Annotated in this window: 53 protein-coding genes (2 of these 53 cut by a window edge); 21 read left to right on the forward strand and 32 right to left on the reverse strand. The window is 41.2% G+C overall.

Features of this window, described 5'->3' with window-relative positions:
• From hemH to WAE64_RS19050, 3 genes are all read right to left on the reverse strand, one after another.
• Positions 1-600: the 5' portion of a ferrochelatase gene (hemH, locus tag WAE64_RS19040; protein ID WP_340239228.1), read on the reverse strand. The gene continues 426 nt to the left of window position 1, outside the view; the window shows 600 of its 1,026 coding nt (coding positions 1-600); the start codon lies at positions 598-600; its stop codon lies beyond the left edge, outside the window.
• A gap of 208 nt (positions 601-808) precedes the next feature.
• Complete coding sequence (locus tag WAE64_RS19045) at positions 809-2,368, reverse strand: acyl-CoA carboxylase subunit beta (protein ID WP_340239229.1); 1,560 nt, start codon at positions 2,366-2,368, stop codon at positions 809-811.
• A gap of 314 nt (positions 2,369-2,682) precedes the next feature.
• Positions 2,683-4,041 carry an amidohydrolase family protein gene (locus WAE64_RS19050; protein WP_340239230.1) on the reverse strand — a complete coding sequence of 453 codons (1,359 nt, stop codon included), beginning with the start codon at positions 4,039-4,041 and terminating at the stop codon, positions 2,683-2,685.
• A gap of 283 nt (positions 4,042-4,324) precedes the next feature.
• Here WAE64_RS19050 and WAE64_RS19055 point away from each other — a divergent pair, with 283 nt between their 5' ends.
• Positions 4,325-5,392, forward strand: coding sequence for a hypothetical protein (locus WAE64_RS19055; RefSeq protein WP_340239231.1), 1,068 nt, complete (start codon positions 4,325-4,327; stop codon positions 5,390-5,392).
• On the opposite strand, the gene WAE64_RS19060 is transcribed toward WAE64_RS19055, so the two are convergent.
• Genes WAE64_RS19060 through WAE64_RS19070 form a run of 3 tightly spaced genes read right to left on the reverse strand, consistent with a single transcriptional unit; the run spans position 5,393 to position 10,585 of the window.
• Positions 5,393-6,856 carry an NADH-quinone oxidoreductase subunit N gene (locus WAE64_RS19060; protein ID WP_340239233.1) on the reverse strand — a complete coding sequence of 488 codons (1,464 nt, stop codon included), beginning with the start codon at positions 6,854-6,856 and terminating at the stop codon, positions 5,393-5,395. It abuts the gene before it with no gap.
• A gap of 58 nt (positions 6,857-6,914) precedes the next feature.
• Entirely contained in the window at positions 6,915-8,492 is a 1,578-nt protein-coding gene (locus WAE64_RS19065) for a complex I subunit 4 family protein (RefSeq protein ID WP_340239234.1), read from the reverse strand.
• 32 nt (positions 8,493-8,524) lie between these two features.
• Positions 8,525-10,585 carry an NADH-quinone oxidoreductase subunit 5 family protein gene (locus WAE64_RS19070; RefSeq protein WP_340239235.1) on the reverse strand — a complete coding sequence of 687 codons (2,061 nt, stop codon included), beginning with the start codon at positions 10,583-10,585 and terminating at the stop codon, positions 8,525-8,527.
• 143 nt (positions 10,586-10,728) lie between these two features.
• On the opposite strand from WAE64_RS19070, the gene WAE64_RS19075 reads away from it, so the two are divergent.
• Together WAE64_RS19075 and WAE64_RS19080 are read left to right on the forward strand one after the other, a co-directional pair.
• Positions 10,729-11,217 carry a cytochrome c gene (locus WAE64_RS19075; RefSeq protein ID WP_340239236.1) on the forward strand — a complete coding sequence of 163 codons (489 nt, stop codon included), beginning with the start codon at positions 10,729-10,731 and terminating at the stop codon, positions 11,215-11,217.
• Positions 11,218-11,598: 381 nt separating this feature from the next.
• Positions 11,599-11,973 carry a VOC family protein gene (locus tag WAE64_RS19080; protein ID WP_340239237.1) on the forward strand — a complete coding sequence of 125 codons (375 nt, stop codon included), beginning with the start codon at positions 11,599-11,601 and terminating at the stop codon, positions 11,971-11,973.
• On the opposite strand, the gene WAE64_RS19085 is transcribed toward WAE64_RS19080, so the two are convergent.
• Positions 11,958-12,626 (reverse strand): lysoplasmalogenase family protein, encoded by a 669-nt coding sequence (locus WAE64_RS19085; protein ID WP_340239238.1) that lies wholly within the window; start codon positions 12,624-12,626, stop codon positions 11,958-11,960. The two genes, WAE64_RS19080 and WAE64_RS19085, sit on opposite strands and share 16 nt — an antisense overlap.
• A 190-nt stretch (positions 12,627-12,816) precedes the next feature.
• Here WAE64_RS19085 and WAE64_RS19090 point away from each other — a divergent pair, with 190 nt between their 5' ends.
• On the forward strand, positions 12,817-13,227 hold the full coding sequence (locus tag WAE64_RS19090; protein WP_340239239.1) for an OsmC family protein: 411 nt from the start codon (positions 12,817-12,819) through the stop codon (positions 13,225-13,227).
• 219 nt (positions 13,228-13,446) lie between these two features.
• Here WAE64_RS19090 and WAE64_RS19095 read toward each other — a convergent pair whose 3' ends face one another.
• The 7 genes from WAE64_RS19095 to WAE64_RS19125 all read right to left on the reverse strand — a co-directional run bounded on the left by WAE64_RS19095 (position 13,447) and on the right by WAE64_RS19125 (position 22,113).
• Entirely contained in the window at positions 13,447-16,308 is a 2,862-nt protein-coding gene (locus WAE64_RS19095; protein WP_340239240.1) for a PVC-type heme-binding CxxCH protein, read from the reverse strand.
• 48 nt (positions 16,309-16,356) lie between these two features.
• Complete coding sequence (locus WAE64_RS19100; RefSeq protein WP_340239241.1) at positions 16,357-17,613, reverse strand: glycosyltransferase family 4 protein; 1,257 nt, start codon at positions 17,611-17,613, stop codon at positions 16,357-16,359.
• Entirely contained in the window at positions 17,606-18,784 is a 1,179-nt protein-coding gene (locus WAE64_RS19105; protein ID WP_340239243.1) for a glycosyltransferase family 9 protein, read from the reverse strand. The genes WAE64_RS19100 and WAE64_RS19105 overlap by 8 nt, the downstream gene beginning before the upstream one ends.
• Positions 18,785-18,787: 3 nt before the next feature.
• Positions 18,788-19,612 carry a DUF5672 family protein gene (locus WAE64_RS19110; protein ID WP_340239244.1) on the reverse strand — a complete coding sequence of 275 codons (825 nt, stop codon included), beginning with the start codon at positions 19,610-19,612 and terminating at the stop codon, positions 18,788-18,790.
• 35 nt (positions 19,613-19,647) lie between these two features.
• Positions 19,648-20,409 carry an SDR family NAD(P)-dependent oxidoreductase gene (locus WAE64_RS19115; RefSeq protein WP_340239245.1) on the reverse strand — a complete coding sequence of 254 codons (762 nt, stop codon included), beginning with the start codon at positions 20,407-20,409 and terminating at the stop codon, positions 19,648-19,650.
• 32 nt (positions 20,410-20,441) lie between these two features.
• Positions 20,442-21,182: an SDR family NAD(P)-dependent oxidoreductase gene (locus WAE64_RS19120; RefSeq protein WP_340239246.1), complete on the reverse strand. Its 741-nt coding sequence runs from the start codon at positions 21,180-21,182 to the stop codon at positions 20,442-20,444.
• A gap of 163 nt (positions 21,183-21,345) precedes the next feature.
• Complete coding sequence (locus WAE64_RS19125) at positions 21,346-22,113, reverse strand: class I SAM-dependent methyltransferase (protein ID WP_340239247.1); 768 nt, start codon at positions 22,111-22,113, stop codon at positions 21,346-21,348.
• Positions 22,114-22,390: 277 nt separating this feature from the next.
• Between WAE64_RS19125 and WAE64_RS19130 the strand changes: the two genes are divergently transcribed.
• A complete protein-coding gene (locus tag WAE64_RS19130) occupies positions 22,391-22,747 on the forward strand; it encodes a hypothetical protein (RefSeq protein WP_340239248.1) in 357 nt (118 codons plus the stop codon).
• 173 nt (positions 22,748-22,920) lie between these two features.
• Positions 22,921-23,772 (forward strand): universal stress protein, encoded by an 852-nt coding sequence (locus WAE64_RS19135; RefSeq protein ID WP_340239249.1) that lies wholly within the window; start codon positions 22,921-22,923, stop codon positions 23,770-23,772.
• A gap of 278 nt (positions 23,773-24,050) precedes the next feature.
• Here the strand turns inward: WAE64_RS19135 and WAE64_RS19140 are convergent, their stop codons facing one another.
• Positions 24,051-24,194, reverse strand: a complete 144-nt coding sequence (locus tag WAE64_RS19140) for a hypothetical protein (RefSeq protein WP_340239250.1) — start codon at positions 24,192-24,194, stop codon at positions 24,051-24,053.
• 233 nt (positions 24,195-24,427) lie between these two features.
• Here WAE64_RS19140 and hisS point away from each other — a divergent pair, with 233 nt between their 5' ends.
• The 3 genes from hisS to WAE64_RS19155 are packed head-to-tail and all read left to right on the forward strand — an operon-like array spanning position 24,428 to position 27,238.
• Complete coding sequence (gene hisS / locus WAE64_RS19145) at positions 24,428-25,789, forward strand: histidine--tRNA ligase (protein ID WP_340239251.1); 1,362 nt, start codon at positions 24,428-24,430, stop codon at positions 25,787-25,789.
• A gap of 4 nt (positions 25,790-25,793) precedes the next feature.
• A complete protein-coding gene (gene mltG / locus WAE64_RS19150) occupies positions 25,794-26,831 on the forward strand; it encodes an endolytic transglycosylase MltG (protein ID WP_340239253.1) in 1,038 nt (345 codons plus the stop codon).
• Positions 26,831-27,238 (forward strand): acyl-CoA thioesterase, encoded by a 408-nt coding sequence (locus WAE64_RS19155; protein ID WP_340239254.1) that lies wholly within the window; start codon positions 26,831-26,833, stop codon positions 27,236-27,238. Before mltG ends, WAE64_RS19155 begins: the two co-directional genes overlap by 1 nt.
• Before the next feature lie 164 nt (positions 27,239-27,402).
• On the opposite strand, the gene WAE64_RS19160 is transcribed toward WAE64_RS19155, so the two are convergent.
• Positions 27,403-28,164 (reverse strand): biotin--[acetyl-CoA-carboxylase] ligase, encoded by a 762-nt coding sequence (locus WAE64_RS19160; protein WP_340239255.1) that lies wholly within the window; start codon positions 28,162-28,164, stop codon positions 27,403-27,405.
• Between the two features lie 156 nt (positions 28,165-28,320).
• Between WAE64_RS19160 and rsfS the strand changes: the two genes are divergently transcribed.
• Together rsfS and ftsH are read left to right on the forward strand one after the other, a co-directional pair.
• Entirely contained in the window at positions 28,321-28,731 is a 411-nt protein-coding gene (gene rsfS, locus WAE64_RS19165) for a ribosome silencing factor (protein ID WP_340239257.1), read from the forward strand.
• A 95-nt stretch (positions 28,732-28,826) separates the two neighbouring features.
• On the forward strand, positions 28,827-30,869 hold the full coding sequence (gene ftsH, locus WAE64_RS19170; RefSeq protein ID WP_340239258.1) for an ATP-dependent zinc metalloprotease FtsH: 2,043 nt from the start codon (positions 28,827-28,829) through the stop codon (positions 30,867-30,869).
• Between the two features lie 479 nt (positions 30,870-31,348).
• On the opposite strand, the gene WAE64_RS19175 is transcribed toward ftsH, so the two are convergent.
• Together WAE64_RS19175 and WAE64_RS19180 are read right to left on the reverse strand one after the other, a co-directional pair.
• Positions 31,349-32,182 carry a porin family protein gene (locus tag WAE64_RS19175; protein WP_340239260.1) on the reverse strand — a complete coding sequence of 278 codons (834 nt, stop codon included), beginning with the start codon at positions 32,180-32,182 and terminating at the stop codon, positions 31,349-31,351.
• An 89-nt stretch (positions 32,183-32,271) separates the two neighbouring features.
• The gene (locus tag WAE64_RS19180; protein ID WP_340239262.1) at positions 32,272-32,697 is read right to left on the reverse strand and encodes a PaaI family thioesterase; all 426 of its coding nucleotides are present in this window, start codon (positions 32,695-32,697) and stop codon (positions 32,272-32,274) included.
• Between the two features lie 166 nt (positions 32,698-32,863).
• On the opposite strand from WAE64_RS19180, the gene WAE64_RS19185 reads away from it, so the two are divergent.
• The 3 genes from WAE64_RS19185 (at position 32,864) to WAE64_RS19195 (ending at position 35,614) form a co-directional block, all read left to right on the forward strand.
• Complete coding sequence (locus WAE64_RS19185) at positions 32,864-33,499, forward strand: histidine phosphatase family protein (RefSeq protein WP_379977628.1); 636 nt, start codon at positions 32,864-32,866, stop codon at positions 33,497-33,499.
• A 229-nt stretch (positions 33,500-33,728) separates the two neighbouring features.
• Complete coding sequence (locus WAE64_RS19190) at positions 33,729-34,820, forward strand: sensor histidine kinase (RefSeq protein WP_340239264.1); 1,092 nt, start codon at positions 33,729-33,731, stop codon at positions 34,818-34,820.
• Between the two features lie 53 nt (positions 34,821-34,873).
• On the forward strand, positions 34,874-35,614 hold the full coding sequence (locus WAE64_RS19195) for a LytR/AlgR family response regulator transcription factor (protein ID WP_340239266.1): 741 nt from the start codon (positions 34,874-34,876) through the stop codon (positions 35,612-35,614).
• 127 nt (positions 35,615-35,741) lie between these two features.
• Here the strand turns inward: WAE64_RS19195 and WAE64_RS19200 are convergent, their stop codons facing one another.
• From WAE64_RS19200 to WAE64_RS19215, 4 genes are all read right to left on the reverse strand, one after another.
• On the reverse strand, positions 35,742-37,148 hold the full coding sequence (locus WAE64_RS19200) for an alpha/beta hydrolase family protein (protein WP_340239267.1): 1,407 nt from the start codon (positions 37,146-37,148) through the stop codon (positions 35,742-35,744).
• Positions 37,145-37,723, reverse strand: a complete 579-nt coding sequence (locus tag WAE64_RS19205; protein WP_340239268.1) for a DUF1700 domain-containing protein — start codon at positions 37,721-37,723, stop codon at positions 37,145-37,147. The genes WAE64_RS19200 and WAE64_RS19205 overlap by 4 nt, the downstream gene beginning before the upstream one ends.
• Complete coding sequence (locus tag WAE64_RS19210) at positions 37,720-38,049, reverse strand: PadR family transcriptional regulator (RefSeq protein ID WP_340239269.1); 330 nt, start codon at positions 38,047-38,049, stop codon at positions 37,720-37,722. Before WAE64_RS19210 ends, WAE64_RS19205 begins: the two co-directional genes overlap by 4 nt.
• A 98-nt stretch (positions 38,050-38,147) precedes the next feature.
• Complete coding sequence (locus WAE64_RS19215; protein WP_340239271.1) at positions 38,148-38,795, reverse strand: hypothetical protein; 648 nt, start codon at positions 38,793-38,795, stop codon at positions 38,148-38,150.
• 437 nt (positions 38,796-39,232) lie between these two features.
• Here WAE64_RS19215 and WAE64_RS19220 point away from each other — a divergent pair, with 437 nt between their 5' ends.
• Positions 39,233-41,125, forward strand: coding sequence for an amidophosphoribosyltransferase (locus WAE64_RS19220; protein ID WP_340239273.1), 1,893 nt, complete (start codon positions 39,233-39,235; stop codon positions 41,123-41,125).
• A gap of 70 nt (positions 41,126-41,195) precedes the next feature.
• Here WAE64_RS19220 and WAE64_RS19225 read toward each other — a convergent pair whose 3' ends face one another.
• The 3 genes from WAE64_RS19225 to WAE64_RS19235 form a co-directional block, all read right to left on the reverse strand.
• Positions 41,196-41,333 (reverse strand): hypothetical protein, encoded by a 138-nt coding sequence (locus WAE64_RS19225; protein ID WP_340239275.1) that lies wholly within the window; start codon positions 41,331-41,333, stop codon positions 41,196-41,198.
• 168 nt (positions 41,334-41,501) lie between these two features.
• Positions 41,502-41,660 carry a hypothetical protein gene (locus tag WAE64_RS19230; RefSeq protein ID WP_340239277.1) on the reverse strand — a complete coding sequence of 53 codons (159 nt, stop codon included), beginning with the start codon at positions 41,658-41,660 and terminating at the stop codon, positions 41,502-41,504.
• Between the two features lie 604 nt (positions 41,661-42,264).
• Entirely contained in the window at positions 42,265-42,669 is a 405-nt protein-coding gene (locus tag WAE64_RS19235; RefSeq protein WP_340239279.1) for a LytR/AlgR family response regulator transcription factor, read from the reverse strand.
• A 274-nt stretch (positions 42,670-42,943) separates the two neighbouring features.
• On the opposite strand from WAE64_RS19235, the gene pheS reads away from it, so the two are divergent.
• On the forward strand, positions 42,944-43,981 hold the full coding sequence (gene pheS / locus WAE64_RS19240; protein WP_340239280.1) for a phenylalanine--tRNA ligase subunit alpha: 1,038 nt from the start codon (positions 42,944-42,946) through the stop codon (positions 43,979-43,981).
• Positions 43,982-44,104: 123 nt separating this feature from the next.
• On the opposite strand, the gene WAE64_RS19245 is transcribed toward pheS, so the two are convergent.
• A complete protein-coding gene (locus WAE64_RS19245) occupies positions 44,105-44,818 on the reverse strand; it encodes an SPOR domain-containing protein (protein ID WP_340239282.1) in 714 nt (237 codons plus the stop codon).
• A gap of 196 nt (positions 44,819-45,014) precedes the next feature.
• Positions 45,015-45,434: an SPOR domain-containing protein gene (locus WAE64_RS19250; protein WP_340239283.1), complete on the reverse strand. Its 420-nt coding sequence runs from the start codon at positions 45,432-45,434 to the stop codon at positions 45,015-45,017.
• Positions 45,435-45,598: 164 nt separating this feature from the next.
• Here WAE64_RS19250 and WAE64_RS19255 point away from each other — a divergent pair, with 164 nt between their 5' ends.
• The 3 genes from WAE64_RS19255 to WAE64_RS19265 all read left to right on the forward strand — a co-directional run bounded on the left by WAE64_RS19255 (position 45,599) and on the right by WAE64_RS19265 (position 49,831).
• Entirely contained in the window at positions 45,599-47,578 is a 1,980-nt protein-coding gene (locus tag WAE64_RS19255) for an alpha-1,4-glucan--maltose-1-phosphate maltosyltransferase (RefSeq protein WP_340239284.1), read from the forward strand.
• A 130-nt stretch (positions 47,579-47,708) separates the two neighbouring features.
• Positions 47,709-48,680 carry a DUF2157 domain-containing protein gene (locus WAE64_RS19260; protein ID WP_340239285.1) on the forward strand — a complete coding sequence of 324 codons (972 nt, stop codon included), beginning with the start codon at positions 47,709-47,711 and terminating at the stop codon, positions 48,678-48,680.
• Entirely contained in the window at positions 48,677-49,831 is a 1,155-nt protein-coding gene (locus tag WAE64_RS19265) for a hypothetical protein (protein WP_340239286.1), read from the forward strand. Before WAE64_RS19260 ends, WAE64_RS19265 begins: the two co-directional genes overlap by 4 nt.
• A gap of 1,203 nt (positions 49,832-51,034) precedes the next feature.
• Here WAE64_RS19265 and WAE64_RS19270 read toward each other — a convergent pair.
• The 3 genes from WAE64_RS19270 to WAE64_RS19280 form a co-directional block, all read right to left on the reverse strand.
• Positions 51,035-52,762, reverse strand: a complete 1,728-nt coding sequence (locus tag WAE64_RS19270) for a VRR-NUC domain-containing protein (protein WP_340239287.1) — start codon at positions 52,760-52,762, stop codon at positions 51,035-51,037.
• A 24-nt stretch (positions 52,763-52,786) separates the two neighbouring features.
• Complete coding sequence (locus WAE64_RS19275; protein WP_340239289.1) at positions 52,787-53,569, reverse strand: MBL fold metallo-hydrolase; 783 nt, start codon at positions 53,567-53,569, stop codon at positions 52,787-52,789.
• A gap of 63 nt (positions 53,570-53,632) precedes the next feature.
• On the reverse strand, positions 53,633-54,010 hold the full coding sequence (locus WAE64_RS19280; protein WP_340239290.1) for a response regulator: 378 nt from the start codon (positions 54,008-54,010) through the stop codon (positions 53,633-53,635).
• 397 nt (positions 54,011-54,407) lie between these two features.
• Here WAE64_RS19280 and WAE64_RS19285 point away from each other — a divergent pair, with 397 nt between their 5' ends.
• Positions 54,408-55,181, forward strand: coding sequence for a UDP-2,3-diacylglucosamine diphosphatase (locus tag WAE64_RS19285; protein ID WP_340239291.1), 774 nt, complete (start codon positions 54,408-54,410; stop codon positions 55,179-55,181).
• On the opposite strand, the gene WAE64_RS19290 is transcribed toward WAE64_RS19285, so the two are convergent.
• On the reverse strand, positions 55,182-55,976 hold the full coding sequence (locus WAE64_RS19290) for a tyrosine-protein phosphatase (RefSeq protein ID WP_340239293.1): 795 nt from the start codon (positions 55,974-55,976) through the stop codon (positions 55,182-55,184).
• A gap of 212 nt (positions 55,977-56,188) precedes the next feature.
• Complete coding sequence (gene rfbC, locus WAE64_RS19295) at positions 56,189-56,719, reverse strand: dTDP-4-dehydrorhamnose 3,5-epimerase (RefSeq protein ID WP_340239295.1); 531 nt, start codon at positions 56,717-56,719, stop codon at positions 56,189-56,191.
• 176 nt (positions 56,720-56,895) lie between these two features.
• Here rfbC and pyrF point away from each other — a divergent pair, with 176 nt between their 5' ends.
• Positions 56,896-57,671: the 5' portion of an orotidine-5'-phosphate decarboxylase gene (pyrF, locus tag WAE64_RS19300; protein WP_340239296.1), read on the forward strand. The gene runs 61 nt beyond the window's last position; 776 of the gene's 837 nt are visible here — the first part of the coding sequence; the start codon lies at positions 56,896-56,898; its stop codon lies off the right edge, out of view.

Genomic DNA, 57,671 nt, shown 5'->3' on the forward strand with positions numbered 1-57,671 from the left:
CATTTGTCTTTCAGGCAAGCCATGATAACTGAAAACAACATACTCATAATTGCCTTTTTCAAGGTATTTTTTGCCACTGTCGGCAAATGCCTTGATGAATTTAGGGTGATTGTAGAAATAATTGACAAACTTAAGCTGTGGAATTACCAGCCATTGGCCTATTATCCGCATTACTTCTTCATAAACCGAACCCGTAGAAGCTGAAGCATATTGCGGAAAAAACGGCACAACAATAATTTTGCTTAAACCCATTACCTGCAATTCTTTCAGGCCTTTTTCTATGCTAGGGTTTTGGTAACGCATGGCCAGTTTTACCACATACTGGTCGCCTAGTGCTTCTTGTAACTGCTTTTCGTTTCTTTCTCCATAAATTTTTAGCGGAGAACCTTCCTCTGTCCATAGTTCACGGTAAACCTTAGCCGATTTAGGCGAACGGAAAGGGGCAATAATCATATTAATCAGAAACCAGCGAGAAGTGTAAGGGATGTCTATCACACGGGCATCCATCAAAAACTCACGTAAGTATTTTCTTACATCAGGTACGTTCGGAGTGTCAGGCGTTCCTAAATTTACTATTAATACTCCAGTTTTTCCAAGCATAATCGAGATAACAAATTTTTGAAAAGAGTAGCTCTTTTCGAAGAATGATATATTTAAGAGTCGTTAACCGTGGCACGCCTATACTCGGAAGAAGACAGGGCGTGTCACGGTTTTAATTTCTGTACAAAGGTAGTTGAAAAATCTCTTAGATGTAACCGTGACACGCCCTTATTCGTTCGAGTATAGGCGTGCCACAGTATGTTTATCCTTAAAGCGGAATATTGCCATGTTTTTTACGTGGCAAAGTAGCTACTTTATTTTCGAGCATTTTAAAGGCTTTTATCAGCTTTTCTCTGGTATCTTCCGGTTTAATCACCTCATCTATATAGCCACGGTGAGCGGCTTTGTAAGGATTGGCAAACTTTTCGGTATATTGACTGATTTTATTCTGTAATTCGGCGGCTGGGTCAGGTGCTTCGCTTATCTCTTTACGGAAAATGATTTCGGCCGCTCCGGCTGCACCCATTACGGCAATTTCGGCCGATGTCCATGCATAGTTCATGTCGGCACCTATATGTTTTGAGTTCATTACACAATAAGCACCGCCATAGGCTTTACGGGTAATAACCGTAATGCGTGGCACTGTTGCTTCGCTGAAAGCATAAAGCAATTTGGCTCCATGCATAATTATACCGTTCCATTCCTGGTCGGTGCCGGGTAAAAAGCCGGGTACGTCTTCTAAAACCAGCAATGGAATATTGAAACAATCGCAGAAACGAACGAATCTTGCGCCTTTTATACTGGCATCAATATCTAGCACCCCAGCCATTACCGATGGCTGATTGCCCACAATACCAATGCTGCGGCCGCCGATATGGGCAAAGCCTACTACAATGTTTTCGGCAAAGTTTTTATGCACTTCAAAGAAACTATCCGTATCAACAAGCTCGTCAATTAGTTCTCTGACATCATAGGGTTGATTCGGGTTTTCTGGTATTAAGTCGTTGAGTTTAACACGTTTCTCGTTCCCATCAGCCTCATAAGGTGCAAAAGGCGGTTGGTCTTCGCAATTGGAAGGGATATAGCTGAATAACTTTTTAATATCGTTGATGCATTGTACCTCGTTAGCCGCCACAAAATGCGTTACGCCCGACTTGGTGGCATGCGTCATGGCTCCGCCGAGTTCTTCTGAGGTTACGTCTTCATGTGTTACGGTTTTCACTACATTTGGCCCCGTTACAAACATATAAGAGGTGTTTTCGACCATAAAAATATAGTCGGTCAGGGCAGGGGAGTAAACGGCTCCGCCCGCACAAGGCCCCATAATGGCTGATATTTGCGGAATAACGCCCGAAGCCAATGTATTACGGTAGAAAATATCGGCGTATCCGGCCAATGAATTTACGCCCTCTTGAATACGTGCACCGCCTGAATCATTAAGCCCAATAAGCGGAGCACCGTTTTTCATGGCCATATCCATTATTTTACAAATCTTTTCGGCGTAGGTTTCTGACAATGAGCCCCCAAATACCGTGAAGTCTTGCGCAAATACGTATACCAAGCGGCCTGCAATAGTGCCGTAGCCTGTTACTACGCCATCTCCTAAGTAATATTCTTTATCAAGCCCGAAATCTTTGCTGCGGTGCATTACAAACTTGCCGATTTCTTCAAATGTGTTTTCATCTAACAACAGTTCGATTCTTTCTCGTGCAGTGAGTTTTCCTTTTGCATGTTGGCTTTCTATTCTTTTTATTCCTCCGCCTTGCTCGGCTTCTGTATTTTTACGGTCAAGTATTTGTAGCTTTCCGAGATTTGAGTTTGATGACATATCGGGTTCAGAGTCTTTTGAGTTAAGCAAATCTAAGAAAAAATGTATTAATGTAAATATTTTTATTTCTGAGGTTTGCGATTGATGAAGGGAGCAATTATGTGATTGTTTTATATAAATAGTATAGTTTTCGTAGAGCCGTACGGTTCGCCGCGCGATTGCGATACGGCTCCAAGGGAATATCATATTTATAAATGAAAATATGGTTACGAAATCTTAAAATTTTGGCTAATTTGTCGAATTGTCAATGAAAAACGTATTCTACGACAAGAGCCGTATCGCAATACGGCTCTACGAAAACTGGTTTTACACAATCAATTCTTTACCAATTTCTTCAAAACACTATCAATTTCATTTTTGGCTAGCCAGCGGCCATCTAGCATTACGCCTTGTATGCTGCCAACGGCGTTGATGTCTTTCAGTGGATTGGCATCAAGCAATACTAAATCGGCTATGGCTCCGGTTTTTATTACACCCAAATTATCGTTTTTAAAAAACTTACCGATGTTTACTGTACCCGTTTGTAATGCCTGATAAGGTGTCAAGCCCGATTGTACCAGATAATTCAGTTCGTGTTTTAATGAGAAACCCGGTACGCTAAAAACCTGTGGCGCATCAGACCCCAGCAATAAACCTACACCCTGGCGTTGGCTCTCACGGATAATGGTGCGGCGCACATCAATAAATTTCAATACCGATTCTGGTTTATATTGTGGGCTTTGCATAGTGCTGTTTTTGGCTTTAGCCCAACTATCAAGTGTCTTTTTATCCATATATTTCATTTCCGGCCATGCAAGTATTTGTTCACTCGTACGGTTCGGCGACTGCCAATGCTCGGCCAATGTCTGGGTTGGTACAAGCCATACATTATTATCTTTAAGCGTTTTCAGTATTTTATCAAGGCGCGATACGTCGGCATTATGCCCTACAAACAAGCCAAACAAACCTGCTTCGGCTTCGGTAAGTGTGTCAATGCGTGGCATCATGGCTTCTACAATGCCATCCAGGTGGTCGATAGTGGCATAACCAGCTTCGGCCGAACGCCAAACACCTACACCAAAAGATACGTGCCCGGCAAATGGCATATTTTCTTCTTTGGCTGTTTTAACAATGGCCTCGAAGTTATTTTTGCTAATGCCCGGGTGCATCTTCATAAAATCGTATCCGGCTTTTTTCTGGCTTCTTACTTTTTCGCTGCCTTCTTCGGGTGTTTTGATGCTGGCACCGCTAAACGACGGCCCCGAGGTGTACAGACGTGGCCCTAGAACCTCACCCGATTTAATTTTACTGCGTAGCTCCAGATGCAGCGGGTGCCCTAGCATACCTCTGATGGTGGTAACCCCGTTGGCAGCAAAAAGCAGCAGCACATCTTTCATGGGCTGAATATCATCAATCGGGGGGACGTGGGCGTGCATTTCGGCAAGGCCGGGCATCAGGTATTTACCTTTGGCATCAATTACTATTGCGTTTTTATCGTACTTTGCTTTTGCGCCAATGGCTGTTATTACGCCATTTTTTACTACTACTGTTTGGTTGTCTAAAACGGTTTCAGAAGTCATCGGAATCACCGAAACATTGGTGAAAACTATTTCTTTCTGTCGGGAATCTATTGTTTGTTGTGCCTGGGCTACGAGCGAGCCTAATAGCAAGAGGATTAAAAGATGTTTTTTCATAGTTGATAGATGTTAGTTGGGCAAAAAACTGTTGTGTAATATTTTTTTTCCTTAAGGAATATTCATGCAATATAATCAAAAAATAATGGCTGCTTGCGTGTTTTGTACTTAAAAGACTGAGAAGAGTTCAATTTTTTTATATCAATTACCCTCATTATTACGTTAATGTTTAGAATAAAATAAACGTATTATTAAGCGGGGGATTTTTCAAGCTTTTATCGAAATTTGAAATTCCGAGGGTTTTGGCTTAATTTTCCCGTTCGAATCAATTTTATAGCGCTACATGAAATCTAACAGGTCTTACTTCCTCAAGTTCTTTGAGGTGTTTTTTATGCTACTGGTTATCATCGGTCTCACGCAGTATTTCGACTTCTTTACTAACTTACTAGGGCAGGTTGTTACCAATGCTAAACTTATCTGGATTGTTTGCGGAGTGCTTCTGGCTTTAAGCGCAGGGCTGGCTTTTATTTGGCATAAGTTTATAAAAAAAACAGACTTGCATCAGTGGTTTCAGCCCATTATTACCTACTATGTAGCGCATCAGATTACTATTTATGGCGCTGCCAAAATACTAAAAACGCAGTTTCAGGTACCTAATTATATCTGGGAAAGTCCGATAGGGGAGCTACACGGATTCTGGCTTACTTGGTCATATTTTGGTTACTCGCCTTCTTTTGCTTTCTTGTTGGGGGCTATTCAGGTAGGGGGGGCTATTCTGCTCATTTTCCGTAAAACACGCCTGCTGGCAACTTTTATTTTGTTGCCGATTATGATAAATATCGATTTTATCGATTATTTCTATCAAATATCGCCGATGGCTTTTTATAACTCGCTTCATTATACTTTTATCCTGATATTCATTATGTTTCTTGATGTCGATAAACTGGTAGATGCCTTTTTATCGTACAAAGAGTATTTCTATTTTAATAAAAAAACACTTATCTACACACTGGTAAGAATTGTGATAATAGGCGGTGGATTTTTACATATTTACCTGCTTAAGAAGAAATATGAGGCTAAATCGGCTCTGATTGGTGTCTGGAAAGTAGACCAACTTACCATGCGTAACCAAACAATTGTTCCGTCGGTAGCTACGGCCGACTCGGTGTGGTCGAAAGTATATTTTGAAGAACACTACGGTGTTTTGTTTAAATACAACCCGGATAAGTTTAATAAAAAGAAAGATTTGTTTGGGCAATATACGGTAGATGAGCCAAAACACATGGCACAAATCAAATTAGAGAATGCCGATATAATGAACCTACATTATCAGATACAAGATAGTACAATGGTGATGCGAGGCGTATATAAGAAAGACTCTTTGCTTATGCGGTTGAAGCGATTGAAGTAATCAAAGCGTCTCAATCATATTCATGATAATATCTGGTTTGATAAACAGATAGACCAATAGGCATACAAATATGAGCAGAAATGCTCTTTTCAATAAATCAAGATGATAGCGTTTGGCGCTTCCTTGTGGGTCTTTAAAAATCATAAAGAACGGGATACGCAGGTAGTAGAAAACCGAAATGGCGGTATTGAGCAAACTGATTATCAAGACAATAAGTAAAAGCTGATTGCCTGAGTACTGATAAGATTCCCAAAGGGCGGTAAATATGAGCAGCTTGCCTGTAAAGCCTACCGTTGGTGGGAAACCCACCAGCGCAATCATGATTGTTACGGCAGCCAAGCCCAAAAATATGTTTTCTTGCCCTAATCCTCGCAGGCTCGATAATTCGTAGCTTTCGGTTTTGAGTGCCAGTAAATCAACAAGCAAGAAGGCCGCCAGGGTAATAAACAGATAAGTAGCTACATAAAAAATGGCCGACTGCACCCCAAATTGGTTGAGTGCCAGAAGCCCCACAAGCATAAAGCCCGCATGCGCAATGGTTGAGTAGCCGAGCATCCGCTTGGTGTTGTTCTGCCACAAGGCCGATAGGTTGCCTATAAACAAAGAGCCTATAATGATAACTGCCAGCAAGAGTCTGAAATCGACACTTAAACCTCCGAGAAAACGAATCATTACTACAATAACACCTACTTTAGGCGCTATTGATAAAAATGCTACAATAGGCGTAGGCGTGGCTTCGTAAACATCGGGTGTCCAGCTATGAAATGGTGCTGCCGAGAGTTTAAACAATAAGCCACCGATTGTCATAAAAGCTGCTACATTTGCCACCCACGAAGGATTCTGACCCAGAAAAGTAGCAAACTCCTGCCCTGCAAAGTTCAGCGTGCCTGTCATGCCATAGAGCAACGAAATACCATAGAGCATCACGGCCGAGCTTGTAGCTCCTGTAAGCAGGTATTTGATACCAGCCTCGGCATTATTCTTTGTCTTATTGATGGCTACCAGTATATAAGAACAAATAGAAACCATCTCGAGCGCAATGTAGAGCATCAGCAGGTGGGTTGTCATGGTCATAACAAACAAACCTAAGATTAATGCCAGAAAAATAACATAGAACTCGCCCACTACTTTGTAGCCGATAATCCATAAGTGAAGAATTACCAGAATAGCCGAAGTGGTGATGATTAGTTTAAAGAATATGCTGAGTTTATCGAGATAAAGCAGGTTATTGAACAAAACCACCCCCGAATTGAAGTACTGGTCGAGAAAATTCAGAAACACATAAAATACAAAGCCGATGGTAATGAGTATGCTGATAGTAAACGTATTGTACAGATTGTGGCTTTGCTGATTTTTTTTTGTGAAAGCAACAATTGTAACAATAATTAAGAATATACCTGCAAAAACCAACTCGGGCAATAAAAGCCTTGTGCTGAATAAAATATGTGAGAGTTTTTCGAGCATTACCTGTATTATCTGCTAATGGTGGCTTGTTGGGCTGCCATCAGGAATCAATGTTCGTTTAAAATTTTTGTAAAAATACTTTTACGCTTGCGTCGCTGAGTTCGAAAAGCAGACCCGGGAAAACCCCGAATATGATAGCCAAAACAGCCAAACCATAAAGCATTATGATTTCTCGTAGGTCGAGGTCTTTCATGTGTTGCTCGTGGTTGCGGTTTACCCAGAATTTACCAAAGAACATTTTTTGCAATGTCCAGAGGAAATACCCTGCCGATAGCACCAAACCCAGCATAGCCAGCATAGGCACCCAGTCGGGTAAAATAGTTGATTGGAAACCACCCATCAGCGTGAAAAACTCACCTATAAAACCCGGTAGCGACGGTAAGCCTAAACCACCAAAGAAAGCAATTGTAACGGCTACTGTATAAAGCGGCATTTTTGATGCCAGACCTCTGAAATTATCAATCAAGCGGTTATGGGTTCGGTCGTAAATTACCCCAGCAATCAGGAAGAGCATGGCCGATAAAATACCGTGCCCAAACATCTGATAAATTGCACCATTAACACCCTCGGCCGTGATAGACGATAAGCCTAATAACACAAAGCCCATGTGCGAAACCGACGAATAGGCTATCATTTTCTTTAAGTCTTCTTGTGCCAAGGCATTGAAAGCCCCATAGATGATAGACAGCACGCCTGCGCCGGCTACAATATAAGTACACTCAAGGGCCATATCAGGGAAGAAGCCATAGGCGATTCGGATAAAACCGTAAGCACCTATTTTAAGCAATATACCTGCCAGTATTACCGATACAGGGGTTGGAGCTTCTACGTGGGCATCGGGTAGCCATGTGTGCAATGGCACAACAGGCAATTTAATACCAAAACCTATCAGCAATAAAATAAAGGCAAACATACGGGCCGAAATACCAAAAATCTGTTGGGTGCTATCGGGCGATAGTAATGAACCAGGAATATAATTTTTGAAGTCGGCCAGGAATCTGAAATCGAAAGTATGTACAACTGTGCCTAATTCTTGCGAAAAGAAAGTATCATTGACCGACATAGCTAGGCCAATCATCACAATCAGAATAAAAACAGAGCCGACAAACGTATAAATGAAAAACTTAATGGCTGAATATTCTCTGCGCTCGCCACCCCAGATACCTATCAGGAAGTACATAGGCAAGAGCATGAACTCAAAGAAGATAAAGAACAAGAAGAAATCGAGTGCAACAAAACAGCCTATTACTGTGCCCGAAAGCAACAGAAATAGCGAGTGATAGGCTTTTGGCCGATGCTCAATAGTAAACGAGGCAATAGACCCCACCAGAAACACAATGCCAGAAAGCAGCACCATAGCCATATTGATACCATCGACACCCAGAATGTAATCGATAGACAAAATGCCCAGATTGCCGAGCCCAAGCCTTATCCATTCGTATTGTTCTACAAACTGAAAGGAAGTCAGCTTGCGGTCGAAAGTATTATAGAGGGTAAAAATGTTTAAAATATTGATAACGCTTACTAGCAGAGAAATCCATTTGAACGAATCTTTGTAAGCATTTGGCAATAACAACACCAATGCTGCCGCAATAATCGGAAGGAAAATAAGTGTTGAAAGTAAAATATTATTCATGCCACGATTCTCAAAAAGAGCATTTGTTTAGGTTATACGATTAATAAGACTATGATTAAAACCAGACACACAAAAATAGTGATGATGTAGGTCTGGGCTTTGCCATTTTGTATTTGTCGGGTATAATGCCCGGCTCTATAAGTAAGGTTTGCTACAAAGTTTACAGTGCCATCAACAATGTTGCGCTCTATCCAACTCATAACAACCGAAATACCCAGAAACAGGCGCGCCATCAGGTTTACGAATCCATCAATTACTACACTATCGAATGTATGTAAAACAGGGCTTATCCATACCATTGGGTTTACAATTACGAGCTGGTATAGCTCGCTCAGGTAAAAATTATGAAACACCAGGCGGGCAATAAAGCCATCAGGCTGGGTTTTGTATTTATCTAATTGGTTGCTTTCTTCTTTTGTGTAAATATAACCCAGTAATACGCCATTGAGCGATACCAGAATGGCTACGTAGGCTATCCAATGGTAGTTTTTAGATTCATGCGGAAAAATATCAAAAAACCAACTGCTTTCGGCATAAAACGGGTTTACCGAGAAAATAAAACCAATTGAAGCAAAGGCCATCACGATAACCGATAGTTCCATAGGGCCAATTACTGATAGTGCTTCGTAAAAAGACTCTACCGTAAGTTTGTCGTCTTCGTTGTTATCATCTTCTACTTTTACAATGCCCTCAATGCGCTTGGCTACGTTTCTATAAAAACTCACCGCACCCGACGAAATAAGTCCGAGCGGATTGTCTTCTCGTTCCAGAAACACCAGATATACTTGGCGCATCATATAATAGGCACCCATGCCCGATACAACCAGACAAGCCGCCGGAACAATGAAGTAAAACTGCGAAGGCTGATTGGCCGCCCACTCGAAAGCAGCAACAATAATGGCATCTTTCGACAAGAAACCCGAAAATAGTGGAATACCCGCCAAAGCTGCCGCACAAATGGTATAGCAATAAAAAATAATTGGTATTTGCCTGCGCAGATTACCCATGTGGCGCATATCCTGTTGGTGGTGCGTGTAATGAATAACTGCTCCTGCCGAGAGAAACAAACCAGCCTTGAAAAATGCGTGTGTTACCAAATGGAAAAGGGCTGCATTTACTGCGCCTATGCCAAGGCTTATTACCATAAGCCCTAGCTGCGAAATGGTAGAATAGGCCAGTAGTTTTTTAATATCGTATTGGTTGAGTGCCGAACAAGCACCAAAGAAAGCCGTGAGTGTACCTACTACCGCCATAACCATAAGGGCATCGGGCGATAGAATAGGGTAGATGCGAGCCATCAGGAAAATACCTGCCGCCACCATTGTAGCTGCATGGATTAAGGCCGAAACAGGGGTTGGGCCTTCCATGGCATCAGGTAGCCATATTTGTAAAGGTAATTGTGCCGATTTGGCTATACAACCACAGAAAATGAGCAAGCCCATCGTGGTTAATACTGGTGTATTAAGCGCCGCTGCCGGAATCAACCTGGCTTTTTCGGTAATCGCCAGAATATCAAAAGTGCCGAAATAGCGGTAAACCAGAAAAATACCAATCAGAAAACCTATATCTCCAACCCGATTGACCAAAAAAGCTTTTTTGGCGGCATTGGTAGCCGATTGTTTTTCGTACCAGAAGCCTATCAGCAAATAAGAACACGTACCCACCAACTCCCAGAAAATGTAAATCATGAGCAGGTTGCCTGATACTACAATGCCTATCATTGCCAATACAAAAAGGTTGATGTAGGCATAATATCGCCCGAAACTCGGGTCGCCGGCCATGTATTTCAAAGAGAAAACCTGTACCCATAGTGCAATAAACTGCACCAGAAAATACATCAGAAAGGTAAGGTCGTTGAAAATAATATCGATTGAAATACGGGTATCGCCAATGTAGAACCAGTCGTAGTGAATTACTTCACCCATAATATCGCTGATACGAATACCCATCGAAAACAGCACACCTATAACATTGAGCGTTATTGATAGCATCCCTACAGATTGTTCGCTCAAAGAATTCCGTTTAAATAATAAAAACGAGAATCCCACTAAGTACAATAATAGGTTAATCAGTATAACTTGCTCGGCAGACATTCAGATAAAGGGGTATTTTTGCAAATATCTTACCTAATGAGTTATAAAGCAAAGATGCAGCACAAATTTGTCTTTAATTTTTATAAATCGGAAGCACTAATTGCCTTGAAAGCTTGTTGTTTAATTAACAAACCACTCATACAATGGACGTACAAAAAACGATAATCAGGGTTTTGGAACTCTTCCGAATGCTTGCCATTCTCTATGGCATTTCATTGGTAATTTTTGTAGCAAGTGCTTTTTATTATTTCAAGCAAGATAAACCACCTCAGCAAAATTCTACTGCAACTGTTGTTAATCCTTCTGAAACCAAAAGCGTTCAATTTTCTGAAACTGCCCTTAAAGGTAAAAGTTTATTTACCGAGAGCTGTGCGCAATGCCATACAACTACCGATGAGGTTGTAGTAGGGCCGGGGCTGAAAGGCATACAGGAGCGTAGGCAATTAAAATGGCTGAGAGACTGGATACGTAATTCGCCAAAAGTGATTGCAAGTGGCGATAAATATGCGGTTGAGTTATTTAATAAATACAACAAAACTGCGATGACTACTTTTACGAACTATACCGACGAGGACATTGATTCGATTCTGAAATATATTGCGGAAGCAAACGGAGAAGTAGCAGTGCCTTAAAGTGATTGGGAATTTTTAATTTATTAATAAGTCGACAAGTAAATTTGCCGGAGGAAAATACTATTTTTGGCTTGTGGATTTTTGGGGGATGGATTAGGGTAGAATTTTAGGTTTTCAGGAAAAATGGGTTTCTCGTAGAGACGACATGCTGGCGTCTCCGAGGGTCTATAAAAATCAGAAATCTATCTAGTAGGTTATGTTCCTCAAATAACATTTTGGGGATTTCATAGACCAATGAGACGCCAGCATGTCGTCTCTACGAAGCGGTATTTTATTTTAGAAATATTTATTAAAATCCTCGTTCACCGACAAAAAACACTAGGAAAAATAATCACCGCAGCGGCGGCCACTCATTCACTAAATCACAAATCACTCAATTTTATGAAATCTCCTCTTCTGGGTCTCAGAACAACAATTTACAAGGTAAGCGATATGGCACAGGCTAAAGCATGGTATAGCGATGCATTTGGCATTGAAGCCTATTTTGATGAGCCTTTTTATATAGGCTTTAATGTAGGCGGCTACGAACTAGGCTTGCAACCAGACGAAAAAAACGAGGGCAAAACCGATGGCGTAATTACCTACTGGGGTGTTGACGATGTGGCACAAACCATTAATCACCTCATAGAAAAAGGCGCTACAATATATGAAGAGCCAACCGAAGTAGGTGGCGGCATAATAGTAGGCGCAGTAAAAGACTTATGGGGCAATGTGGTAGGTGTTATCTACAACCCTCATTTTCAATTGGCCGGGTAAAAATTCTTAAAAGTTTTGATAACACCCATAAACGTAGCATATTGCGCAAAGCCATAAAATACCTTGTTGATTACGGCATCGTAAGGCACTTTTATCACAAACGAGAAATAGGCCTCGCACACAGTAACCAAGGTAAATGCCAGTGAGCCTGCTATAAACCATTGATAACTACTCTTGTTGGTTTTACGGAGTAATGCCGTAATATAAAGCAAAGACAGAAAAACCATATAGATGATTGATGAAAAAAAGAAGCCCGAAGGTAGCCTTGAAAATATAATAAGAAAAGGAGAAATAAGAAGCAGTAAATTAAGGCTCACTTTGGCTAGTTCTTTTGTGGTGCCCGTAAAAACGGTCTCTTTCCGAACGGTAGCTATGTAGAAAGAGAAACTAAGCATATAAAAAATGAGCGATATAGCCTTAGCGGTTTCGGTTCTGAACTCAAATGTAATATCTCCAACGGCAGCAAGTAGTAAGCCTAATGAGTAAGTATAATCTTTAAGTTTGTATTCGCCTCGGCGGCGCGCGTAATAAAAAGCGAGCAGACAAAGAGCCGGAAAGGCACTGGCAAAGCCAAGCCAATCTTTATGGAACGTGTATGCTATGGCATCTATTAAACAACAGAGCACATAGATTAATTTTAGTGTAGATGGCATTTGGGAATGGACATTACGTAATTTTTACAAAATTATCGCTTTTTTAAATAATTTTAAAATACAAAAGTTAAGTGATACTCTAATAATTTTTATTACAACATTAGTGCCACAAATTTGTTTACTTTTAAAGCTGATTAAGTAGGAAAAACTTCTACAAAATCTATTTTGAACATCTAAAAAATTCAACAAAATGAAAAGAAATGCAACAGCCGTTTGGCAAGGAACAGGCAAAGAAGGTAAAGGACACCTTAGCACGCAAAGTACAGTTTTGAATCAGACTCAATATTCGTTTAATTCTCGTTTTGAAGACGGTGTGGGTACAAACCCTGAAGAATTGGTGGCAGCAGCACACGCAGGCTGTTTTACTATGAAACTGAGCTTTAACCTGTCGGGTGCCGGATTTACGCCTGAAAACCTTGAAACCAAATGCGATATTACGTTTGAAAACGGCGAGATTACGCTTTCGCACCTGACCCTGACAGCCAAAGTGCCTGAGATTTCGAAAGAGAAATTTGATGAACTGGTAGCAGATGCAGAGAAAAACTGCCCAATCTCTAAATTGTTGAATACCAAAATAACTGTTGATGCTACTTTGGCGTAAATAGTGATGATAAAGAAGAGGCTGTCTTAAAAGTTTTCTATACCAAATAATATTTGGAAAAGACCCCACCCTAACCCTCCCCAACAATGGGGAGGGGACAAAAGAGCCCCTCTCCCCACAGTTGGGGAGAGGGACGGTCGGCCGCTGCCGTTGGGGTGTGGGGTTGAAGCTTTGCCAAATAATATTTTGTGTAGTTTTCTTTTGAGACAGCCTCTTGTTCTACTCCTCCAAAGGCAGTTTCAATAAATAACCTGCCAAATCAGATAAATCTTTTTCTTTTAAACCCATTGATGAGGGCTCGGGCATGAGGCTGTTGGTGAGTTGTTTGCGGCTGGCAATATTGGCTTTTTTGATGCTCGTCAACTGGCCTGCTACGTCTTTCAGCATGAGGGTTTCGCCATCGCCTACCAGAAAACCGTAATAAGTGTTTTTGTCTTTGGTGCTTATAATCCAGGGCTCGTAGCCAAAGGCCATGCTTGCTGATGGATTTACGATGGCATCAATCAAGCCCGCTTTATCAAACTTCTTGCTTATCAGCGTAAGTTCGGGGCCTATTTCTGCCCCTTCTTTGTCGAACTTATGGCAGGTAGCGCAGTTTTTTCTGAAAACTTCATAGCCATTCTTCAAGTCAGAGGGCATATCAAGGGCAAGGCTCACAGATAATTCTTTTCCACTTGGGCGTAAAAAATAATCGCTCGCCATCATGCGTATAGATTTATCAGGATTATTGAAAATATGCTGTGCAACTACCCCTTTTACTTCTTTAGGTATGCGTGATTCGCCCGCAAGGCTCAACAACATTTTACCACCTATGGCATCTTTTGCCAATTTTTCGGCCGCTTTTTCTCTGGTAGCCTTTGGCTGGTTTTTATCGAGCATTTGTTTTTCGAGTGCCAGCATTTGCTTTTGCTGCGCCGAAAGTTGCGTATTAACGGCTTTCTCCCAATCCATCAAACTAGCCCATTCGTTGGTTTTTCTGAAATTTACCCACCAGAAAGCCTGCTCCGATACGTCTTTTAAAGGGCTTTTGCTCAGGGCAAGCATGGCCGTTACAGCTTGTTTGTCTTTAATAAAAGCCAGTGCAGTAATGGCTTGTTTCCGTTGCGCTTCTGTCAGGCTTTGGGCTGATGCTCTTACTTTTAAATCGTTCACGGCCTCAACAGGGTGCAAGCGCCATACAAGCGTGGCTGTGGCGTTATTCCAAGAAGTAGGGTCTTTAGCTAGCGTAGGTCTGATTGCCTGATAATAGGCACTTTCTTTACCATCTAATGCCTGCCCGATGGCTTCGGTTTCGAAGCGGTCGGTGCCATCGTGGGCTTTTACCAGATTATCAATAATGCTTTTGATGTTTGCCAACGGCAGGTCTCTTAAAGCAATGGCTACTTCACGGCGCACGGCGGTGGCTTTATCAGTCGATAATTTTTCGGCTATGGGCAGTATATCGGTCTTTACCTGCCGCAAGGCTCTGAAAGCCGTTGTTTTCAGGGCCGCATTGTCGGTATCGAGTACTTTTTCTACTGTTTTTATGCCTTCATCTCCCATTTTTGAGAGCAACCATACGGCTCTTGCCTGTACATAAGGGTTGGCATCGCTCAATAGTTTTTGTACTTCGGCTATCTTATTGCTTTTGCGTAGGGCTTCAAAACCTAGGTTACGCACATTAATTGCCGGATTCTTCAAGGCAGCAATCTGCCCTTGTGTGGTGCTTAAATCGATTGTAGGAGGGGTGAGCTTTTTGCCTTTAGGTGTAATTCTGAAAATACGGCCATGTGCTTTTTTGTCGTGCATGGCATGGCCGCCTACTACGGGGTCGTACCAGTCGGCTATGTAAATAGAGCCATCGGTGCCAACGGTAACATCGCTTGGGCGAAACCACTTACGGGTGTCTTGGCTGGTATCGTGCCAAATATAATGGTCGTCGGTTTTTGGAAACGAACTAATTAGGTTGTGGCGTTGCATTTTAAACCCTGCTCCATCAATAGTAGGTTGATACGAGAAAATCACGTTTCGGCCTGCTTCACAACTTAACAAAGTACCACGGTATTTTTCGCCAAGGGCATCGCCTTCATAAAAAGCAATACCTGTTGGAGAACCCGCCCCTGAATTATCGATGGCTGGTTGCACTCCGGGGTCGTCCTGGTGCCAGTGTGCTGTAAACATCTCTTGCCCCGGGCGGCGGTCGGCCTGCCAGAAACGTGTGCCGTCTGCACTAAAATAGCCAGCGTTGCCACCTTCCATGAGGTAGCTCACACGGCAGGTTATCACTTGGTCGTCGTTATCGTTCTGCCACATATTGCCATAAGAATCAAGGCATACTTCGTAACTGTTTCTGAAATTATGCCCCATTACTTTCAGGTTTTTGGCGTCGGTATCCATGCGTAATGCCAAGCCACCAACCCATACACGGCCATCGTCTGATTTCTGATTTCCTTGGTTCGATTTGTTGTAAGGTGTGCCGCCGTGGTAGCTGCTGCCCGAGCGGAGCGTCCAGCCGCCTTTGTCAGTTACTATATGCGGGCCGGCATTGCCTGTATTAAAATGCCAGTTGCCATCAGGCCCTGCAGTAACCGAGTGCAGCGAGTGGTCGTGGTCGAGCCCTCCGAATCCGGTCAGGAGTATTTCTTTTTTATCGGGCACGTCGTCGCCGTTTTCGTCGGTGTACACAATCAGGTTTGGGGCGGCCGATACAATTACCTTTTTGCCAATTACGGCAATGCCCAATGGTGCTATCAGGTCTTTATCCTGTGCAAAAACCTTCGACTTATCAGCTTTGCCGTCGCCGTCGGTATCTTCCAGTATTACCACACGGTCGCCTTTCTGCTCGTTATTGATACGTTCGCCGGGCTTGGTGTTGAAATTGCGGTAGTCTACGGCCTCGGTAATCCAGATGCGCCCCTTTGCATCAACATCCATATTGGTAGGGTTGTGTAGCATTGGTGTTTCGGCCCAGAGAGTAGCCTCGAGGTCGTCGGGTACGTAGAGTTTATTTTTATCGTCGTTGTAGCCTGGCGCAAAAGCCGTAGCTAATACCAAAGCTGTGCTAAGCCACAAGATAGCAGACGCTTTCTTTGCGAAGAGCATAAGGGTAAAATTAGATTGAATAAATGCTTGTCTATACAAGTATCGAATTTAGGAAATTTGCTGATAAATTTTGATATGTGTATCAGTAAATTTTTTCCATGAGAATTTCTGTGCTTGTTGCAGGGCCTTTTTGCTTAATTGCAGGCGCAGCGTAGTACTTATATAGAGCTGATGCATGGCATCGGCAATGGCGTTTTCGTCGGTGGGTTCAACGAGTAGGCCGGCATCTCCAAGCACTTCGGGAAGTGCGCTTTTGTTTGATGTTATTACGGGTGTGCCACATTGCATGGCTTCGAGCGGAGGTAAGCCAAAACCCTCATACAGAGACGGGTACACAAAGGCCATTGAGCCTGAATACAGGGCGGCAAGGTCTTGGTCGGCCACAAAGCCTGTGATGATTATCCGCTCTTTCAGGATTGGATTGGCTTTTATTTCTTCAAAAATAGTTTCAAAGTCCCAGCCTTTGGTGCCTACCAGCACAAGGTTGAGGTCGTCTATTTTTTCTTGCTGAATCAGTTTCAGAAAACTTCTGATGGTGCGCTCAATGTTTTTGCGGGGCTCAAGCGTGGCGATCGATAAAAGGTACTTTTTATGGGTATCAATGTTGTATTTTTTTAATGTAGATTCTATCGTTTCATCGTCTTTTACCTGATAAAATTTATCTTCTGAGGCGGCCGGATGCACCACAAAAACGCTGTCAGGCGAAATGCCTGTTGCTTCGCATAAATCGTTTTTGGTGGCTTCTGAAACGCATATAGGGTAAGTGTGTTCGTCAATACTATCAAGGATTTTCTTCATTATCATTACATTCCACTCGCCGAAATACGATGGAAACAAATGCGGTATCAAATCATGTATCGTAATTACTTTCTTGGGTTTTGAAGCACCTGTCAGCACATCAGGAATGGGCAAAAAGGGCGAATGATAAATATCATAAGCACTTAAAGCCGCCAAATCAAAATCATAAGCGGGTTTCAAATAGCCTCTCAGGCGGGTAAATAGTTCTCTGACTAGCTTCTGCGGAAAAGACTTATAGGCAAAGCTCGAAACAATGTTGTTTTCAAACCTTGCAAGTTTTAAATCCTGTGCTTTATTGACAATCGGTAATTTTTGCTTCGAATAAAAGTTTTGCAGATAGGCAATAGTTTCAGGCAGGTGTTGGGTACTTGCCAGCGCCAGTTGCGTAGAGCTGTTGGCCACCAAACCTTCGAAAAGGTTTTCGGCAACCCGATAAACCCCTGTTCGGGCTTGTTGATTAAAATAACCCAGACCTAAAACAGCACTATCTAAAATAACTTTACTCATGTATAATTACCTGATTTATTTTGTCTACTATTAATTTTTTTACTTCGGTGGTTTCTACTTCTTCCTGGTATATAATGGTTACGTTTTCACGGTCGAAAGGCAAGCCTACACTTGGCTGGTGATTATGTATAAGATAAACAGGGTGGTTTGCCAATGGAAAAAACGGGTAACCCGTGCCTTTGAAAACAGCAATGGTTTTACAGAAAATACAACAAAGATGCTCGGGGAAGGAGTCGAGCGTGAGCGCATAAGTGGCTGTTTGCGACAAAAGCGCTATTTCGTGAATATTGATTTTGTTCGAAGTATCAATCAGGCGGTTCAGGCCGGGAATATTTACCAGATTATAAATTTGGGTACAAAGGCTTGTTTGTCCGCAAAGTAAAATCGTGAAGTCGGTTTGCCCCAATAACTCACCAAGAATAGAAGCCCAGAAATGAGGCGAAAGCTGTTTATGCTCACCACCGGATTCGGGAAATACCATCAGGTAATGGGTCTTTGGTATGCTTACCTTCTGCTGAATTTTCGCAATTGTGGTATCGGGTGCAATCGGGAAATAAGGTTCTATATCGGCTAGTGTTCCTGTAACGCCTATCTCACGCAGGAGCATCAGATACATATCAAAATGATGAAACTCACCTTGTGGCACGTCAAATTCTACATCGAGCAAGCCACCGAGACCCCTGCGGGCAAAACCAAAGGCTTTGCCTACCTTAATAAAAGGCAGCACAAAGTGCGCAACGGCATCGCTGTAACGAATATCAATGTAATAATCGTACGATTCTTGTTTTAGCAATGGCAATGCGGCTAAAAAACTCCTGTAATGCTCTTTGATTTTAGCCGAACGAGAAATTTTTTTCCGGTTGGTCTGGTAATGGTTGATAATGATGGTGCGGTCAACATAAGGGTTATGCTGATTCACGGCCTCACACCATTGCGGAGCCAGCAGGTCTATTTTTACATCAGGATACTTTTTTTTAATCAACGGAAACATATAAGTAACCGTAAGGGCGTCGCCCAGATGCCCCAAAGAAGCAATTAATATGCGCTTAGGGGCAGCAGTATCAAAATTTCGGGTACGTTTCTTAAAAAAAAGCTTCGCATAAATATCCACAAAGAAATCCATGAACTTAAATGGAATGGTTTCTCGTGGAGTTCCACAATATTTCCTCATAGCTTATAATTTATAGCCAAACGTGCGAATGTGTTTTTTCCAGAATTCGGTTTCGTAGATGTCCCAGGCATGGCAGCCAAACGGTAAACCATTGTTGAGGGTATAGGCTTTTTCGGGCATGTGCTCAACGGCAAAACGGAGGGCAGTACGCCACTCAGGAATGCGTAATTTTGGAAAATAACGATTCAACTCAATGCACCAGAACATATCTTCGTTGTAGGCAGGGTGAGTTTTGGCTAGTTCTAAATATTGATTAATTTTCTCTTGGTTTTTCGGAATCAGACTCAGCAATTTACGGGTTTTTCGTAACGAGAAACCGCCATTGCCTACGCCACGCTTCATGATGATTTCTTTTGGGCCGTATTTGCCATAACGCTCTTCTTTTAGGTTGAACCAGATGGCTATTTTCTTTTTCAGATTCCAGACCCACTCTTTCCATTTGGCATCAAAATCTATCTCAATTCGCCAGGGCGCACCTATGTAGTCGTAACCCTGGCTACACCAGTAGGCTAGTTCGTCTTTAAACACAAAGGCATCGGTCTGATAAATGAGCATATACTCATAGGCCAGAAAACGTTCATAAAACGTTTCTGACAGCAACAGCTTGTTGTAGGTTAATGTGCTTTTAAAATAGGCATCATCAAAATCGGCTGTTTGCAGTTGAGGGTATTTTTCGAGCAGGTGGCTTACATTGAGCGAGGCCGGCTTTACTATTATCATTGGATAATGGCCCAGTACCCGCACACCTTGCTCAAGCGATATGGCTTCGTAAGGTTTAAGCTGTTGCTGATAAACCGGAATTATTATACAGACACTAGGGTTTTTCAAACTAAAAAAAGGTTAATCTCAAAAAGGGTTTATTCTTATATAATAGTTCCGCCATCAATCGAAAACAAGCCTCCGGTGGTATAGGCTGAGGCCGACGTAGCCAGATACAGTGCCATTGGGGCAATTTCTTCTACTGTACCCATGCGGGCAATTGGCAGGCGCTTGGTAAAATGCGCAAGGGTTTTGTCATTATCCCACAGTGCCTGGCTGAATTTGGTCTTGATAAGCCCCGGGCAAATGGCATTTACTCTGATGCCGTCTTGGCCCCATTCTTTGGCCAATACTTTAGTGAGCATATTTAACGAGGCCTTGCTTACGCTATAAATGCCCAGGCCTGGGTCTGGCGTATGCCCCGCAATACTACTGATATTGATTACGCTTCCGCCGCCACGTGCTTTCATGATTGGGTGTACCATTTTCGAAAGCTCAAAAGGGGCTTTTACGTTTACCTGCATGATTTTGTCGAAAGCACTTTCAGGGCAATCAAGTGATGGGCCGTAAACCGGATTGGTAGCAGCATTGTTTACCAGAATATCAATACCTCCATAAGTATCAACAGTTTTTTCGACCAAAAGTTTTAACTGAGCCATTTCACCTGCATGGGCTGCTATGCCTGTGCATTGGCCACCTGCTGCTTTTATGTCGTTGGCCAATTCGTCTAAGTCGGCTTGTTTGCGGCTGCTTATTACTACTTTAGCACCATACTGGGCAAATATACGGGCAATGGCCTCGCCGATGCCTTTGCTTGCGCCTGTAATAAGGGCTACTTTATCAGTTAAGTCAAAAACGTTGTTCATAGGTTTATATATTGAATAGGGTAGATAGATACTTACTGTAAAATCAGCCCGCCGTCCAGAATCACACTTTGGCCTGTAATAAACGATGCCTCGTCGGCTGCCAGATACAAAATTGCACTGGCAATTTCTTCGGGTTTACCAAAGCGTTTCATCGGCGTTGCATATTGCAATGCATCCAGATAAGCCGCATCGGTATCGGCACCTTCGAGCATAGGGGTTTGTGTAAAACCCGGGCACACAGCGTTGATTCTGATGCCATATTTGGCAAACTCAATGGCGGCTGTTTTGGTCATGCCTACTACGGCGTGCTTGCTGGCTGCATAGGCAATATGGCCTACCATGCCCAGATGCCCCGCCACCGAGGCAATATTTACGATATTGCCGCTACGCTGCTCTACAAAATAGGGCAGGGCGGTTTTCATACATTGCCAAAGACCTTTTACATTTATATCAATTATGGTATCGAAGGCATCTTCGGGATACTTGTCGGTGCGGATGCGTGGCCCTAAAACACCGGCAGAGTTTACCAGAATATCGAATTTGCCCCATAGGGCAAGGGTATATTTTATCATGCCTTCGATGTCATCGAGGCTTGTAACGTTGGCCTTGATAAATTCTATTATTCCTTTTGATTCAGCCAGTTCATCATCTATTACATCCGACAAATCGGCTACCATTACTTTGGCACCTTCGTTGGCAAATAAAATAGCAGCGGCCTTGCCTATACCCGAATTCCCGCCTGTGATGATAACAACTTTGTCTTTGAATTTCATAGTGGGTGATTGTCTTGAACTCTGATTTATCTGATTAAACTGATTATACTGATGAGATTTGAATCTTGATTATTAAGAATAGACTAACATCAGATTTTGAATTGTTCACAGAAAGATTGTTTCAGTGAAATCCAAAAATCAGTTTAATCAAAGTTCAAGACACCTACTTCTCACAAAAATAAATAATTTCTCCTGCCGGAAGGGCGAATCTTTCTACCAGTTCTTTAGGCATTTTGAGCACGAAATCGTCTTCGGTTACTTTAAAGCCTGCTTTCTCAAGCTCACGGCCATAGTCACGGCCAAATAGGCGCAGGTGGTCGTTTTGCCAGAAAATCTTTTCACGCTCACGTGGGTCAGTAATGGTAGGGTCTTCAAAAGTATGCGCTTTTGTCCAGTCTTGAGGCGATTGAATGATTCCCCAGCCGCCCGGTTTCAAAACCCGGTGTAGCTCCGACATCGCCTTGTGGTAGTCTTCTACGTGCTCCATTACGTGGTTACAGAAAACCACATCGAACGTATTGGCTTCGAACGGAATCTCGTGAATATCCATCTTTACCTTTGCCAACGGCGACTCGATATCGGCCGTTATGTAATCAAGGTTTTTCATGGCCTCAAAACGGTCGATAAAACAATATTCGGGTGCTACGTGTAATACTTTTAGCTGGTTTGCACTAAAGAAATTTGTTTTCTCACGCAGGTAAAGAGCCATCAGGCGGTGGCGTTCTAATGCAAGGCAATTAGGGCAAAGCGCGTTTTTGCGAGAGGCCAAACGGCCATAAGGCAAGAACTTATCAAGCTTAACATCACACACCGGACACTCAACAGTATTGCCTTTTAGAATAAAAGTATAAACTTTAAGGGGGATATGGCTAAATAGTTGCAGGTATTTTCGAGGAATAAAACGTAGTAAGAAACTAATAATTTTGCCCATGCTCTAAACTTATGAGTGTATATCGTTGTAATTTAAACCCAAAATTAATTATTTTTGTCTTTGCTTTTACACCAATATACCTAGAAATTGTTTGATTTAAAATCATTGAAATAAAAAAGCTGCTTTTGTCTCAATACTGCGCTTTAAAAATCCTCATTTAGCGATGCTAAACTCCGGTTTTTAAATCTTGTCTTGAAACAAAATCAGCGCAGCGGTGCACCGCTTTTTTTATTTTCAAGATTTAACTCAAACATTTTCCTAAAGATTCGATAAAAATATGGAAATAAAAAAACGGAAGCCTCCCGGAAAAAGGTTAATCAAAAATATGCCTCTGCGTGTAAAGTGGTTTTTGTCAGCCATGACCGGCATGATGCTGGTTGGCTATGGCCTGAGCGTGCTGAGTGAAGCAGGGCATTTGAAGCATACTAATGCGCCTTTTGTGAGATGGTTTTTGTTAGGTACTTATAGCCTGATTATGGTTAATTCGGGACTTGCGCTGTTTGGGCAGGCTGTGATTTTTAAAATGAGAATTGAAAATCGTAAGCTGATTAAAAATATTCTGAAAGACAGAGACAGAAAAAGTAAAAGAGGTGTGTTAACGATTACAAAAATAGAACATCCGAAGCCCGAGTGATGCCTGGGTGTTGCTACCGTTTAAGATGTTTTCTTGCTTTTGGTCGTCAAATTTCAGGATTTTGACTTTTTTTATGCCATTTTATTGGGTATTTATCACTAGGTTTGTGCCGGATTTGATTAGAAAACTCATTTGTAAGACCTACAAGTGAGTTTTTGTGAAGAACGATATAAATGGAATTACCTCTTACTAAATTACGTGCCTGCGAGTCGAGGAGAACACTTATTGCGATTGACCTGGGCGAATGCTCCGAAAAAATTATCTCCTACCATCTGCTTCTCACCAAAGAGATTTTAAGCGAATACACAATCTTTCATTGCCTTGATGGCACAATTACCGAAAACCAGGCGCACGAGCGTATCGGCCGGATATTGCAGCAAACAAGGGCGTATCTGAATGAAACGGTTGGTAGCACTTTTAAAATTCATGTGGCAAAGGGGAATCTTGTTGAAGAACTAAAGGCCCTGCATGCCCGTGAAAATTTCGGTACCATTATTATAGGCACTAACAATAAGCCCGGCGAAGGGAAGATGGGCCGCAATGCGCAGGCGATTCTGACAAACCTGCAGGTAAGTGTTATTGCAGTGCCACCAAGTATTGCGCTTTCGTTTCCGGCTAATGTGTGTATTCTGGTAGAAAAAATTCAGAAATCAAGTTTTGATTTCATGACTATTATTTACGACTTTGTGTCGCACTACGATATTTTCATGAATTTTGTACTGTTTGCCAAAGACAAACAAGAACTGGAAGATGAGAAAAGATTGATTGAAGAATACCAGGATTTCTTTGATTCAACAATTACTTTTAATTTTTTGGTTGAGCAAGAGCAAACGTATCTTAATTTTCTGGACTATGTAGGCAAGATTCATTGTGATGGCGCCATGATAGTCTGGAACGAAGGAACAACAGCAGAGCGGTCGGTTAAAGAAACAGGTTTTGTGCATTGTAGCACCAAACTACCTATTTTGTATATTAAACAAAGCATGGCCAGCCATAGGCAAATAGCATTTGTTGGAGAGGAGTGAACGATTTCACCGAATTTAGAGTATGTTTAAAAATTATGATTCGGCCTACGAAGTAATCTTTTTTAGCTACACTGCGTTGCATTTTTTTCGATGTAGCTGCTGGCTACATCTGCAAAATACGCCTTGTCTAGCAAAAAAATCTTTACTTCTCGGTCAGAATAACAAAATTTAAACATACTCTTATTCACGGTTAATCGTTAGTAAACAAACCATCATATAAAAAACAAGAGACACCCCAGGGTGTCTCTTATAATTTCTTAAGCAAAAACTATAATATATTATTTTGCGAATTCTGCTTTTAAAGCTTCAACATCAACACGTTGAACATCAACTTTTAACGACAAACGTTTGATTTCCGCTATTCTGTTTTTTGCTACCGCTTGGTTTCTTTTTGCCTTACGTTTTAACTGAGTTACTGCCATTTTTTTAGGTATTTTATTCTCTAAAACCCTAGCAAAAGGGCTGAGAGGTATTAAAAAGTTTATATTCTAAAATCGCCTTTAAAGACTTTGATTCAAAATCAGGGTGCAAAGTTAAGAAATTCAATCAATATTTAAAATTAACAATAAGTTTTTTACGCTAATTTTGTAGCAGAAAAATTTCTGAAAATCTTTAGGGCTTATTTTCCGAGCCCTTATATACCTTATAAAGACAAATGAGTAAACCCGGTTTAGTTAGAGGAACACGTGATTTTGGCCCATCGGTGATGGTGAAACGAAACTTTATTTTTGATACCATTAAGCATACTTTTCAAAAATTTGGTTTTCAGCCGCTGGAAACCCCAAGCCTTGAAACCCTGAATGTGCTGATGGGGAAATATGGCGACGAAGGCGACCAACTACTTTTTAAAGTACTAAACTCAGGCGATTACTCGAAAGACCTGGCTCAAAAAGACCTTGACGAAGGCTATAAAAAACTAACCCATAAAATTTCAGAAAAAGGGCTTCGTTATGATTTAACCGTGCCTTTTGCCAGATACGTTGTCATGAATCGCAACGAACTTGCCATGCCCTTTAAACGTTATCAGATACAACCCGTTTGGCGTGCCGACCGCCCGCAAAAGGGGCGTTACCGTGAGTTTTACCAATGCGATGCCGACGTAGTAGGTACAGATTCATTGATTTGTGAGGCTGAAATTGTGCTGATGCTACACGAGATTCTGCAAAACCTGGGTATTGTAGATTTTACGGTGAAGATAAACAACCGCAAAATATTATCGGGCATTGCCGAAACCATTGGCATGAAAGGCAGCGAAGTGCCATTAACAGTAGCTATTGATAAACTAGATAAAATAGGCAAAGAAAAAGTAGAAGACGAATTGCGTGAAAGAGGTTTTTCGGCCGAAGTAATTGAGCAGCTACAACCGATTTTCAACCTGCAAGGCGATACCGCCGAAGTAATAGCAGGCTTGAAAGCATGGTTGAAAGACTCAGAAACAGGTTTAAAAGGGGTTGAAGAAATAGAAAAAGTATGGAATCTGGTTGAGGGCTTTGGTTTACAGAATCCTAAAATTCAACTGGATATTACGCTGGCCCGTGGTTTGAGCTATTATACAGGTGCCATTTTTGAAGTAAAAGCCAATGGCGTGCAGATAGGCAGCATATCGGGCGGGGGGCGTTATGATAACCTTACCGGAACATTCGGCTTGCCGGGCTTATCTGGTGTTGGTATATCGCTGGGCGTTGACCGTGTGTATGATGTAATGGAAGAACTAGGCTTGTTTGGCGATAAACAGGGGGTTACAACTCAGGTATTGCTTACAAACTTTGATGCCGATGCCGAGGCTTACTCGTTGCCTGTACTTAAAAAACTGCGTGATGCGGGTATCAATGCCGAGATTTACCCTGACCACGCCAAATTAAGAAAACAATTTGAGTATGCCGACCGCAAAAAAATTCCGTATGTTTGCGTGGTTGGTTCAGAAGAAATGGCAACCGGAGCGCTTACGCTTAAAAATATGTTGTCGGGCGAGCAAACCAAACATACCATAGAAAGTATTATACAAAATTTGAAATAGCAAGATGCTTAAAAACAGAAAATTCATTGCCTATGCACTCGTGATTGTAACAACAATTGCGGCAACTTTATCTTTTTACTTCTGGCAGGTTTCTAGCAGTGCCAATCTGAATGTAAAAGGCGAAAAAACCTTTGTGTTATATGTGCCTACGGGAGGAAGCTACAAAAATGTGGTTGACTCGCTGCATAAGTACAAGATGATTCATGACGAAATTTCGTTTCAGTTTTTATCAAAATGGATGGAGTATCCTGAGAACGTAAAGCCGGGGCGTTATGAAATTAAACCTAATGCGGGTAATAAAGAGATTATCTCTAAACTTAAAGGCGGCCGACAAGATGACGTAAGGCTTACCTTTAATAATATTCGCCTGAAATCAGACTTAATCAAGAAAATTGGTAGCCGCTTTGAGTTCAGCGACGAAGAATTGTTGAAAAAGCTGAAAAGCAAAGAGGTGTGCGCCAAATATGGTTTCGATACCACTACTATTATGTGTATGTTTTTGCCAAATACTTATTTTGTGCGTTGGACAACCACGCCTGATAAGTTTCTGGACAGAATGCACGATGAGTATAAGAAATACTGGACTGACGAAAAACTACAAAAAGCCAAATCTATCAACATGACGCCCGTTCAGGTGGCTGTGATGGCCTCTATTGTGCAGTCAGAAACCAATAAAAAAGACGAAATGCCACGTGTGGCGGGGTCTTATATCAACCGTCTGGCTATTAATATGCCTTTGCAGGCCGACCCAACCGTGAAGTTTGCCGTAGGCGATTTCAGTATTAAGCGTATCATGGAGAAACACTTGTCTATTAATTCGCCTTATAATACTTATCGTAACACGGGTTTGCCACCCGGCCCGATAGCCTTGCCTGAACCTGTGGCACTAGATGCCGTATTGAACTACGAGCGCCACAAATACATTTATTTCTGTGCCAAGGAAGATTTCTCGGGGTATCATAATTTTGCCGAAAGTTATAGCGAGCACCTAAACAACGCGCGCATTTATCAGGAGGCACTCAACAAAGCTAAAATTCACTAATGTATCAGTTTGACTGGCAGTACCGCATTCGCTATGCCGACATCGACCAGATGGGGTATATGTATTATGGCAATTATCCACGTTTATATGAAATTGGCCGTGTAGAGGCGCTTCGTTCTTTGGGTTTACGTTACCGTGCCTTAGAAGAAATGGGCATTATGATGCCCGTGTACGAGAGCCACTCAAAATACTTGCAACCTGCCAAATATGATGATTTGGTAACCATCAGGGTTATTATTAAAGAAATGCCCAGGGCTCGCATTGTATTCTATTATGAAATATATAACGAAGAAAACGTGCTACTCCACACCGGAGAAACTACATTGGTATTTGTAAAAATGGCTACCAACCGTGTATCAGGCTGCCCACCGGAGATTACTGATAGGTTGAAGGCTTATTTTGAATAATTGTCTGAACTTTGATTTACCTGATTTTTGTGATTTTTATGATTGTAAATTTTACATCAATACGACGCTTGGTGTGATTACATAAAGGTATCATAATAAAATCAATACAATAGGTTTAATCAGGTAAATCAAAGTTCAGACAGTTCACACAATCACTCAATAAATTATATCTCAAACGCCACCTCTTTAAAATCAAAATACTGTACTTCGCCGGCTACTTCAATCATTAACAATCCGCTGTCGGCGATGCCTACAATTTTGCCCAGAAACCTACTGCCATTTTTGTTAAAATAATGGGTTTCTTCAAAGCGGAAAAGGTGTTGTAAGTACTGTTTTTTCTGAGCGGCAAGGTGGCCGTTTTTCAATTGTAAGTAATATTTTTCGAGGCATATACATAGCTCACCAATCAGCATTTCGATGTCGAACTCGTCGTGCCGGGCAGCTAGTCTTAAAGAGATGGCTTTGTCGTTATTAAAACTTAACTGATTGATATTGACGCCAATACCTACAATTGAATGGCTTATTCTGTTGCCTGCCAAGCTGTTTTCAAGGAGCATACCCACTATTTTGCGTTTGCCTACATACATATCGTTTGGCCATTTGATGCTTAAATCTTTTGCAACATATTTGCTCAAAAATTCGTATACACCTAAAGATACAGCTATATTGAGGCTGAATTGTGCGGTGGCACTCAGGAAATCGGGCTTGAGTATGACAGACATCGTGATGTTTTGGCCGGGTAGTGTCTCCCAGTTGTTTCCACGTTGGCCACGTCCGGCAGTTTGGTCAGAAGTTATGACAAGTGTGCCATCAAAAAATTGTTCTTTTTGAATTATTTCGGCAGCGATGTCGTTAGTAGAATGACAACTTGGCAGATATAGAGTATTTTTGCCAAGAAATAAAGTTTTGGGCTGAAAATTGTGCAACTTTTTATTAATTTAGCGTTTTATCTATAAGATAATATTATATTATAGTAAACAAAGCGTATATTTAGTTAATTAACATTAATTTATTCTGAATTACACCCGAGAAACATCCTAATAATAGGCTTCAAAGCGGTATATTTCACGCAAAAATACAAGATGGCAAAAAAAAATAAAGAAATTTCAGGTGAAGAATTAAGTCGCTTAGTAGTACATGGTATGTTAGAGAAAAAAGCGACCAATATTGTAGTGATGGATTTGAGGAATGTTAAAAATGCAATTACAGATTTCTTTGTTATCTGCTCGGGTAACACTGACACACAAATTGATGCGATTGCCACTTCGATAGACGAAGAGATATTTAAAGCTTCAGGATTACACCCTTGGCATCAGGAGGGAAAACAAAACAGAGAATGGATTTTGTTAGACTACGTTGATGTGGTTGCCCACGTATTCAGAAAAGACCGTCGTAAATTTTACGATTTGGAGTCTCTATGGGGTGATGCCGAACTGACCGAAATAGCTGAAAGCATGGAGCCAGAACCCACAAAACAAATACTAATAGATTGATGTTTTAAAAACGTGAACCTTTACAGTTTGAGCAATTTTATGTAAAGGTTTTCTTTATTAATAATAATTGCATTAAACTTTGAAAAAATAAAAACATGTCTGAAAACAGTAATGACTTTCCAAGGAAAAAACCACAAAATAGTGGTGGAGGTGGTTTGCAGGGTTGGATTGTAGCGGCTATTATTATTGGTATTGTAGGTTTTTTGCTTTACTCAAGGCAGGCAACACTTGCCACAATTAAATACAAAGACCTTGAGCAAATGATTTTGCAAAAAGATGTACAAAGTGTAGCCGTAGTAGAAGGAAACCGATCGGTTGAAATCACCCTGACTCGTGAGGCTCTTCAAAAACCTGAATACAAAAAAGAATTAGGTAATAATCGTTTTACAGTTACAGGCCCACACCTGAAAATAGATGTAGTTTCGGTTGAGTCTTTCATGCGTGATTACACCGAGTTTCTGAAATCATCTCAGATTACTGAAGAGTACCGCAATACGCTGTACCCTGAAAGTATTGAACGCCAGGATATTATGACAATGGTGTGGCAATTCCTGCCATTTATTGTAGTATTGGGCTTGATGTATTTCTTAATGAGCCGTATGGCAGGCGGTGGCGGCCCTGGTGGTGCTATCTTCAACATCGGTAAGTCAAGAGCGGCTTTATTTGATGCCGACAGCAAAGTAAAAATCACCTTTGCCGATGTGGCAGGTCTGGTAGAAGCTAAAGAAGAGCTACAAGAGATTGTTGATTTCTTGAAAACGCCTAAAAAATATACCGAATTGGGGGGTAAAATCCCGAAAGGTGCTTTGTTGGTAGGCCCTCCGGGTACGGGTAAAACCTTGTTGGCAAAAGCCGTTGCCGGCGAAGCCAGTGTGCCATTCTTCTCATTGTCAGGTTCTGACTTCGTTGAGATGTTTGTTGGGGTAGGTGCTGCACGTGTACGTGACCTATTTAAACAAGCCAAAGAAAAAGCACCTTGTATTATCTTTATTGATGAGATTGACGCCGTAGGTCGTTCTCGTGGCCGTGGCGCAATGCCGGGTGCAAACGATGAGCGTGAAAATACCCTTAACTCATTGCTTGTAGAGATGGATGGTTTTGGCTCTGATGCAGGTATTATTATTCTTGCAGCTACCAACCGCCCTGATGTACTTGATTCAGCTTTGATGCGTCCGGGTCGTTTCGACCGCCAGATTAGTGTTGATACACCAGATTTAATTGGTCGTGAGGCGATATTTAAGGTACACATGAGACCATTGAAACTGTCTGATTCGATAGATATTAAAAAACTGGCAGCACAAACACCGGGCTTTGCAGGTGCCGAAATTGCCAACGTTTGTAACGAAGCCGCCCTTCTGGCCGCCAGACGTGGCAAGACTGCTATCGACATGACCGATTTCCACGATGCGATTGACCGTGAGATTGGTGGTTTAGAAAAGAAAAACAAACTTATTTCGCCGGAAGAAAAAGAGATTGTTGCTTACCACGAAGCAGGCCATGCAGTGGCTGGTTGGTTCTTGGAGCACGCTAATCCATTAGTAAAAGTAAGTATCGTGCCTCGTGGTATTGCGGCATTAGGTTATGCGCAGTATTTACCAAAAGAGCAATACTTGTACCGCACCGAGCAATTATTCGACGAAATGTGTATGACCCTTGGTGGCCGTGCCGCAGAAGACGTTGTTTTTGGTAAAATATCGACAGGTGCACTAAGCGACCTTGAAAGAGTAACCAAAAGTGCTTATGGCATGACAACCGTTTATGGTATGAACGAGCGCATCGGTAATGTGTCTTTCTACGATTCTAAAGGACAAGGCGAGTATTCGTTTACTAAGCCTTATTCGGAAGAAACAGCGAAGATTATTGACGAAGAGGTGAAGAAACTAATTGAGTCGGCTTATAAACGCACTAGAGAACTTTTGGTTGAGAAACGTGAAGAACTAGAGAAAATAGCACAGGAGTTGTTGAAAAAAGAAATCATTTATCAGTCTGACCTCGTTGATTTGATTGGTAAAAGACCTTTTGAAAAGCTAACCAACTATCAGGAGTTTATGGACAGCGATAGCGACAACCATATCAAAGAAAAAGAGCAAGATAAGCAAAACGATAAAAGCGAAAAGAAAGTAGAAGAAAACGTGTAAGGTTTCGCTTGATGCGCATATAAAAAAAGCAGTTGTTGAGAAATCAGCAACTGCTTTTTTGTTTTGTGATTGAACCGTATTTTTAATAAATAAGCGTTCTTTAAAAAGTGTATTTTTCGTAGAGGCTGTCTCAAAAGAAAATAGTACAAAATAATATTTGGCAAGGTAGAGACCCCACTCCCCAACCCCTCTCCCCAACTGTGGGGAGAGGGGCTTTTAGTCCCCTCCCCATTGTTGGGGAGGGTTAGGGTGGGGTTATTTCCAAATATTATTTGGTACAAAAAACTTTTGAGACAGGCTCCTGTCGTCGAATCTGTTTTTTTTATTAAATCTGATCGAATTGTCTACTATTTTGAGGAGATTCCCTTATAAATCATTCAAAAATTTCGATAGACCCTTGAGCCGTACGGTTCGCCGCGCGATTGCAATACGGCTCTACGAAAATATAATTTTTTTAGGAACTATTATTATTGAAATACCTATTTAATAAACCCAATAGCCAATACCAACGAACGAGACGAAACCTGTAATTTTGATGGATTACTAGCCGGGCCAATGCCATAATCAATGATATTGCCCATTGAGGTCTCGAAACGCCCTTCGATAAAGAAATGCTTGAACTCAAAACCTAGTCCGGCACTCAGGCCCATCGACGGTCGGCTGAAAAGCTCTTTCTTTAAATCATTATTGGTATACACCTTTACGGCATCTCTTAGCTCATCGTTAAAGCTGACAGGAAACTCAAGCATAGGGCCTGCAAATAGGCGGGCTTGGCGGAAACGTATGCCTAGCAACAATGGCACGTTTACGGCCGAATATGTGGTGTTTACACGCTTGAAAAGTCGGCCATCGCTTTGCAGAATATCAAACTTACCACCTTTGCGGTTGTAGAATATCTCTGGTTGCAGGTAAAAAAAACCACGTGTCATACGCACAAAGAAACCGCCCAGGTAGCCCATTACCTGGTCTTTGTTTGATAATATTTGGTCTCTGATGATACGGCCGTTTTCGAGCAGAGGCGTGCCTGATGGGGCAATTCTTACGGAGCTTACTTCTTTGGTAGTGAGCGAATTTAAGCCGCCACCTGCCCTGATACCCCACTGAAAGCCCACTTCGTTGCGGTTAAACTCCTGCGTATAGCCTGTGGTGTCGGGTTCGGGCTTTTTCTTGCGTTTTTTCTGTGGTTTTTCGTCGTTAATTACAAATGGTGTAATTTTTACCGAATCTTTGGGAGCAACCACTGTGTCTTTTTGTACTTGTGCCAATACTGTTGTAGATACTAAACTCAATAGCAATAATAATCGGGATTTCATAAATGATGAATGAGTAGTGATAATAAAACAAGTGTATAGACAAGCCATACTTATGCCATATAGAGCAAAAATCAAGCCATAAGGTGGGTTTATTTACCGCCTATAATAGCCACCGTAAGCCTTACTACACATACCAGTTTTTGTGCTTCGTTGTTGATTTTAATGTCCCAGATATGGGTAGTGCGGCCAATGTGTAATGGGGTGGCTTTGGCGTAAACCCACTGCCCGCTACTAACCGAGCGAATATGGTTTGCGTTTATTTCGAGCCCTACGGCTTGTTGTTTAGAGGGGTCGTCGAGGCATAGAAATGAGGCAATACTGCCCAGAGTTTCGGCCAATGCTACTGAGGCACCACCGTGCAAAATACCAAAAGGCTGCGTAGTGCGGTGGTCGACAGGCATTCGGGCTGTAACGTAGTCTTCTCCGATTTCTACAAATTCAATACCGAGGTGGTCGCTCATCGAATTTGCGCCAAAAGATTTGAAATTTTCAAGATCAAGGTGCTTTTTAAACATAATGTTAAATTTTTAGAAGTTGTCGATTCTTTAAAAAATCCCGAAAAAGTGCAACTTTTAAGCCGAAATTTTCGTAAATTTGTAAGTATCCCATTATTGAAAGCTAAAACTAAGTTTTGTTTTAGATAATTCAATATTTTATTTGATTAATCTAAAAATTACCAATTTGTCAACGAAAACAATTTATTTGATTCGCCATGGGGAAACAGAATTTAACCGCATGGGAATTGTACAAGGAAGTGGCGTAGATTCAGACCTCAACGAATTGGGCCTTTCGCAAGCACGTGCTTTTTTTGAAGCCTACCAGGATGTGCCTTTCCACAAGATTTATACCTCAAAACTCCGCCGTACGGTTCAGAGTGTGCAGCACTTCATCGACCTTGGTATTGCGTATGAAAGCTTTGAAGGGCTGAACGAAATATGCTGGGGAGAGAAAGAAGGCAAAGCACCAAATTACCAGGAAGATGAGTTTTATCTGGATGTGCTGGCAAGGTGGAGACAAGGTGAAACCAATATTCCGGCAGCAAAAGGCGGCGAAAGCCCCGACGAAGTAGCAGCCAGACAAAAAATTGCTTTTGAGCAGATATTATCTCGTCCGGAAGAAGAAACAATACTTGTAGCAATGCACGGGCGTGCTATCAGAATTTTGCTCCCGCACTTGCTAGGTTTGCCACTTTCAACAATGGACGACTTTGAGCATACCAATCTTTGCTTATACAAACTTACGTATTCTTATGATACTAAGGCGTTTACATTAGAACTAAGAAATGATGTAGCGCACCTGATGGTTTTGGCTGAATAGGCAATCTTCCGCTTATAGAAGCATATTTCCATTGATGTATAAAAAACTTATCTGGTAACTTTTTGCTTTATTTTTATCAACCAGTATGTTTTAAGTGTTATAATTCTGTCTGCAAAGTTTATATTGCAGCCTGAATTATCGGCTGGGCATACAAAATTTGAAAAAGCTATTCGGTTTTTAAAATACTGTAGAGTACAGCATTTTTCTTTAAAACAGAGCTAGATTTCTGATGAATAAAAATAAATTATACTGGTTGTTTCAGATAGGGGGGTGGTCGTTGTATAACTGTAATGAGGTTTTTCAGTACAGTCTGCAATATGGCTTCGATAATTCTATGATTTCGAATGCCATCGCCAACATTGTTCTTTCTATTCTTCTCACGCACCTTTTCCGTATTATAGCTAAGAAATGGGTTAGGCTTCAACTGTCGGAGCTGGCACTGCGGGTAGGGCTTGGTGTATTTGTAATAACCATGATTCTGGTGGCCCTTAACCTGCCGCTCGATGCCAAATATGTAGGCGAGCTACTGCACGAAAAACCAATTCTGGTAATTGAATACTTTATCAATCTGGCTAAGCCTGTGCTGGTTTGGGCCTTGATATACATGTTTTATAATTATTCGGAAGAAAGACGCCAGCGAGAAGTAGAAGAAATAAAACTGAAATCGTCGATAAAAGAGACCGAGGCCAAAGTATTAAGGGCGCAAATGAACCCGCACTTTATGTTCAATGCCCTGAATAGTATCAGAGCTTTGGTGCTCGAAGACCCCTCACGTGCCCAGCAGGGTATCACACAGCTATCAAATATCCTCAGAAGCTCGCTACTGGCCGACCGCCGCAAAACTGTTGCCCTGAAAGAAGAACTCCGCACGGTAGAAGATTACCTGGCGCTAGAAAAAGTACGCTACGAAGAGCGTCTGCAAATGAAGTGGGACATTGCCCCCGAAACCCAGAATATACAAGTACCACCTATGATGTTGCAGACATTGGTAGAAAATGCCATTAAACACGGGGTACAAAAGGCACTCAACTGGGGCTTTGTAGATATTAGCACGAGTATTGCAGATAATAAACTTTATATAAAAATACGGAATACGGGCCAACTGCAAGGAACTGAGTCAAAATCTGAATCAGGTGGTTTTGGTTTGAAAAATACCACACAACGCTTAGATTTGTTGTATGGGAGCGAGGCTTCGTTTAAAATCTATCAGGAAGATAGCCTGACGGTTTGTGCCGAAATCATGATTCCATTGAGCAGTAACGAAGTGAAAACCGTAAGCACCGAAACCAAAAGCACTACGCCTGCCGTAACTGCTAGCTAATTTTATTCACCAATTAAATACTCATCGCACCGGCGAACCGGTCAAACTTTACGATGAAAGCACTTATTATAGATGATGAACGTTTGGCGCGTAATGAATTGCGCCGTTTGTTAGAAAATTTTCCGAAGATTAATATAGTAGGGGAGGCCGCCAATGCCGAAGAAGCCCTCAACCTGATAGATGAATTGCAACCCGATTTGCTGTTTCTGGATATTCAGATGCCGGGTAAAAACGGTTTTGAATTGCTTGAAGCCATTGAAGGCAAAGTGCCTGAGGTGATTTTCACGACGGCTTATGACGAATATGCCCTGAAAGCCTTTGAATTCAATGCGCTGGATTACCTCTTGAAACCTATTGATACGCAACGCCTGGCCGAGGCGATTCAAAGGGTTGAAGAAGAGCAATTGCACGAAATAGAGCGCAAAGAGGGTATTAAACTACTAGGCGAAAGCGACCAGGTATTTGTGAAAGATGGCGAGAAGTGCTGGTTTGTGAAACTAGGTAAAGTTCGTTTGTTCGAATCGATGGGGAATTATGTGCGCCTGCATTTCGACGACCAGAAACCTATGATTCTGAAATCGTTGAACAGCCTTGAAGAGCGCCTTGACCCTAAGATTTATTTCAGAGCCAACCGCAAGCACATTATTAATCTGGCCTGGATTGATAAAATTGAGCCTTGGTTCTCGGGTGGTTTGTTGGTTACTTTAAAGTATGCCGAAAAAACAGGCAACCCCGAAAAAATAGAAATCTCTCGCCGCCAGGCTATTAAATTTAAGGATTTAATGAGTTTGTAGGATACCCAGACCCCACACCCCAACCCCTCTCCCCAACAATAGGGAGAGGGGCTTTTTTGTCCCCTCCCCACAGTTGGGGAGGGTTAGGGTGGGGTTATTTGAAAAGTTATTTTAGTAAATCACCCAATCACTTCCCGCCAGTTTTTGATTTTATCCATTTGCTCATGTCTTCGAGCACTAGCGGTGAGAAAGTTTGCTCAATTGTACGATAATCGGCTGGATTTCCCGTGTCAGATTCCTGAAACATGTGATTCAGGTTTTTATATGTTTTAATGGTAACATCTTTGTTTCCGCCTTGTTTCAATGCTTTTTCGATAGTTGAAAGGTTTATATCGGCAGGTACTTGTAAATCTTTATCACCATTTACAGCCAACACAGGGCATTTTACTTTAGCAAGGCTTGTGGCAGGGTCGTATTGTAAAAATACTTTCATCCAAGGCCACGGGTTCATTAATTCTTTTGCTTTTGCAGAGGCATAGGCTTCATCCGAAATATCTTTTGGTTTTTCGTCCGGGTGGGTTTTTAAACGATTGGCAAAGTACTCAGTCAATCCTGTTTTTATCTTCTCGTCATCATCGTTTTCGGCTATAATCTTAAAGGTAGCTTCGCTTAGTTCTTTGGTTGTTGCAATGTCTGTTTCCGAAACTCCGGTAACTCGGCTGATTAGCTCTTGCTGAATCGGTAGTAGTTTCTGGCCACTTATGCCAGTTCCGGCCAACATTACAATAAATGCTACATCTTTGTTTCGGGCTGCTACTATAGGGGCAATAAGTCCGCCTTCGCTATGGCCAATTAAGCCAATTTGTTTGATTTCTTTGCGGGTTTTTAAGTATGCTACGGCGCTTTCTACATCGCTGGCAAAGTCGAATGAAGTAGCAGTTCTAAAATTTCCTTTCGATTGTCCTACGCCTCTATCATCACATCTCAGCACAGCAATTCCATTACGTGTCAGGTAGTCTGAAATCACTAAGAAAGACTTGTGGTTAAACAAATCTACGTCACGGTTTTGTGGCCCACTTCCCGAAATAAGGATAGCCACCGGAAACACACCCTCTTTTTGTGGCAAGGTAAGCGTACCAGCCAATGTGATATTGGCAGTTGGGTTGCTAAACGTAACATCTTCAGAATAATAAGGGAAAGGCTTTTGTGGCTCTTGCGGACGTTTTGGCACCTCAATCACTACATCACCTTTTACTAATTCTAAAGGGAAATCTTTCTGATTTTGTGTAAATGTGCCTACAATTTTATCATCTTTTAAAGTTCCTGTGTATTCAATTCTACCTGCCGGAACTTCAAATTTTAGTATGCCATCATTAAAAGTTGTCTTATTTACCGGAATCCCCTTTGCGCCTTGGTCGGGGCTATCAAGGGTCGATTTATAGCCGTTTTCGGTTTGACTAATGTTTATTACTATACGCAATTGCATTTTGTCAGTAATTTTCAGTGCTCCGTTCCAAGAGCCAACAATGTCTTGAGCGCAAACAAGCACCGACGAAAAAATAATGGTGAGGATAGTGATTAATAGCTTTTTCATGATTTTTTGCTTTTTACAAGTTTCAATAAAAATATGATGAGTAAGTACAATAAGATGCCTAGAACGATTACAACAGGAATAAAGAAATTACCTAACACTTCGTTGACACCTGCTTGTGGTAATACCTGGCCAAATACAAAATGGCCTTTGCCAACCCAAAGCCCTGTTTTTACAGGATTGAGGATTTCCATGATAATTACTACCGGAAAACACAGCAAGGTAAGTGTCATTATAAAGAGAATGATATAGGCGATTCCGTTGCGGAGGTTGAGCGAAAGGGCTTGTATAAGGTGTTTCAGATTGAAAGTCCTGACGGCCTGATTGATTTTTTTTGAAGCCACAACCTCTTTCAGCGTTACTTCGGGTGCGCCTAGTCTTTCTATTATATTTAGCAGAGCCGTGAGTTCTTCTTCGTGCTGATGGTTGTTTACATATTCATATATATAGCTGTTTACTTCCATCAGGCATTCTTGCTGGTCTGAGTCTGACAAAATTTTTATGACTCTCTTGCAACGGTTCATGTAATCGTTGTAAACACGTTGGCTTGCCTGATTTTTAAATTCGATGGGTTTCATTGGCCTTTGATTTTTATAATAACTTCTTCAATAGTTTGTTTCATTTCGGCAAGATTAGCCTTGCCTTCGGCAGAGATAAAGTAGTATTTGCGGGGGATACCCGATGTTTGCTCTACCCATTTGTGCACCAACAGGTTTTCTTTCATAAGGCGCACCAGTAGCGGATATATGGTACTCTCGGTTATGTCAATGCCGAAAGTATCTTTAAGTGTCTGAATCAGTTCGTAGCCATAGCATTCTTTGGCTTCGAGGGCTTTCAGTACAAAAAATGGTAAGAGTCCTTTCTTTAGTTGGGTGTCCCAGTTTTTGATAAATTCATTTTTCATATTGCAAATATATCGTATAAGGTAATACTATGCAATACGAGGTATTAAAATATTTTTGTTTAACTACTGCTTTTTGTGTGCTGTAAGAATTGGAGTGTTTAGAATATATAGCCGACTTGTAGCCATGCTAGCCCGTCAAGATGAGCTACATTTGCTCTATCATCGCCGCTTTTTTGCCAGAGAACCAGACCTATTCCTGGGCCTATATTAATACCTAGTGACATTCTTTTAAAAACAGTTGACTGTATGCCAGCATTACCGCCAACCACTACTGATACAGATTGAAAATAGCGGCTTGGAGTAAACCAAGTACCAGCTTCATCTACATCTCTATAAACTATTTTGCCATAGGGAGCTATAAAAAAGTATAAATGATGAAATAAAGGAGAAGCATAGAACCGTCGTTCATACATTGCATAGGTAGCTTTTCTGGTATCATCATTAAAGGTTGAAAATTTGTTGTAGCCAATGGTATAATTATTGGTTTGTTTAGCAAGTCTTGTTCTTGTTTCTAGTGTAAGTGTCCATTGCTGAAGACTTTTTTCGATAAATACATTGGTTTTAATAATATTACTATAATCTTCCGGTATTGCTTGTGCTGATGCTTTTATGAATACAGGACAAAAAAGAATGCTTATAAAGCCACAGAAATTAGCGTAAGCCTTGCGATGAAAAGGTAAAAGGGCGCAAAAACGGGAAATAATAGCACATTGCTTAAAGAAAGAATAATCTTGTAGTTTTTTCATATCATTAGTCACAGTTTAAAGAAATTTATCGCAAAAAGTAGATAGTATTAAAATTATAAAAAATAATTGTAAAGCACTAAAAAATTGGATTATAAAAAGAAATGCCAAATATTCTTTTAAATGAATGTATCTACACGTATTATTTAATATTTCTAAGAGCCGTTTGATGCAATCTTTTAAAACCTGCATTTGTATTGGTGTATAAGCACAATTTTTGAAAGCTGAATTTATTGCCGTAAAATTGTGTTATAAAAACCTAAACGGATTATATTCAGCGACAGTTTTTTACGTTAAGGATTTATAAAGGGATTTTCAGAATTTTAAGAATTTGATAACCCCCGAAGTAACAAAAGTATTTTTTAAAATATGTAAGAAATTCTTTGTACTGAATACATATTCTTGAGAACTTTGTATAACACAATCTTCAATACTTCAGAATGAGCGACGAGATAAAACACGAATGTGGCATTGCCCTGGTTCGTCTTCGTAAACCCCTCCAATACTATATTGATAAATACGGCACGCCCCTCTACGGAATTAAGCGCTTGTATGTTTTAATGGAAAAACAATCGAACCGTGGTCAGGACGGTGCGGGTGTAGGTAACGTAAAATTGGATGTACCACCCGGTAGCCGATACATAAGCCGTTATCGTTCGGTTGAAAATCGCCCTATCACCGATATTTTCAATAAAATTAACGAAAAGTATCGAGAGGTCTTAAGAAACAACCCTGAGAAGTTTAAAGATGCCAAATGGTTGCAGGAAAACATCGCTTATTCGGGTGAGGTTTGGTTGGGCCACTTGCGGTATGGTACACACGGTAAAAATGAGATTGAAAACTGCCACCCGATGCTCCGCCAAAGTAACTGGCGTAGCCGAAATATGCTGATGGCAGGTAACTTTAACATGACCAACGCCGAAGAGCTTTTCAAGAAATTGGTAAAGCTTGGCCAGCATCCAAAAGACAAAGGTGATACCGTAACGGTGATGGAGAAAATCGGGCACTTTTTAGATGAAGAAAACCAAAGAGTTTTTGACCGTTTCAAAGGTATATATGAGAATCCGGCGCTTTCTGATATTATAGAAGATAACATGGATTTGCCAAGGGTGTTGTACCGTGCCTGTCGTGATTTTGATGGTGGCTATGCAATGGCAGGTATTACAGGCTTTGGTGCTTCGTTTGTGGTAAGAGACCCCGCAGGGATTCGTCCGGCTTATTATTGGGCCAACGACGAAGTGGTGGTTGTGGCATCAGAAAAACCTGCTATCAAGGCGGCTTTTAATGCCAATTATGAAGAAATACAAGAGATTCAGCCGGGCCATGCGCTGGTTATAGATAAACACGGTGAGTATAACGAGTTTCAGATAATGAAACAGTTGGAAAAACGCTCGTGTAGCTTTGAGCGTATCTATTTCTCACGTGGGTCTGACCCACAAATTTACGAAGAGCGTAAAAAACTGGGCCGTTTGCTGATTCCGCAGATACTTGAGAAGATTGATTATGATTTAGAAAATACGGTTTTCTCTTATATTCCGAATACCGCCGAAATGGCGTTCTTTGGTATGGTAGAGGGGCTTGAGGAGTATCTGGCCGATTGGCGTATGAAACGCATCACAGAAGGCAATCTATCGCCTGAGGAGATTAAACGGGTGTTATCGTTCAGGCCGAGGATTGAGAAGCTGATTTCGAAAGATGTGAAACTGCGTACTTTTATCACCAACGACGACGAACGTGACGAGATGGTATCGCACGTGTATGAAATGACCTACGAGGTTATCAAGAAAGGTGTTGATACGGTGGTAGTAATTGATGACTCTATTGTGCGTGGTACTACGCTTGAGAAGAGTATCCTGAAAATGCTCGACCGCCTTGGGCCTAAGAAGGTAATCATTGTGTCGTCGGCACCGCAGATTCGTTACCCCGATTGCTATGGTATCGATATGTCGAAAATGAAAGAGTTTGTGGCGTTCAGAGCCATGCTCGACTTGTTGAAGAAAAACGGTATTGACTACATGAAGCAAGAGGCTTATGCACAAAGTGTGGGCGCTTTGCAGACAGGTAATGCCTATGACGAGAACTTTGTAAAACAATTGTACAACAAGTTTACCGACGAAGAGATTTCGGATAAAATTGCTGAGATTGTAACACCAGAGGGTATGAATGCCGAAGTAAACATGGTGTATCAGACAGTAGAGAACCTGCATAAAGCTTGCCCTAACCACGTTGGCGACTGGTATTTTACCGGAAACTATCCAACCCCTGGCGGAAACCGTGTGGTGAACCAGGCATTTGTGAACTTCATGGAAGGCAAACTTGTGAGAGCGTATTAAGAATTAAAAAGCGATAGCTTTATTAGACTATCGCTCATTAATAAAATAGATAGGTCATAACTCTTGTGAGTTATGACCTATTTTTTGTAGGTAGACTGAACACATTGGCGGCTACCTCTTTCATGCCTATGAGTTTTAATACGTTTCTGATATCGGTGGGCACAGTTTTGCCTAAGCTTAATGAAGCCGGAGTAAGTTGTTTTTTCATGGTATTTTCTTTGGATATGTATTCTTTAAAAATACGTTAAAAAAACTTATTATTTGGCACAAAACAGTAAATTAAACCATAAAATTAGCAAAAGGGTACAAATCATTAAAAAACATGATTTGTACCCTTTGTTTATATTCTGAAACCGGATTTTTTTAAGAGCCGCAATTATTTTACGGAAACTTCATTTGCCTTTTTCTTTTTGTTTGGCAAGCTAAAAACATTGTTCGTCAATTCTTTCATGCCAATCAAACGTAACACATCTTTTAAATCGATCGCCTCTTGAATAGGCAGCAGGCCTTGAGGCTGCATAGTTGCGGTTTTCATTATTATTGTAATTTGCTGTTGATAAATTGTCGTAACAAAGTTAAGGTACAAGGCGAATATTCGCTAAACATTTAGCAGTATTTTTTTACGTTTTTTTATCTAATGGTAACGTGTCAAAAATACATTTATGGGTAATATCAAAAATATCATACCATTGAGTTAAAATGCTAATAAAACAGAGGTATAAAAAACAGGTGAAACGGAATATTATTTGGTGGCCTCTGATAAGCTAGCCTGCGAATATAACGGTGTTTGTCGCCAGAATCAAGCATAAAGGGGTTTCTAGTTTCTTTCTCCACTCTGACAGGTGGCGTATAATTAGGGTTTATCCAAATAAAATTTGGCTAAAAATATTTTATATCTTGCCCTGAAATCAGGGTTTTAAGCAACGGTGATGATGCGGGAAATGTAGAAATTTTTCCATCAGATTAGGGGTGTTTTTTCTGACAAAACCTGGCGAACAAACAAGCGTTCAAAATAAAAAGCAACCACTCAAAGAGTAGTTGCTTTATTCATCACCTAACCACTAAAAAGTATTATGAATTATAATACCGTTAGTTTTTTTCCTTAGCTTCTATTGAGACGTAATAGTTTCTAAAAAGTCTCATGAATTATGAAAAAAAACTAGTTTATTTATTACATCTTTTAATCTTCGTCTGGAAACCCCCAAATGCTCACCACCTTCAATCCGTAATTCACCTGCATTTTTCTGTATATTAAGCCCCTGTACAAACATCATATTTACAATGTGCGACTTGTGAACTCTCAGAAAAGTTTCTTCTCCCAGAAGTTTCTCAAAGTTTTTTAAAGTTCTTGCGGCTATATACTCCCGGTTTTGTGTGTACACATACGTATAATTACACTCTCCCTTTAAACGTACAATACTTCTCAACGGAATCTTTATCCATCTGTTTGAAAAGTAAACTTTAATTTGTTGATTGGTAGCAGGCAATTGTGCTAGACCGAGAGCAGTTTTTACTTTTTGTTGTTTGAAATCGATCTTATCCATGAGTTTGGTTGAGTTTTGTGGCTCAAACATAGCTGCTTAATAAAAATTATGCAACCCGCACAGAAGATGAGATTTCTTATAAATTACTGATAATGAGCTATTTAGTGTTAAAATAATAGATTAAATTCAGTATTAACCCCTAAGGATTTGCGTAAAAGTACGTAAGGCACTACCGAACTTTTTTATGCTTGAAACGCTGAGTTATTATGTAAAAATATACACTATTCTAACAATATGCATATATTTGTAAAAATTTTTATTAAACGGCAGAAAAGTGTTAGATAGAATCAAGGAAGTATTAGATGAAGTAAATGCTGCAGCAATTGGCAGTAAAGACGAGTTGGAGAATTTTCGTCTGAAGTACATTAGTCGTAAAGGGATTCTGAATGACTTGTTTGAGCAATTCAAGACAGTTGCTAATGAGCAGAAGCGTGCAGTAGGGCAAGAGCTGAACAAGTTAAAAGGTTTTACCGAACAAAGATTCAAGGATTTTTCGGAAGCACTCGAAAATGCTACCGATGATTCGGTTGGCTCAGGTAAAGTAGACCTTACGCTTCCGGTTGCACCGAATTTTGCAGGCTCGGTACATCCGCTTACACTCACCCGCCAGAAAGTTTTAGAGGTTTTTGCCCGCATGGGTTTTAGCCATGAAGATGGCCCCGAGGTTGAAACCGACTGGTATAATTTTACAGCTTTGAATTTCCCTGAGAACCACCCTGCCCGCGAAATGCAGGATACTTTCTTTGTAGAGAAAAAAGCTGTGCAAAAAGACGATGTACTGCTTCGTACGCACACATCAAATGTGCAGGTTAGGCTGATGGAGCGCAAAAAGCCACCTATCCGCTCAATCATGATTGGCCGTGTGTATCGTAACGAGGCTATTTCGGCTCGTGCGCACTGCCAGTTTCACCAGATAGAAGGTTTGTATGTAGATAAAAACGTAAGTTTTAAAGACCTGAAAGATACTTTGTATCATTTTGCAAAGGAGATGTTTGGGAAAGATACGAAAATCCGCCTACGCCCAAGTTATTTTCCGTTTACCGAGCCAAGTGCCGAAATTGATGTTTCGTGTTTTATTTGTGGCGGTAGTGGTTGCAATATTTGTAAACACAGCGGCTGGGTTGAGATTGCCGGCTCGGGTATGGTTGACCCTAACGTATTGCAAAATAGCGGTATTGACCCCGAAGAATACACAGGCTTTGCCTTTGGTATGGGTGTTGAGCGTATTACAATGCTACGCTATGGTATCAACGACCTGCGCTTGTTTTTTGAGAACGATGTAAGATTTTTGAGACAGTTCGAAGGAGCGTAAGTTTCTCGGGCTTTTTAGTAATAATCCATGTAAACATAAAACTCCCCTCGTTTGAGGGGAGTTTTTTTTGACTCACTCATCACTCGAAGATGATGATAATCTAGTAAAAGTTTCCTGACAAATTCATTTGAATCCTTTCACAAAAGCGGGGTAACCTAAACCTTCAATTTGCTTTTGTGTACTTTTAGCATTGATTTCAGAATCATAAACACCATAGATTACTCGGTAAACCATGGGTTTGTCAGCAGCTTTACTTACTTGTATAAAAATCTTATTGTTTTCTATTTCTCCTTTTTGTGTTAATTGGTTGGCAAAATCTTTGGCTGCTTTTAATTGCCCAAAGGCTCCCAGTTGCAAGCCATAGCCATTCAGTTCATGAATTTTGCCGTTGAGGTCATAAATATGATTTACATCGAAATTCTCAATTTTTGAGGTTTCAATCTTGATTTCGGTCTCTTTAGCGGTTTTCTTCAAAGGTGTAAAGCTACGCACGGGGGCTGTGGGCTCGGCTGTTGCCCAAAGTACCTCTACCTCGTCGTCGTCCACCTCTTGAATCTTCACTTTGGCCTTAGATGCTTTTAAGTCAACTTTGTCAGACAAATACGCAATTTTGTTGTTTCTGGTAGTTTTATTAAGGTCATTAACAGAAACAACCACCGATTTGTCGGTTTCAAGATTGGTTATTTTTACTTTTTTGGTAGTATTGCCTGTTTCTTTCTTAGGCGATTTTTTAAGGGCGTCAGCAAAATTGGTAGTGCTTTGGGCCAGCACAGGGCTCGCAGCAATAGAAAGGAATAATATTCCTACTAGGGTTTTAGGGGCACGTAACATAGTCATAATAGCGTTTATGGATGTGGCATCACAGGCAAAAATCAGCACGTATTCCCGGATGACTTCATTAAAACGATTTGCCACTTCTGTGTTAATCGTACCCTCAAATAGCAAATAAAAAGCCTGAAAACAAAGCGGTAGAGCGATATTTTTTTCGGCTACCGCTAAGTAGCTGATAATGAAAGTACTAGCGTGTATGTGCTTATTTGAATTCTCTTACAAATGCATACTGGCCGTTTTCAAGAAAGTATTTTTGTTTGCCACGTATCGAGTCGTCGGTTTTGGTTACACCAAAATATACTTTATAGAATGTTTTGCCATCTATATTTTTACTGCAAATAAAAACCTGACGTTTCTCGGCGTCTCCTTGTTTGATAACATTTCGGGCATAGGCTTTTGCATTCTCTAAACTACTGAACGAAGCCAGTTGCAGGCCATAGCCTGATAAATCGCTTTTTTGTTTTACATAAACAAAATTGGCAAGCATTTCTTTCGAACTCCCGTTGTCTTTTACACGCCCTCTCGATTTTCCGCCTTTATCGCCAGGATTCAGTTCATCATTCGCATGGGCAAAGTTTAACAAGCAAAGCATTGTGATGGTGGATATGATACTCTTTTTCATATTGTTGTAATTAATTTTATACTTTGGTCAGTTTCAAATTTCGTGCTAAACTTTTTTTTGAAGTAAAAAAACAAGAAATTTGAAAAAAATCTTTAACCTCAAATAGCGTTTCTGTTAGCAAAAAAGCGCCAGAAGTGCCCTAAATGGCCGTTTATCAATAATCTATGAAAAATCATTTTTCTTTTCCTGTAAATGGGCAATGCCGTGCGGTAGTAGAGCGTGTTTCGCCTGAAATAGATGGCGGACGCTACCCCATTAAAGCCATAGTAGGCGAGAGTATCACTGTTGAAGCCGATATATTGGTTGATGGGCACGATAAGCTATCGGCTCGCTTACTATACAAGCATGAGGCCGATAAAGAGTGGAGCGAAACGCTGATGCAATTGTATGATAACAACCGTTGGATTGGGCATTTTTCGGTACAGAAACAAGGATTTTATGTATATACCATTGAAGCCTGGGCCGACCACATAGCTAGCTGGATACATGAGGTAGACGCCAAAGTACGTGACGGCCAGCACCTGAAAGTAGAGCTGATGCAAGGCGAATTGTTTCTGAATAATATGGCTAAAAAAGCCAAAGGCGACCATAAAAAAGCGATTCAGGAGGCTGCAAAGGCCATGAAGGGGGCTTACAGCAAAGGTGAAGAACGCTACGATGAGGCTATTCAGATTGCTATGAGCCAACAAATGCTCGACTGGGCTATGAACTACCCTGAGCGGCAGGATGCTTTCAGGTATAAAGAGCTACAAATATATGTTGATAGAAAAAGAGCTGGGTTTTCGGCGTGGTACTCTATGTTTCCTCGCTCTGCTGCCAGAGAATATGGTAAGCACGGTACTTTCAGAGATGTAGAAAACCTGTTGCCTCGCATTGCCGAAATGGGGTTTGATGTGCTGTATCTGCCGCCGGTTCATCCGATTGGTAAAACCCACCGCAAAGGGAAAAACAACTCGGTAAGCTGCGAAGAAGGTGAGCCGGGGGTGCCTTATGGCATTGGCTCAGAAGAAGGAGGGCACGAGGCGATTCATCCTGAACTAGGAACGCTCGATGATTTTAAGCATCTGATAGAAGCCTGTAAAAAATATGATATTGAAATAGCAATGGACTTGGCCATCCAATGCTCGCCCGACCACCCTTGGGTAAAAAAACACCCAGATTGGTTCAAAATATTACCAGATGGCACAATTAAATATGCCGAGAATCCGCCTAAGAAGTATCAGGATATATATCCGGTTAATTTCGAAACCGCCGACTGGAAGAACCTGTGGCAAGAACTCAAAAATCTGATTTATACATGGGCCGAGTGGGGTGTGCGTATCATAAGGGTAGACAACCCACACACCAAGGCGTTTGGCTTCTGGGAATGGGTAATTGCCGAAACCAAGATAGATTATCCTGATATGATTTTCTTGTCAGAAGCCTTCACAAAGCCTAAAGTGATGCAACAACTGGCAAAGCTGGGTTATACGCAATCATATACTTATTATGTATGGCGCACCCAGAAATGGGAGCTGATACAGTATATGGAAGAACTCACGAAAGGCGAAATGAAGTATTATTTCAGACCGAATTTCTGGCCTAATACGCATGATATTAACCCTTATCTGTTGCAAGGTCGCCACGAACCTTTGTTTTTAAGTCGCTATTTTATGGCTGCTACGCTGGTGAGTAACTATGGCATTTTTGGGCCTACTTATGAGTACCTTTACAATGAGCCTTTTCCGAATAAAGAAGAATATGGGTTTTCGGAGAAGTACGAAATTAAATGGTGGAACTGGGAGCACCGCAATAAACTGACGTACATAATTACGCAGGTAAATCGAATCAGAAAAGAGAATACAGCTTTGCAGTTGACCAATAATATCGAATTTTGCGAAATTCATAACGATAACCTATTGGCGTATCTGAAAACCGCCCCTGATGGGAATAGAATTTTATGCGTTGTAAACCTGGATGGGTACAACAAACAGAGTGGAATGGTAAAAGTACCGCTTTATAAGATTCAGAAAAACGATTGGGAAACGTATCGGGTACATGATTTAATAAGCGGCGCAACTTTCAACTGGAAAGGTGAGCATAATTATATAGAGCTTGACCCCTACATTCTGCCATTTCATTTGTTTAGAATAGAAGATATTTAAAGAATTGAGTGATTTTATTTGCCACAATGTGTTACAATACTATTCGCTAATTTTCCATTCATAATTAATCACACAATCACCGCAGCGGCGGCCGCTCAATCACTCAATTTATTTCAAATAAAACTTGCTTATGGACTACAAAGAGTTATTGAAAACGTTGGTTGAAAAAGAAGTAATTCCCGACGAACAGGCGGCTAAGATTACTGCTTACGAGCAAACCAAACCTTTTTCGGTGCATTGGGAGTTGCGTACCTTTTTATATGCAGGTATCACGCTGCTAGGGGCTGGCTTGGGTGTGGTTATCTACGAAAACATTGATTCCATTGGGCATAATGTATTAATTGGCTTGATTGTGCTGGCCTTTGCGGGTTGTTTGTTCTATGCTTTCAAATATCGCAAGCCTTTCACATGGGACGAGGTTGTAGAGACCGAAAAGCTCGACGATTTTGCGCTACTCGGCGCTTGCGTGATGTTTCTGACGCTCGAAGGCTACCTGCAATACCAATACAATGTTTTTGGCACACGCTATGGGCTGGCGGCTTTTCTGCCTGCGGTGCTGTTTTTCTTTCTGGCCTATCGTTTCGACCACCGAGGGGTGCTTTCAATGGCTATTACGGCTTTTGCGTCGTGGGTGGGTGTAAACATTGCGCCAATTAAACTCTGGCAACAAAAAAACTTTTCTACTGCCGATATTACGCATCTATCAATTTTACTCGGTGTGGTATTGATAGCGATGGGAGGGCTAAGCGAATACAAACGCTGGAAAAGCCATTTCTCGTTTACCTATTTCATTTTTGGCTTCAACATTGCTTTTGTGGCAACATTAGCCGGCTTGTTTCAGTTTGATATGAAACTGGTGTATATGCTCGTGATGGCTGTATTAAGCTATGGCAGTATATGGTATGCTCGGCGCACGCAATCTTATCTGTTTATGTTGATGGGGGTTATTTATGGCTATATATCTGTAACGTACTGGATTTTTCAGGGAGCGTGGACAGAAGGGCTTGATTTTACCTTGTACACTTTCTATTTCATGGCATCGGCTGTGGGAGTTGTGTATTTTCTAATGAATATCAAACAAATGATTGGACTGAAAAAATGAAAAAGGCATATAACGAAACATGGGTTGAGAATATTGAGAGTCAGGCTATTGTGCGGGAATGGTATGAAGAAAAAGTACTGAGCCAGGAGCAATATACCGAAGCCTGCAAGCTATTTCCGGTAGAGTTTTATCAGCCGAATATATTTATTGAGTTTGGGCTATTTATATTTACCAATCTGGCTATTTCGGCTACTTTTGGGTTTATGGCCATTACTCTTCTTGAGCCTATAGTTGAAACAAGCCTTGGGCTGGGTATTGTTTGTGTGGTATATGGGGTAAGTATGGTTTTTTTGTTGGAATATTTTATTAAAAGTCGCAAGCTGTATAGGTCGGGTACTGATAATGCCTTGCTTTATGTGGCTATTGGCTCGTTTCTTACAGCTATTTTTGCTTTTACCGACTTCCGTTGGTCTTTGTATGCCTACTACTTTTTATCCTTAATTGTGTTTATTCCGTTCTTACTGCGCTACGGCGACCCTTTTGTGGCTATCGCTATTTTTGTGGTCTGGATATGCTCTTGGTTTACGCTTACCATTGAGTTTTCGATAGGAAAATTAATAGTGCCTTTTGTGATTATGGCGGTATCGGTAATCAGTTTTGTATTTGCCCGATGGTGGAGCAAAAACGATAATTCGGCTTACTATACCGATGCGCAGATATGTATTGAAACGGGTAGTTTAATAACGTTTTATCTGGGTGGAAACTACATGGTAGTGCGAGAAGGTAACGCTATATTGAACGGCCTGAATGATTCTACGCAAATATCGTTTGCGCCGCTTTTCTATCTATTTACCTTAGCTATACCATTTATCTATCTATATTTTGGCTTGAAGCAAAAAGACCGAAAAATGGTAATGGTTGGCTTAGCGGCCTTTGCTTTTTCAATATTTACCTATCGTTTTTACTTCTCTGTAATGCCTCTTGAATGGGCCATGACATTTGGTGGAGCTGCGTTGGTGGGTTTTGCCGTGTGGGGAATATGGGTTTTGCGTACACCAAAATGGGGTTTAACGTATCAACAAACCCAAGCCAGTAAATACCGAGATTTTGAGGCTTTTCTGGTAAATCAGGCACTACCACACGGACAAGGCGGAAAAATGAAATTCGGCGGCGGAGACTTTGGCGGCGGTGGCGGTGGGGGGAATTATTGATACGCAGAGGGCATAGCAAAGGGGCGGACGTTTTAGCAGAGTCTCCTGTGTGTGCTGGAAAAGGTAAGCAAAGGGACTCGGCGTGGAGGAGAGAGTAATCCCAAAAACGCCGAGTCCCCTTGCTAGGCTGCAAGCCAGTGCGCACGGGAGACTCGGCTTAGACCTAGTTATTGAGCGATTGTGTGAATGAGTGATTAGTGTCTAATCCTAAAATAGGTTTACACAAATCAAGGTTTTAGCAGAGTCTCCTGTGTGCGCTGGAACAGGTAAGCAAAGGGACTCTGCTTGGAGGAGAGACCAATTCCCAAAAACGCCGAGTCCCCTTGCTAAGCCGCAAGCCAGTGCGCACGGGAGACTCGGCTTAGACCTAGTTATTGAGCGATTGTGTGAATGAGTGATTAGTGTCTAGTCCTAAAATAGGTTTACACAAACTATGTTTTAGCAGAGTCTCCTGTGTGCGCTGGAAAAGGTAAGCAAAGGGACTCTGCGTGAAGGATAGACCAACCTAAAAAACTCCGAGTCCCCTTACTAAGCCGCAAGCCTATGCGAACGGGAGACTCGGCTATGACCTAAAATCGGATTATTAATCAAACCCCAATAGCATTCAATCAATGAAAACCCCAATTTTCAATTTTGTTCTGGGTTTATTTGTGATTTTTTTGATAACGATTTATTCACTTTCTGCTTCAGGCGGTGGGGATATAATTTTTATGTTTTTGACCTCTATTTTTGTTATACTTGATTTTTTTGTTTTAAAATTTCTACTCAAGTTAAAGCCTAAAATATATCAGTATCTTATACCGCTTTCATTAGTGTTTGTTTGTGCCATTGTTTTCACTTACTTGAATTACAAAAGAAGTGAAATTAAAACGAATATAAGCGCTCCTTTTCAAAATGGTAACTAATTGTCTAATTCTAAAATAGGTTTACACAAATCTAGGTTTAAGCCGAGTCTCCTTGCTAAGCTTTAGCCTTATGCGCACGGGAGAATGGGCTACGACCTAACTTTTAAATGTGATTAGGTCTTAGCAGAGTCTCCTGTGTGCGCTGGAAAAGGTAAGCAAAGGGACTCTGCGTGAAAGAGAAACCAACCTAAAAAACGCCGAGTCCCCTTGCTAAGCTTTAGGCTTATCCACACGTGAGACTCGGCTAGGACCTAAATTTTTACAATATTATTCGCTATTCACTCAATCACTAACTCACTCATTCACTCAATTCCTCCAAAGTCTTCTCCCAATAAACCCTTAAAACCTTAGAATTTACACCGATTTCTTTAAAAAACTGTAGCCAAAATAGCTGTTGGTTTGAGAGGTTATCGGTAGGGGATTTTACTTCTACAAAGCAGTATTCGTTGGTTGTGTCGTCCCACATAAAAAGGTCGGGGAAGCCACGTAGGTTTTCTACCAGATTCTTCGACATCTCGTGTAGTATTATCTTCAAGGCTTCAAAATTGATTACTTCTACGGCTTTTCTGACAATCATCCACATTTCTTCAAGCCAGGGTACAAACGGATTAGCAATGCCGAATTTAGATTCGTAGCGCTCACCCATATACACCAGTAGCGTCTGGATATTATCGAAACTTGCCAAATGACTAATGATTAAATCCTGACGTTTTTCGTAGAAATCAGGCAGGTATAAGTCAGACGGGCGACGTTGAAAAGGGTGGTGGAAAGCTACCAGACTAGGGTCGAAGACAATATCCCAGAATATAAGCCCGAAGATAGCCCGCCAGGTATGGTTTTCAGAAAAAACAGCCATTTTCCCCTCATTTATGTAGTATTCAGCCACACCCATTTCAACCTGATGGCGATGTTCTTCCGAAATCGTGATAGATTCTGATTGGTGCAGCCACGAGGTTGTACTTTTTTTATGTACACGTTTTTTGCTTTTCGTCTGATTAATGAAATCGCTGGCAAAAAAACGTTCATCAGCATTTTTCGGAAACTCAATCATCAATTGGCAAAGTGAAAGTGCTTCGTCAATGTGCCCAAGTTTTTGTAAGGTTCGCACTTGTCGCTCTCTTGCAGGCACTTGTTCTGTCAGTCGGAAGGTATTCAGGGCTTCGTCGTACAGCTTACTTTTCTCTAGAAAAGTGCCTACTTTTATAATAAGCCTTTCGTAAGCAGGCTTGGCTACTTCGCTCAGGTCGGTAACAGAATCAGTAAAATTCATGAACCAGTCGTAGATTTCGAGCGGCGGAGCAGTATCTTTTAATTGCGAGAAGAGGTCGTTCTGGTCGGTAATTAGCCATTTGTCTTCTGCATCTTTGCGTGTAGTAAATCGGGCGACCAGTTTGTCGTCATCATGGCTTTCGTACTGAATCAGTCCCAGGTCTCGCACCACAAACTCGGTCATGTCAAGGTAGCGATTGCCAAAGAACAGAAACTTCATGAAAGTAACCTCAAACTCAAAGCAAACCTTAATAACAGGTTCTAAGTCTTGAATTGCCTCTATGATTTCCTCAAAACTAAAGGCTTTGAGCAAGGTTTCTACCAACTCATCTTTTTTGAGTTTCTTATACGAAATCCGTTCGGCTTTAGGTAGGCTTTCTTGCGTAGCAGCTATTATTTTGGTGAAACGGTTGGCGAGTTCGTCTTTCCCATAAATGCCCAATAATTCCTTGCTGAAAGTCTCATGTTTGGCAGCATTTACAGGCTCAATAAACTCTCTTTCAAGTAGTTCGTTCAGCAATGCCGGAATATCCGTCAGTTCAGCATACGCTAGTTTATTGGTTTTAAAAAACAAACCCTTACGATTGCTGAATCTGATAAACAAACATTGCGCATCTTCGCTTAGGCAATAGTATTTACGCAGGAAACGCCATTCGTTTTCGTTGAGTATATGCCGATACTTCTCCTGAACAAAGTCCAGCAGGTAGTTGAAGTACTCTAAATAATATTTAGGAGGAAGCTCGTTTTGTTCTGCCATAATGATAGAAACAAAATTGTCGTATCAAGGGTTCGGAAGCTTTATTTTCAGCCCATCATAAGCTAAATGAATATTGGGCGGCAGTTCTTTTTCTACGTCGGTATGCAAGCCCATTTTATGGCTGATATGCGTAAAATAGGTAGTAGGCGCATTTATTTTTTGCGCTACCGCTATGGCCTCGCTCAAAGCAAAATGAGAAATGTGCGGCTCACGTTGCAAAGCACCTAAAACCAATACCTTTGTGCCGTAAACTTTCTCCATTTCGGTTTCAGAAATGTAGTTTACATCGGTAATGTAGGTGAAATCACCCACCCGAAAACCAAGCACGGGCAAGCGATGGTGCATTACTTCGATAGGGGTAAACTCAATGCCCTCAATATTGATTGGCTGCGATACGTCGGCGGCAATCTCTTGTAGATTGAGCAATGGCACACCCGGATACTTTATGTCTTCAAAAGCGTAGGCAAACTCTCTTTTAAGCTGATTTAAAACCCGTTGATGGGCATAAAGATTGATATGACGGATACCGTTGAGGTAATTGAAGGGACGAACGTCGTCAAGGCCGGCGGTGTGGTCTTTGTGTTCGTGGGTATAAATGATGGCATCAAGCTGGGCTATTCGCTCACGCAGGGCCTGTTGCCTGAAATCAGGGCCGGTATCAATAATAAAGCTCTTGCCATTCACTTCTATCCAGACAGACACCCGAAGACGCTTGTCTCTGAAATCAAGTGAATTGCAGACTTCACATCTGCATGTAAGTACGGGAACACCCGCCGAGGTACCTGTTCCGAGAAAAGTTACTTGCATGCTTAAGGGAACGGTGGGTAATCGGAAAAGATTGCCCACCGAATGATTTAATACTCTATATATTTACTCTGTAAGGCTTTTCACAACTGTTACCAGTCGGTCGAAATTCAAAGGCTTCATTAATGCATCGTTGAACCCTGCATTTTTGAAGTCGTCTTCAGAGTAGTTTTTGGCGTTTCCGGTAATAGCTACTGCCGGAACATTGGCCTTTTTCTTGTCGTCTAGCTCACGAATTGCTTTAATGCACTCCATGCCGTCCATGATTGGCATATTGATGTCGAGCAGAAGAATGTCAAAGTCTTCTTTATCAAGTAATTGCATTACTTGCTCTCCATTTTTTACAGCGGTGATTTCGAAGTTCTGAAACTCCAAAATTTTCTTTGCTAAGTTCTGAATAACTGAACTATCTTCGGCTATCAATACTCGTTTCATTAAAGGCATATATGTTTTTAAAGTTTGGTCTTCGTTAATTTGGTGTAAAGATAAGGAAAGAAGATTTTTAACAAAATCAAATTTTACTAAACCCTGATAAAATATGTATTTTTGCGGAATAATACGATTCGCCGAGTAATGAATTTGAAGAAATAAGCGTTCCTTAAAATGTCTGACTTAGTAGAGACGTATTGCAATACATCTCAAAGGTCTACCTGTATTTTTGAACTAAATTTGGGCGTAAATGTTGGAATTTTAGACCAATTTTAAGTAAAAAGCAGATTCTACGACAGGAGACGTATCGCAATACGTCTCTACCAAGTTCGCTACTTTGGAAGAATAATTGTTTCTCAAAACCCAATTATTCGCTGGAACTTATGAATATTTAATCATTAAAATAAAAGATTTGAACCGACAATTAGCACCCGGGAAAAAAATATATTTTGCTTCTGATTTTCATTTGGGAGCACCTACACACCAAGACAGCCTAAACCGGGAAAGGCGAATAATAGCATGGCTGGAGAGTATCAGGCACGATGCCGAAATTATATTTCTGGTAGGCGATTTGTTTGATTTCTGGTTTGAATACAAACAGGTAGTGCCCAAGGGCTTTGTGCGTTTTTTGGGCAAGCTGGGCGAGTTATCGGATGCTGGTATGGAGATAGTGGTGTTTTTGGGTAACCGAGATATGTGGATGAGCGATTATTTTGAAAAAGAGCTAAACGTAAAAACCATTCGCCGACCACGCAGCTACGAGTTTAATGGCAAGAAGTTTTACATAGGCCACGGCGATGGCCTAGGCAAAGGCGACTACGGCTATAAGTTTCTGCAAGTGATTTTTGAAGGCAAACTGCCCCGTTTTTTGTTCAACAGAATAATGCACCCCAACTTGGGCATGATGCTCGGTAACCTGTGGAGCAAGCATAGCTGGCGCAAAAAAAGAGAACCGGAGAAATACCTCGGCGACGACAGGGAGTTTCTGGTTGGTTACTCTAAACAGGTAGAGGCCAAAGAGCACCACGACTACTATATTTTCGGACACCGACACACCAAAGTAGACATAAAACTTAGCCCAACAGCCCGATACATTAATCTGGGCGATTGGATATTTTATGATAGTTACGCAGTTTTTGATGGTAATGATGTGGTGCTGAAATCGATGAAACCTGATGCTGAGTAATCAGATTTTTGCATAAATAGCCGTTGACCACACGGGTGTTTGTGCTTCGAGCAAAGAATTGTTGAGTGCGTTTTCTTTGGCTGCATAGCAGAAATAGGGCAAGTCGTAGGCAGCTTTTATGCTCTTCAACTGGCTTTCGTTGTGGCAATTAGAGCCAAAAAAGGCTACCATATTCTTTTTTACCAATATTTCGGCTATTTCTTGCGCTTGCTTAGAGTAGTAGCCCGTAAGCGAACCGATATTGACCTGAAACAGAATACCGCTGAACAATAGCTTTGTGAGGGTATCGATATTGTTTAAAGAAATATATCGCTCAGGATGGGCCAATACAGGTATAAAGCCCGCTTGCTGAATACGAAGCGCCGACTCGATAATGTAGTTGGGTTTTTCAATAAACGATGCCTCAAAAAGCAAGTATTTTCTGTCGCTGCCAAATGGCAATACCTCTCCACGCTTAATAGACCTGAACAAGTTTTCTTCAAGATAATATTCGGCCGAGGCTTCTATCTCTACCGGAATTTGGTAGCGTTTCAGGATAGCACGCAGAAGAGACAATGACTGAAGAATGTCTTCATAAGAGTTGTCATAAAAACCACTCATTACATGCGGGGTAGCAATAATCTTCTTGAACCCGAGAGCCACAAGGCCCCTAATCATGGCAATACTTTGTTCTACACTAGCGGCTCCGTCGTCAATATGAGGTAGAATATGGGCGTGCACATCTACAGTAAGTGGATATTGAGGCAAAGCAATGTTTTTTCTAAAAAGAGGTTTGTTTAGCAATGTTTTAAACATTGAGGTATGGTTGTTTTGTGGCCTAATTCAGGATTCAGTATTACAGGTTTCCCTATATACAATTGTAAACCAACACCATGCCAAAAAAACGACTGAATCTTAGAAAAATACTAAGCGGTAGCAAACCATCAATAATGTAGGTTTTGAAAAAAAATATCTAAAATATAACGATTTTGGTATTATTTATGCCAAAGCCCTACTTGCCTTTTTTATTAAGAAATATCTCTTAATCTGGGTAATTCAAGGTCTTTTGATGAGATATTCGGGTCCTCGATTCCCCAGTCAATATTCAGGTCGGGGTCGTTCCAGATGATGCCTCCTTCTGAGGCTTTATTGTAGAAATTTGTACATTTATAAGTAAACAAACATTGCTCTAATGCCAGAAAGCCATGCGCAAAGCCGGCAGGAATATATACCATATTTTGTAGCTGGTCGTCAAGCAAAAACTTCTCGTACTTACCAAAAGTTGGTGAGCCCGGTCTTATATCAACGGCAATATCAAGCGCTTTGCCTTTGAGCACTCTTACCAGTTTGCCCTGTGCGTGTGGGTCTCGCTGAAAATGTAAGCCTCTTAAAACACCTGGCGAAGATAAAGATTGGTTATCTTGCACGAAATCGAAAGGAATACCATTGTCGGCAAATGCCTTTTTGTGGTATGATTCTAAAAAATATCCTCTTTCATCGCCAAAAATACGGGGAAAAATCTCTATTAGACCTTCGATAGATGTTTGTCTGAACTCCATTATGCTTCTATATTTTTATTTTTTAGATTCTGTATCAGCGTTTGTTATTTTGTTATAATCAGCATTAGTGCTTTAGCCGCACAGAATTTATGCAAAAGTAATATTTATTAAATAATTTCAAGTTACTTTCTTATTAAATCAACATAAATCAGGAAATTTGTGAAAATTTCTAAGATATGACCAAACAAGACCTCTTCGAGCAAATTCTTAAAAAGAAATCTTACTTATGTGTAGGGTTAGATACAGATATTAAAAAAATACCAAAACATCTGTTAGCTACCGAAGACCCGATTTTTGAATTTAATCGCCAGATTATAGACGCAACAGCGCAATATGCAGTTGCTTATAAACCAAATATTGCATTTTATGAGGCAATGGGCGTGAAAGGCTGGCAAAGCCTGCAAAAAACAATAGACTATATACCCAAAGATATTTTTACGATTGCTGATGCCAAACGTGGCGACATCGGAAATACATCTGAACTATATGCCCGTACGTTTTTCGATAAGGCTTCGTCGGGTCTTGATTTTGACTCGGTTACCGTTGCGCCTTATATGGGCCGTGATTCGGTGCAGCCTTTTCTGGCTTTTGAAGGTAAATGGGTAATATTGCTTGGGCTTACGTCTAACGTTGGCAGCCATGATTTTCAGCACCTGAAAGTAGAGGTTGATGGCGAACAAAAGGCTTTGTTTGAGCAGGTGCTCACGAAGTCGCAGGAGTGGGGTGGGAGCGATGCCATGATGTATGTGGTAGGCGCAACGCAGGCCGATAAACTGGCTGAAATTCGTAAAATAGTACCAGACCATTTTCTGCTTGTGCCGGGTGTAGGTGCGCAGGGCGGAAGCCTTGAAGAAGTATCTCGCTATGGTATGAACAAGCAATGTGGCTTACTGGTAAACTCGGCAAGGGCTATTATTTATGCCTCGAACGGCGAAGATTTTGCCGAAGTAGC

Origin of the sequence: Emticicia soli (assembly GCF_037860775.1) — a bacterium.
GTDB lineage: Bacteria > Bacteroidota > Bacteroidia > Cytophagales > Spirosomataceae > Emticicia > Emticicia soli.

Bases quoted from the DNA above. Each gene is read 5' to 3' on its own strand.
- WAE64_RS19260 (WP_340239285.1), top strand. From the start codon at position 47,709: ATGGACTACAAAGAGTTATTGAAAACGTTGGTTGAAAAAGAAGTAATT.
- WAE64_RS19230 (WP_340239277.1), bottom strand. From the start codon at position 41,660: ATGAAAACCGCAACTATGCAGCCTCAAGGCCTGCTGCCTATTCAAGAG.
- WAE64_RS19250 (WP_340239283.1), bottom strand. From the start codon at position 45,434: ATGAAAAAGAGTATCATATCCACCATCACAATGCTTTGCTTGTTAAAC.
- WAE64_RS19125 (WP_340239247.1), bottom strand. From the start codon at position 22,113: ATGGGCAAAATTATTAGTTTCTTACTACGTTTTATTCCTCGAAAATAC.
- WAE64_RS19255 (WP_340239284.1), top strand. From the start codon at position 45,599: ATGAAAAATCATTTTTCTTTTCCTGTAAATGGGCAATGCCGTGCGGTA.
- WAE64_RS19075 (WP_340239236.1), top strand. From the start codon at position 10,729: ATGGACGTACAAAAAACGATAATCAGGGTTTTGGAACTCTTCCGAATG.
- WAE64_RS19130 (WP_340239248.1), top strand. From the start codon at position 22,391: ATGGAAATAAAAAAACGGAAGCCTCCCGGAAAAAGGTTAATCAAAAAT.
- WAE64_RS19275 (WP_340239289.1), bottom strand. From the start codon at position 53,569: ATGCAAGTAACTTTTCTCGGAACAGGTACCTCGGCGGGTGTTCCCGTA.
- WAE64_RS19060 (WP_340239233.1), bottom strand. From the start codon at position 6,856: ATGCTCGAAAAACTCTCACATATTTTATTCAGCACAAGGCTTTTATTG.
- WAE64_RS19085 (WP_340239238.1), bottom strand. From the start codon at position 12,626: ATGCCATCTACACTAAAATTAATCTATGTGCTCTGTTGTTTAATAGAT.
- WAE64_RS19220 (WP_340239273.1), top strand. From the start codon at position 39,233: ATGAGCGACGAGATAAAACACGAATGTGGCATTGCCCTGGTTCGTCTT.
- WAE64_RS19115 (WP_340239245.1), bottom strand. From the start codon at position 20,409: ATGAACAACGTTTTTGACTTAACTGATAAAGTAGCCCTTATTACAGGC.
- WAE64_RS19235 (WP_340239279.1), bottom strand. From the start codon at position 42,669: ATGGATAAGATCGATTTCAAACAACAAAAAGTAAAAACTGCTCTCGGT.
- rsfS (WP_340239257.1), top strand. From the start codon at position 28,321: ATGGCAAAAAAAAATAAAGAAATTTCAGGTGAAGAATTAAGTCGCTTA.
- rfbC (WP_340239295.1), bottom strand. From the start codon at position 56,719: ATGGAGTTCAGACAAACATCTATCGAAGGTCTAATAGAGATTTTTCCC.
- WAE64_RS19245 (WP_340239282.1), bottom strand. From the start codon at position 44,818: ATGACTATGTTACGTGCCCCTAAAACCCTAGTAGGAATATTATTCCTT.
- WAE64_RS19195 (WP_340239266.1), top strand. From the start codon at position 34,874: ATGAAAGCACTTATTATAGATGATGAACGTTTGGCGCGTAATGAATTG.
- WAE64_RS19270 (WP_340239287.1), bottom strand. From the start codon at position 52,762: ATGGCAGAACAAAACGAGCTTCCTCCTAAATATTATTTAGAGTACTTC.
- WAE64_RS19120 (WP_340239246.1), bottom strand. From the start codon at position 21,182: ATGAAATTCAAAGACAAAGTTGTTATCATCACAGGCGGGAATTCGGGT.
- WAE64_RS19065 (WP_340239234.1), bottom strand. From the start codon at position 8,492: ATGAATAATATTTTACTTTCAACACTTATTTTCCTTCCGATTATTGCG.
- WAE64_RS19265 (WP_340239286.1), top strand. From the start codon at position 48,677: ATGAAAAAGGCATATAACGAAACATGGGTTGAGAATATTGAGAGTCAG.
- WAE64_RS19135 (WP_340239249.1), top strand. From the start codon at position 22,921: ATGGAATTACCTCTTACTAAATTACGTGCCTGCGAGTCGAGGAGAACA.
- WAE64_RS19200 (WP_340239267.1), bottom strand. From the start codon at position 37,148: ATGAAAAAGCTATTAATCACTATCCTCACCATTATTTTTTCGTCGGTG.
- WAE64_RS19205 (WP_340239268.1), bottom strand. From the start codon at position 37,723: ATGAAACCCATCGAATTTAAAAATCAGGCAAGCCAACGTGTTTACAAC.
- WAE64_RS19050 (WP_340239230.1), bottom strand. From the start codon at position 4,041: ATGAAAAAACATCTTTTAATCCTCTTGCTATTAGGCTCGCTCGTAGCC.
- WAE64_RS19175 (WP_340239260.1), bottom strand. From the start codon at position 32,182: ATGAAATCCCGATTATTATTGCTATTGAGTTTAGTATCTACAACAGTA.
- WAE64_RS19225 (WP_340239275.1), bottom strand. From the start codon at position 41,333: ATGAAAAAACAACTTACTCCGGCTTCATTAAGCTTAGGCAAAACTGTG.
- WAE64_RS19155 (WP_340239254.1), top strand. From the start codon at position 26,831: ATGTATCAGTTTGACTGGCAGTACCGCATTCGCTATGCCGACATCGAC.
- WAE64_RS19180 (WP_340239262.1), bottom strand. From the start codon at position 32,697: ATGTTTAAAAAGCACCTTGATCTTGAAAATTTCAAATCTTTTGGCGCA.
- WAE64_RS19045 (WP_340239229.1), bottom strand. From the start codon at position 2,368: ATGTCATCAAACTCAAATCTCGGAAAGCTACAAATACTTGACCGTAAA.
- WAE64_RS19080 (WP_340239237.1), top strand. From the start codon at position 11,599: ATGAAATCTCCTCTTCTGGGTCTCAGAACAACAATTTACAAGGTAAGC.
- WAE64_RS19105 (WP_340239243.1), bottom strand. From the start codon at position 18,784: ATGAGGAAATATTGTGGAACTCCACGAGAAACCATTCCATTTAAGTTC.
- WAE64_RS19055 (WP_340239231.1), top strand. From the start codon at position 4,325: ATGAAATCTAACAGGTCTTACTTCCTCAAGTTCTTTGAGGTGTTTTTT.
- ftsH (WP_340239258.1), top strand. From the start codon at position 28,827: ATGTCTGAAAACAGTAATGACTTTCCAAGGAAAAAACCACAAAATAGT.
- WAE64_RS19210 (WP_340239269.1), bottom strand. From the start codon at position 38,049: ATGAAAAATGAATTTATCAAAAACTGGGACACCCAACTAAAGAAAGGA.
- WAE64_RS19095 (WP_340239240.1), bottom strand. From the start codon at position 16,308: ATGCTCTTCGCAAAGAAAGCGTCTGCTATCTTGTGGCTTAGCACAGCT.
- WAE64_RS19215 (WP_340239271.1), bottom strand. From the start codon at position 38,795: ATGAAAAAACTACAAGATTATTCTTTCTTTAAGCAATGTGCTATTATT.
- WAE64_RS19070 (WP_340239235.1), bottom strand. From the start codon at position 10,585: ATGTCTGCCGAGCAAGTTATACTGATTAACCTATTATTGTACTTAGTG.
- WAE64_RS19100 (WP_340239241.1), bottom strand. From the start codon at position 17,613: ATGAGTAAAGTTATTTTAGATAGTGCTGTTTTAGGTCTGGGTTATTTT.
- WAE64_RS19280 (WP_340239290.1), bottom strand. From the start codon at position 54,010: ATGCCTTTAATGAAACGAGTATTGATAGCCGAAGATAGTTCAGTTATT.
- WAE64_RS19090 (WP_340239239.1), top strand. From the start codon at position 12,817: ATGAAAAGAAATGCAACAGCCGTTTGGCAAGGAACAGGCAAAGAAGGT.
- mltG (WP_340239253.1), top strand. From the start codon at position 25,794: ATGCTTAAAAACAGAAAATTCATTGCCTATGCACTCGTGATTGTAACA.
- hisS (WP_340239251.1), top strand. From the start codon at position 24,428: ATGAGTAAACCCGGTTTAGTTAGAGGAACACGTGATTTTGGCCCATCG.
- WAE64_RS19140 (WP_340239250.1), bottom strand. From the start codon at position 24,194: ATGGCAGTAACTCAGTTAAAACGTAAGGCAAAAAGAAACCAAGCGGTA.
- WAE64_RS19190 (WP_340239264.1), top strand. From the start codon at position 33,729: ATGAATAAAAATAAATTATACTGGTTGTTTCAGATAGGGGGGTGGTCG.
- WAE64_RS19290 (WP_340239293.1), bottom strand. From the start codon at position 55,976: ATGTTTAAAACATTGCTAAACAAACCTCTTTTTAGAAAAAACATTGCT.